Here is a 44,378-nt window from a genome sequence, read left to right as displayed (position 1 = left end):
AAATGTCGTTATTGAAGGAATGATACGGAGACAAACGAGATCTAGACTCTGTCGCTAGACGACGCTCTTCCGATATCAACTCGTCGGAAAGGGAGGTGCTGAAGTTTAAAGAATCGCTGTTCTCTGTGAAGATGTTGATAACGTCCCATATGTTGCCGTTGTTCTCGACGTAGACCTCGTAGGCGCTGGCATCTGTTTGGCTGGTGGGAACCAGACACTCGGTATCCTTAAACTGATTCGGGTAGGCGGCAACGTCAGGGTGAATCGCAAACCACAACGGCAGGAAGTCGGCACCTGCCCTATCACCAGCGCTCTCTATAACGGCTACACCACGTGTAGCCTCAACTTTGTAGGTGGCCCAATCCGTCATTAAACGTTGATGCCCACCTTTATCAAGGGTTCCGCTCCAGACAGGATCTCTCTCGTCCGGCATCTCGAAGATCTTAACCTCGGTATCATCGTAAAAGGCAAAGAGGTCGATCTTACCGTCCACGGTAGAATCGGGACTCCAAGCACCGAGAGTGGAAATATAGAACTCGGTTCCCATCCCTAAGCCGTTGCGATCAATCGAGCGAACGAGATAATAATACCCTGAGGGTCGTCCCGGAACAAGGGCACAGGATATATCCCTGTCCGCATGAACCTTCAGGAAACGGCCGACGTAGTTCCTCGATTGGATATCCCCCTTTTTGGCAACGAAGAATTTCCACAAAGTGTCTGCGGGATTATCAAGATCAGTCACAACTACGTTGGTATTATCCTCCCACGGGATCACCTTAAGGGCTTGCGGCCAGGGCTGCATATCGGTACCACCCAGGTCGCCGCAGAAGGTAATAAAGTCACGACCGGTGAATGTTCCGTTGAACGCTGGGGCGTAGTAACCGCAATCGCCGTAGGAAAGTACCGATACCTCCTTGGTAGCCTCCACCGAAACGGGAAGACCTGCTTGCACAGACCTCCTCTTCTCCCAACGTTGCAGGCTATCCAGGGTTCCAGTCCAGATGACCGTTCCGTCAACCAGATTCTTAACGGTCACATCGGTATTGTCATGGTAGGCGAACACACAAAACCGCTCACGGCCGGCATGAGCGGCAGAAACCCACGAGCCTTGCATCACCGTGAGAAACTTGTTCGAAAGCGGCCTCGAGTGCTGATCCACCGCGTACCAACCTTGAACAATCTGACTTAAAGGATCACCAATGAGAACCGAGAACTCCTTGTTGCAACGAACCTGATATATACCTTCCCCGGTTCGTCTAAACGCATACTCATCGGCATTCAAATTCCCTGACCAGATGACATTACCTGATTGGTCAGCAATCTCTGCCCGCGCTGAATCCTCATAGGAGAAGATAACAATATCCCCGAAGGTGTAGATGTAGGTTGCAAAGGTGTCCTCCTCTGCGGGAAGAACATGGAGATAGGTCTGTGTAGGAGAAGGTTCCGCTTGCTCCCTAGCAATTGATCCCGGGGCTATCCCGTACTGTGCTTGAGCGCTTAAGGCCATTCCCAGCACCCCTGCAATTATGGCAAAGTTCTTCATCGTTCCTCCAAGGCTTGATGTCAGCTTATTCTGATAAGAATACAAGCGTAGAAGGAATTGTCAAGCCCCCATGGTCTGTGCGCCAAGAGATCGTTACCAGGGGAAGAGAGTGAGGGAGGTATTTGAAAAGGAGGGGATCTCCTTTAGACTTACAAAAAAAGCAAACCTGATACCCGAAAGGGGCACGCTGAGGTTCGCACTACATGCTATTATTCAGACGCCTCGTGCACACAAAGCGTTGCCCAAGGCAGGCTGTTGATGGAGTTAAAGAGGGAAGACTGGCTAGGGTTGGGAGAAAGAATGTAGCGCAGACATTCTTGTCTGCGCCGTTATCTTTTAGAACAGACAGAAGTACCCGACGGGGACACACATGTCTGTTCCACATACCATTATCCCACCCGAGGTGGAGGTCGAGAGGAAATGAAGGGGCGGTCTTGCGTCAATCAACTTTTAGTTTACCACAGGTAGCTTACCCCTACCCGGCCAAGCAACTCGGTGTAGTCCTCAGGGTTAGTCTCACCATGATAAGTAATAAACTGACCGGTGAGATCAATATTGAAGTTCTTGAACACCTCTACCCCGCTCTGCAGACGCAGGGTAAACTTGTTCTCAGGCGAGCCGGCGGTGATGTTGGAGAATCCGTCAAGGGAAGTACGCCAACGGTTCTGCCACAAGGAGAGGGTTGAGCCTAAACCGGCGTTGTAGATGGTAACGGTATCTGCGCCCTGGTTGCTGCTTGCCCCCCCACTCCAGTGGGCGGAAAGAATCTCGATGATCTGGTGACGGCCACTGAAGGTGGTACTCCAGTTGAGGAATTCACGATCGGGATTGATCTGGTCGTCAAGGAGAGAGAGGGAGAATGCAAGGTTCAGGCTCTGGGAGCGCTCGCCGATACTGAAGCTGAAGCTAGAGGAAGCCCAGGCCGAGTGGGTGATATCATCCACCTCCTCAACCAGCGTTGCCGTATCCTCTGGAGCCTTGCGGAGAAAAGGAGAATAACCAACAGTCAAGTTGGGAGACTTTTGTGGATAGAGACCGAAGTTTACCGTCCCACCCTGGGTGCGGGTAATAACGGACTTCATGCCGTCAAGGTTGTCGCGCTCAAGCTCACTGGAAAGATCAAAGCTGATCGGGAAGGGCTTGGCAAACATATGCGAGAAGGAAGCGCTCCAGGTGCGGGTATCCTGGTTTACAAAGGAGATTCCTACAGACTCAAAGCCCCAGCCTATCTGCTCGAAGTTAAAACCGACCTGGGTATTGCCAAGTGAAAGCTCGGTTCCCGTCTTAGCCGCCCAATCTGCCTGACTGGTCAGGCGCGGCTGGAAGATTACCGATGGCAGCCAACTGAGTAGATCCGTTTCGACTTCGGCAGTCCGCATGTCGCGGTTATAGGCCGATCCGGCCAGTTCGCCGTCGAAGGAGAGTTTGCCGTCAATCAGGGAAAGCTCACCCTCCAGCGAAGCAACCGAGTTCTCAATAGGGTATTCGAGTTCGACCGTATCGGTCTGACCGCCGTCGGTCACGATGCCGAGATAGGGAGGAATGGAAGCGGAATCATCCCAGGCTCTTAGGAAGTGCAGATGCAGATGGCTCTTCTCCTCCTTGCCGACGCCTAACCTGCCCGCGGCCAGCCAGCGGCGGTAGGCTACGTCTGTGGAATCAGAGCCTGTCACCCCGCGCTGGACTTGTCCTGCTGCAGCCGAGAGCCGGAACCAGCCCGGTTTTAGATCAATCGCTGCACCGCGAACATTGATGCCGGAAAGGGTTAATGAGCTGTATGACGGCCGCGCGTCAAGGATCTCAATCCCCAGCCAGGGAGCGCTGAACTTAAGTCCCTGGAATCCAAAAGAGGCCGCGGAAAGCCCGAACCGGTTGAACGGCTGGCGGTAATCCACCACGTCGTAGGAAGAAAGCATAAATCCGAAGCTCAGCGGCACTTTCCAGAGAGTTAGTGTGGGACTAAGTCTAAGCGTCCACGCAAAAGGCTCACGGTCAAGCTCTGCACCCTGGCGGATGGTGTATTCGGTCTGGGCCGATGCTGATCCCGAGAAGGATAGCCGAGCGGCAAAACCGACTGTTAAAACTCCTCCTAAGAGGAGAACTAACCTTTTCATAAAACCTCCTGTGGAGATCTTTGGGCGGCGCTTGAAAGCGCCGCCCCAGCGCAAGTTCTGCAATCTCAATTACTTATTCTATTCTTTTCCATCTGCGGCCGTCGTAGTGGTAGACACCGTTTACGGCCTCGATCGTCGTGCCTCTGATCCGTGGCACCTCTTTCCATTCTTTACCATCATAGTGGTAGACGATGGGTTGCTTCCCCTTACGGGTAGAACCAACCGTGTAAACGTGGGTGCAGGTCGAGTCTTTAACCTTATCCCAGATCTCTCCGTTGTAGTGGAACATCCCGTTCTCGGCTAATACGTAGTTGCATTTCTTGAACTTTATCTGGTTCCATCCTCTGCCGGTAAAGTGGAACATCCCGTTTACTGCCCGGAAAAGCTGGCACCTCTCGGCTCTTATCCTTCTCCATCTGCGGCCGTCGTAGTGGTACATGATGGGGGTCTCTCCCATGTCGGTGGAGGCAACGGTGTAGACGTAGGTACAGGTGGAGTCTTTGACCTGCACCCAGGTTGTTCCGTTGAAGTGGAACATACCGTTCTCAGCTAACACCGCGTTGCATTTCTTAGGCTTTATCTGGCTCCATCCTCTGCCGGTGAAGTGAAACATCCCATTCACAGCCGCGTAGATCTGGCACTCCTCAACTGCTACCTGCTCCCATTTTTCGCCGTTGTAGTGGTACATGATTGGTTTCGTTCCATGACCGGTGGAGGCAACGGTGTGAACATAGGTACAGGTGGAGTCTTTGACCTGCACCCAGGTTGTCCCGTTGAAGTGGAACATGCCGTTCTCAGCCAAAACCGCGTTGCATCTCCTGAACCTCTGAGCTACCCATCTGGTGCCATCGAAGTGGTAAAGGCCGTTTATAGCCACGAAGAGCTGGCACTTCCTGCCTGCCACCTGTTCCCACTTTTGGCCGTTGAAATGGTACATGATTCGGGTCCTTCCCTGGCCGGTGGAGGCGACGGTGTGGACGTAGGTGCAAGTTGAGTCTTTAACCTGTACCCAACTCGTCCCGTTGAAGTGGAACATACCGTTCTCGGCCAACACATAGTTGCACTTGTAATAGTTTTGCTGAGCTTCCCACTTCTGGCCGTTGAAGTGGAACAGGCCGTTTTTAGCCACGAACAGCTTACACTTGTCCTCTTTTTTCATCTCTACTGTCGTCCAGGTTTTACCGTCGGTATGATACATAACTCCATCTACGGTAACGACATAGGTGCAGGAGTCTTTGCGGACCCCCATCCTCCCTCCATGACCTATGCCGTGCCACATAACATCCGTCTCCTTATCGTAGTAACACTGGCAGGAGTCAAGTCTTGGGATTTCGACCTTTAAGCCAAAGAGCCAGGTCTGGCTTGCACCAACCAGGAACTCGCCAACCCAGGCGGTAACCTGCCATGCGTATTCGCTGTCTTCTTCCAAGGGACGTGCATCCATCGGGTATTGCAAGGATGTGTTCGTGATACCCTTCTCTTCGAACCAGGGCTCAGCGGCACTGATGGCCTCATCCGGTGTCATCTCCTCGGGGATCTCAACGATCCGCAACCGGTAGGTCACGCCCTCAGTCGGTGGCACAGGTGGTGTCCAGACGAAGGTGGGCTGGGGCTCGGTTATATTTGAACCGTTCGGCGGAGCAAGGAGCTTGGGTGGTGATGGGGTGATGCCTCGATGCTCACGGCAGTCCTCTGCCAGGACCGCCCCGCTTTCGTCCTCCACCCGTATGCAGTATGTATAGACACCTGCGGGTAAGGCACCACGCCGAGCCACCACTTCCTCATAGGCAGGGTCGTACCATTCGTCTTGGATGCTTCTGATGTCTGCCGAGGCGATCCGTTTGCCGCCTGGCGGGATAGTGATCACGTTGCTTCGCGCGTGCGCGATCTCGGTTCCCTCGTGCGTGATCCATCCGTAGAGCCTGACGTCAACAGGTTCCTCTTCGGTGTTGGTGATGGCACAGCTCCATAGTTGTTCGATGAAGAACTGGGTAGACGGCGCAGGGATAAGCCTGACGCTCCAGTTTTGGGCTGCAAGTGCTCCCACGAGCGCAAGCAGCAGCACGATGCGGTTTTTCATCGCTCCTCCTCTCTTTATGCCGCTGCGCGGCATTAAGGTTAATCTGATTAGTCCACCAGAATTACTAACCTTTTTGCTTCCGGCAGACACCACTCAAATATACGAAGATTTAAGACGTTGTCAAACCCTCGTAGAGTAATTGATTTTTTCCGTTTGTTAAACTTTAACCAAATAAGAATATCCATGCTTAACTGTGTAGAATCCAGTGGTCGCTTGGGTAAAGGCGTGGCGTTTATTGAGCTGGTCAGGGCAGTTTGCTGTCCATATAAGAGTCAAGGAGAAGCTGGGCGGCGCGATGCTGGGGGTTCAGCTCAAGCGCGCGACGCAGTTTGACCACCGCCTTTGTAACATCGTGCAGGTGGAAGTAGGCGTAACCCATGTGATACATGAGCGCTGCGTCCTTCGGGTTGCGCTTCTCGATCACCTCGAAGTTTTTGAGGGCACACTCATACTCACCCAACGCGTTGCAAACGATCCCCAGATGGTAGTGAGCTATCTTCGACTCCGGATGTATGGCAAGAAGCTTTTCGTAGCACTCCTTAGCCCGAGGTATACTCCCCCGATGATAGAAGGCTATACCTAACCGGTAATAGGCCATAGCGAAGTCAGGATCGATCTCAAGGCAGCGTTCCAGTGCCTCAATCGCCTGCTTTACGTATCCGCTGCGGTAGTAGGCAACACCGAGGTGATACCATGTGTCGCTTGAGGTTTCTTCCAAAGAGAGGGAATGACCGTAGGATTGGATAGCCTCTTCCGGTTCGCCGGTGAGGTAATAGAGATCACCAAGACACCTGAAGAGATAGGCATCGTCAGGCAACAGCTCCGCCGCCTTCTTGTAGGCTTCGAGTGCTTTCTTTACCTTGCCCTGCACGCGCAGTCGGTGCCCCTGTCTGCGAAAGTGTTCTCCGTCCGCCTCTCCCAGGATGCTGCCGCAGTACGGGCAGTAGCGGAAATCCTCCGCTAACTCCTTGCCGCAGTCTGAACATCTCATAATACGCCTCACGGAAGGTTGGCCACGATGGCCTTTGCAAACTCGCTGGTCTTGACAGGCTGCACACCCTCGAGCTGACGGGCGAGATCGTAGGTAACGGTGCGTTCGAGGATGGTTCGTTCCAACGCTGCGCGGATCGCCTGCGCCGCCTCCTTCCAGCCGAGGTACTCAAGCATCATCACACCGGACAGCAAAAGCGAGCCTGGATTGACCTTGTCCATGCCGCGGTACTTGGGTGCGGTGCCGTGTGTTGCCTCGAAGAGCGCTGTGTAGTCACCGATATTCGCGCCCGGCGCCAGCCCCAGTCCGCCCACCTGTGCCGCGCACGCATCCGAAAGGTAGTCCCCGTTCAGGTTAGGCATGGCCATAACGTCGTACTCGTCGGGCCGCAGGAGCACCTGCTGGAAGGTCTGGTCCGCGATGCGGTCCTTGATCACGATACGTCCGTTCGGGTCCCCTGCCGGCTTTCCACCTCGCAGAGAGGCATACGCCCCCTCCTTGGTGACGGGCGTTACACCGTCATCGGCCATCACCTGATCCCAGAGCTCGACCTCGGTGATAACCTGATCCCGGAACTCCTCAAGCGCCAGCTCATAGCCCCATATCTTGAACGCACCCTCGGTGTACTTCATGATGTTGCCTTTATGCACGATGGTGACGCTGCTGCGGTTGTTATCAATCGCATGCCGGATCGCCTTGCGCACCAGCCGCTTGGTGCCGGTCACCGAGATCGGCTTTATGCCTATGCCTGAGTCGGGCCTGATCTCTTTGCCCATCTCATCCTTGATGAAGTTGATGATCTTTGCCGCCTCTTCCGAACCCTGCACCCATTCGATGCCGGCATAGACATCCTCGGTGTTCTCGCGGAAGATAACTACGTCAAGCTTCTCAGGATGACGTACGGGCGAGGGCACCCCCTTGATCCAGGAGACCGGCCGCACACACGCGTAGAGATCGAGTATCTGGCGCAGACTAACGTTAAGGCTACGGAACCCACCGCCCACCGGGGTGGTAAGCGGACCCTTGATGGCCACGATGTGCTCGCGTATCGCGTCCACTGTCTTGTCCGGAAGATACGAACCGATCTTCTCAAACGCCTTCTCACCTGCGTAAATTTCTTTCCACTCGATGCGGCACTTGCCGCCGTAGACCCGCTCGACCGCCGCGTTCCACACATGCATCGAGGCAGAGGTGATGTCAGGGCCAATGCCATCGCCCTCGATAAATGGGATTATTGGGTTATCCGGAATCTGGAGCTCGCCGTCCTTGACGGTAATCTTTTCTGGATTCATTGCATCCTCACAGTTTGAAACCGCCGTGTTTTTTGATGTGCGCGGCCAGACCGCCGTCAGCCAGAAGACCGCGCATGAACTCAGGGATGGGTGTAAAGTTGATCTCTTCTCCCTTGGTTAGATTGCGAATCACACCCTGGGCCAGGTTGCCCTCGAGCTCGTCGCCTGCATCGATCCCGTCGGTATCACATTCAAGCACAGGCAGCCCCACGTTGATTGAGTTGCGGTAGAAGATGCGTGCGAATGAGCGGGCAAGAACAGCCGAGACCTTGCACTCCTTTATCACCCGCGGGGCATGCTCACGCGAGGACCCAAGTCCAAAGTTGCGACCTCCTACCACGAAGTCGCCGGGCTGCACCTTCTTGGCAAAACTGGGATCGGCATCCTCAAGGGTGTGCTCTGCCAGCTTGGCCATGTCGCCGCGCAGGTGAAAGTAACGACCAGGCGTGATGTGGTCGGTGGAGATGTCGTCACCGAACTTGAATACCTTTCCCTTCAATAGTGTCACATAACCTCCTTTCAGTCACTCACAATAACTACTAAGGTAGACAAGGAATTTAAGCACCTTGTCTAATCTCCCTCACCTCTAATTCCTCTCCCGAAGAGAGAGGAAAACCACATCTTCCTTCTCCCTCTGGGAGAGGTGACGGGGGTGAGGGTAACTGCGATCTTTTGTCTGAAAGACAAAAGGAGCATCACAAAAACTCTCGCGGATCGGTAATCTTGCCGGTGAGCGCAGAAGCGGCAACAGTGGCAGGAGAGGCGAGGTAGATGGAGCCTTCCGGGTTGCCCATCCTTCCCTTGAAGTTGCGGTTCTGGGCCGAGATACAGACCTCGCCGTCGCCGAGAACTCCCTGGTGGATACCCACGCACGGCCCGCAGCCCGGCGGCTGAATGACTCCACCGGCCTCAATGAACGTCTCCATGAGACCTTCGCGCATCGCCTCCAAGTAGACCTTGCGTGATGCAGGTACTATAAGGAAGCGCACCCCGGATGCAACCTTCTTGCCTTTGACTATTTCTGCCGCGATCCTGAGGTCCTCCAGCCGGCCATTGCTGCAGGTTCCGATGAACGCCTGGTCTATCTTGATTCCCCTGGCCTCGCCTACCTTGCGGGTGTTGTCCACCGTATGGGGAAAGCTCACGGTAGGTTCGATTTCTCCCAGGTCGAAGCTGAAGGTCTTCTCATAGACCGCGTCATCATCAGGGGCAAGGGCCGTGAAATCCTCGCCGCGTCCTGCATCCTCAAGATAAGCCTTGGTAACGTTATCGGCGGCAAAGAGTCCTGCCTTGGCTCCGGCCTCAACCGCCATGTTGGATAGAACGAACCGCTCGTGCATGGGAAGCGTATGTGCCACAGGGCCAAGAAACTCCATCGCCTTGTAGGTCGCGCCGTCCGCACCGATGTGTCCAATCACCGAAAGCATCAGATCCTTGGCAAAGACTCCGGGCTTGAAGAAACCGGTGAGTTCTATCTTGAAGGTCTCTGGAACGCGAAGCCACACCTTGCCCAGGGCGATGGCAAAGCCCACGTCTGAGGAGCCCATGCCTGTGGCAAAGGCACCAAGGGCACCTGAGGTCACGGTGTGGGAGTCGGCACCCACCAGGAGATCGCCCGGACGCGCGAACTCCTCCACCATCCGCTGGTGACAAACCCCTTCGCCGATCTCGGAGACTATAACACCTGTCCTGGCCGCGAAGGAGCGCAGGATGTTGTGGGCGTTGGAAAGCTCGGAGCGCGGGCTTGGTGAGGCGTGATCGAGGAAAAGAACCGTGCGCTCAGGATGCACGGCCTGCACCAGGCCTGCCTTCTCAAGCTCCTTGACCGACAAAGGCCCGGTGCCGTCCTGAACCATAGCGGCGTCCACGTCGGCAATCACCAGATCGCCCGGCTTGACTTGTCTGCCGCAGTGCTCAGAGATTATCTTTTCGCTCAGGGTCTGGCCCATAGGCTAGGGCTCTGGCACAAAGAAGCGGGTACGGCGTAGACGATCGACCTCGGCCTTCATCTTGGGGAACTCCTTGGCCACTATCTCCATCATCTCTTCCTGGGATATCGCGGTGGTGCGACCTTCATCATACTGTTCCTGTACCCAGGCTGCCACGCGCTGGACCCGCTCATCCTTCTTGTCTACCTCGCCGATCTTCTCACCGAGGAACGAGCTGATCCAGTAAGTTATTCCGGCAAGACCGGACTTGTCGGTTATTGCGATACCGGGCGGACGGTCGAGCAGCTTGGTCGTGTCGAAGATATTGTATATCTCCTCGTTCTTGATCAGGCCGTCGGCGTGGATACCGGCCCGGGTGGTGTTGAAGCTGCCACCTACAAAGGGCATGTTGGAGGGGATGATCTCGTTTAGCTGCAGGAGGTAGTAGTCGGTGATCTCGTGGACCACGGTGGTGTCCATCCCGTCAAGGGTGCCGCGCAGACCCGCGTACTCAAAGACCAGCCCTTCGATAGGGGTGTTGCCGGTGCGCTCACCGTAGCCTAGAAGTGTGCCGTTTGCATACATACAGCCGTAGAGCCAGGCGGTGGATGCGTTGATGAGCACCTTGTAGAAGTCGTTGTGGCCGTGCCATTCGATTTGTTCCTTGGGCACGCCTGCCTCGTGGTGCAGACCGTAGACCAGCTTGGGCACGCTGCGCGGTAAAGCTGCCCCAGGATAGGGCACGCCGTAGCCCATCGTATCGCAGATACGAACGGTGATGGGTATCTTTGCATCTCTCGAGCGCTCCATGAGCATCTGGGCGAAGGGCACAACGCAGCCGTAGAAGTCAGCACGGGTGATGTCCTCAAAGTGGCAGCGCACCGCGATGCCTTCCTCAAGCGCTGAGTCCACTACCCGCAGGAACCCCTCGACCGCCTGCTTGCGCGTCTTCTTGAACTTACGGTAGATGTGGTAGTCGGAGATCGAGGTAAGCATCCCGGTCTCCTTAAGCCCCATCTGTTTTACGAGCTTGAAGTCCTCGGGACGGGCGCGAATCCACCCTGTGACCTTGGGATAGGAGAATCCCCTCTCAAGGCACTTGGTTACCGCTTCACGGTCCTTCTTGCTGTAGAGGAAGAACTCACACTTACGGATGATCCCTTTTGGCCCACCCAGCTTATGCATCAATTTGTAGAGATCAACCGTCTGCTTGACCGTGTATGGTGGTCTGGCCTGCTGACCGTCGCGGAACGTGGTGCAGGTGATGTAGATCTCATCCGGTGGATCCTGTGGAACGATCTTGCCATCGAAGCGAACCTTGGGCGGTTCCACGTAGGGAAACGCATCCCGGAAAAGCTCAGGCTCTTCGGAATCGACAAGCGGTATCGGTTTGCCCTTCGGCTCGCGCCAAACGCTCTTCTTCTCTTCAGTAATCCAACTCATAGAAACCTCCTTGAGGTAAGTCTCCTTCCATTATTGCTCTGGGTTTGCACGGACGATGATCGCTTTGGGAAAAACGTTCAACTGAGGTATCGCCATAGTAACCACTGTGATGGGGTTCAGTCAAACGCATGGGGTGAGAATACAGCGAACGCGGCTTTTGTCAAGGGGAGAAGGGTATATGGGATAATGCAGACTCTCCAGTCCGCGCGATTATCTTTTTGGACAGGAGTGTCTGTTCCACACACCCTCTCCCTTTTGACTGAGCATTGTGCCTTTTCAAATCGGAGCGTCGTAGGGGCCGGTTTCATCGTGCCCTAGTCGGGTATTAAACCGGCCCGAAAATGAAGCGGGCCGACCTGAAGGTCGGCCCCTACGGGCTTTAGCAACATTGACGAACCTATTCCATCCAGGACGTTCGGACAAAAGTTTCCTCTCAGGCATACACCCCATGCTATTCAAACCAACATCTTTGTCAAGTGGATTCTTAAGGTATGTTACGGGTGTTACGGGTCGGGCAGATAAGACTGCGGCGGTTTGGTGGCGCGGCGAACGAACGAGGGGTCCTTTCGCCAGTTCTTCGCAACCTTCACCCGAAGCTCAAGGAAGACCAGCCTTGAGGAAAGCGTCTCTTTCCATGTTGGCATTTACGTCTTGCCCAGGGACTCTTGAAGTTTCTTGAGGAGTTTTTGATCGTTATCTGTCGCTAAATCCATATCCACAAGTTTCTGGAAGTAATGAATTGCCTGATCTATTTCACCATTCTTTTTGTGTTGCTTAGCCTGTGCACGATACGACTTAGCAACTATACCCAATGGGGCCGGGGGCGCTTTATCCCTCCATTCTTTTTCTGCGCGCTTATGTAGTTCTAAAGCAACTTCAGCCGCTTTCAAATAATCTCCCAACTTATAATATGCCTCTGCATAGGAGCATAAGAGCGGATGATAGTATGAACTACTTTTAAAAACGGGCCTAAGGTAGGAAATTCCCTTCTCAATATCTCTTATTATCGCTTCATCAATCAATAATTGTCCAACTTCACAAGCAATGTCGTTACGGAATAGTGAACCGAACTCTTTCACCTCGTGCGGTGGGTATTCCTTAGGAATTTTCCCTTCGGATAAAGCAAATGCTCGCTCAAGATGATAAACAGCTTCTTCTAAATACGGTTTGCGCTCATCTCCACGAACAAACCAAGTATTATAATAAACCAGAGCTGTTCCCAGCCAGTATTCTAATTCATAAGAATCGCTATCAAGGCAATCTTTTCTTGCCTTTGAGATCACTTTTAACATTTCGTCAGGAGTAGGGTACCCCTCTCCTGTAAAAAAACAGAATCTCTGCAAAGATTCAATTAACTTCTGTGGGTTTTTCTTGAAAACCATAACAGATTCTCCTTACCCATATTTTAATAAAGAATGGTCCATTTGTCAAGTGAAAGATAAAAGTATCTTACGTACCCGGCAGGTACTTCTGAGGCGGTTTGGTGGCCCGGCGAACGAACGAGGGGTCCTTTCGCCAGTTCTTCGCAACCTTCACGTGCAGCTCAAGATAGACCGCTCTACCGGAAAGCGCCTCAATCTTCTTGCGCGCGCGTGTGCCTAGTCTTTTGATCGCCTCTCCCCCACGCCCAAGGATGATGGGGCGCTGCGAGTCACGCTCAACATATAGGGTCGCCCGAATCAAATCCTTACGGCCATCATGTTCCTTGTATTCCTCTATCTCCACAAACACCGAGTACGGAATCTCCTCGCCGTAAAGCTCAAAAAGCGATTCACGTATCGCCTCTGCGGCAAAGAACCGCATCGGATAGGTGGTGATTCCCTCTTCAGGATAGTACAGCTCACCCTGGGGTGCTGCCTTAAAAAGTCCTGCAAGAAGTTCCCCCAAACCATCACCCTTGAGCGCTGAGATCGGGTAGACCTCATCTAAGCCCAGATTCCGGTAGCGGTCAATGAGCGGCAGAAGGTTTAGTTTGTCTTTGACAAGGTCCACCTTGTTGACGGTCAGCACCACCGGTTTATCTATCGATCTTATGAAAGATGCAAGCGCATCATCCGACTCATAGCGCGGCTCAACCATCAAAAGCACCAGATCGGCATCGCTGAGAGCTGAGGAGATCTCCCTCTGCATGAACTCGTAGACCGCTCCCTTGCGCTTGATAAGACCAGGGGTGTCGAGAAAGACCAGCTGACCCTCGGGTGCGGTAAGGATGCCCAGAACGTTCCGGGAGGTGGTCTGCGGTTTGCGTGATACCGCTGAAAGATGCATCCCCAGGTAGGCGTTGAGCAGGGTTGACTTTCCGACGTTGGGCGGCCCGACGATGGCTACAAACGCTGATTTAGAACCCGCGGAGCCAGCTTCGCTGTCTGCAGCAGGGACCCTGGATTTATTCATTCAAGCTTACCTCTTTAAGTTTTGCATCAGCCGTAAACAGTAAGGAACAGCGACAAACCTTTTTCGTAAAAATCTCCTCTGCCGCCCTGGCGTAAAGCCTGAGCTGCTCATCGAATCTGTCAGCGTTCTCCAGATCGGAGGGGAACGACTTGTAGTCTATGATATGAAGACCTTCAGGCCTTACGAGCACACGGTCTATGCGGCCGGTGACGGTCTCCTCATCCTCTCGAATCACAAATGGAACTTCACTTGCGCTGTTCGCCTGAGGAAGAACTATCTGCTCCAAGAGACCAGATTCACGAAGCGCGGCGATGTGCTCTGCTACCCTGGTTTGATACTCTTCAACCCTGGATGGCGCAAGATCAAAGGAGAGCACCAGTGAACGCACCGCCTGGTTGATGGATTGGGGATTCGGAGTAGCGATTCCGCTGGAGATACGTTCAAGCACCGAGTGGATGATCTCGCCGAAGTGCCACAATCCCTTGCCCTGGTAATAGCGCATCTCCAGATCATCGCTCACCCTGCGCAGTCTGCGCTTGCGCTGCGGCCAGTTTCGCTCAAGGATTACCGCAGGAAGTTCAGTCTTTGGTTCCTTTGAAGCGGCGAGTTCTTCCGGGACCTGCTCGCGTATCTGAAGCGATACCGCGTGGGGAGCGTCGGGGATCTCAAGGCTGCCCATAACCTCCCTCAGCCCTAAACCCTCCACAAGATAGCTAAGCCAACCCGATACCTTGCCGTTCCAGACCCCGGAGCAAAACAGTGCGTCGCGGGCGCGGGTGCAGGCCACGTAGAAGAGCCGCTTCTGTTCGGATTCCTGTTTTGCCTCCCACAACAAACGCTCCGGATGCTCCTTGTAAGCCGAGTCAGTAAATGTCAAGATCACCCTCTCGGCCTCTTCCCGAACCGCCAGTGCCCCTGGCTTTCGGGTGCGTTCGTCCATACCGACAAGGAACACCACGCGCGAGTCAAGCCCCTTGGCCGCGTGGATGGTCATGATTCGAACAGCATCCATCCCCTCGGTGTTAACGTTGGCCTTAGGCTCCTCGGCGCGGGTGCTCATGCGCTCAAGCCGCTCGGCGATCTTAAACATGCACAGACCTTCGGAGTCGAACTCCTCCAGAAGCCTTAAGAACTTGCGGATGTTTTCTGCCTCCTGCCGGTCGGCAAAGTAAGACCACAGGCCTCGCCCGCGAAGGATTTGTTCGAATAGAACCGCGGAGCCCAGCACATCCACCTTCTCTCTCGCGCTTTTCAACCACTCAACCGTATTCTTGGTTGCCGGGATTGAGGATAAAGTAAGCTTCTCCCAGAGGCTCCCGCCTTCATCTGAGAAGGATATCTCAAGTATCTGGGACTCTGAAAGCCCGCAGAGCGGGGAACGAAGGATGCCATAAAGAGCGGTATCTTCTGCCGGATTGGCAAGGAACCGCACCAGCTGCCGCAAGAGCACCACCTCCGGGGAGGCGTGAAAGCCTGTGCCCTGGACCACCACAAATGGAACGCGGCGACGGCGCAGCGCCTCCTCATACCTGGCAAGATGGGTGCGTCGCCGCAAGAGGATAGTTACGTCTTCGTATCTGCAAGGTCTCTCAACCTCTTCTGCGTTTTCGTCCTTCTCGAATACCGGCAGGGTGCCCACGATCTCCTTGATGCGCGCTGCAACGGTCTCGGCCTCCGCCTGCTTCTGTTCGGCCATACGAAGCTTTTCGCCGACCCTGGTCAAGAGGATCTCCACGTGCCCCTGCTTGCCTGGATTACGCATGGGACGGAACTCCTCGTAGGCGGTCTGCCAGTCTTGATCCCCGCCTTGCATCAACCTTGAGAAGAGAAGGTTGACGAAATCAATTATCAAAGGAAGGCTGCGGTAGTTCTCGCGAATCACCACCTCGTCAAACCCTGCCTGCATCCATGTCTGTAGCTCTCTTGCCGCCCGCTTGAAAACCTCAACGTTCGCGCCTCGGAAGAGGTAGATGGACTGCCGAACATCCCCTACAAGAAAGAGTGTCGGGATCTTGCCAAGCTCACGCTTCGCACCCATCCCGGAGCGCCACTCCTCGATAAGCTTTGAAACTATCGCCCACTGAAGACCGTTGGTATCCTGGAACTCATCTAAAAGGATGTGGTCGGTCTGCTCGTCAAAGCTTTGAAGGACGTTCGACCAGTTTGGGGAATGATAGAGGACATGATAGAGCTTGTATTCCAGATCGCCGAAGTCCAGCACCCGCTCGGCTCGCTTGCGGCGCTCGTAGCGCTCGGCCAGGTGGCGAAAAACGTAAAGCAATCCCCTGGTTTGAACAGAAGCATGCCAGCGCCAGAAGACCTCGTGATAACGAAGAAACGCCTCTCCCCTCCTTGTAAACTCCTCACGCTCCGGCTCGCCCCTGGGTAGCCTCTTTCTTAAAGCGCCTTTCTGTGTAAGGAACCGGGGAGCGAGTCTGGAAAAGAGGGAAAGTATCGCTCGCAGGTGCTCGCGTTCATTCGATGGAGCACAAATCTCTGCAAAACCCGATGCCTGCCAGAACTCCTCGCCCCAAACCCTCCTCAGGCTCCCCCAGGCGTCATAATACTGATCCGAAAGATCACACGCACCTCCATCCAGCGCCAGATAACTCTGTGGTATATGTTGGAACAGGGAACGGACGTTCCGCTGCAGCTTACTCCAGCCCAGGGTAAGTGTAAGGTGACGCACCCACAAAGATGCTTCGTTATCCAGCGAACCCAACTGAATCAGCCCCTCGCGTATAACCTCCTCGCGCATAAGCTCGGCCTCGATAGCGTCAAGCACCTCAAGGTTGGGCGCCAGATCAAGCTGGAACGCGAACCGCTCCAATACAGAGCGGGCAAAGGCGTGGACGGTTGAGATGCGGAACCTGGAGAGCTTGGGCTGAATCTTTCTATGAAGAGCAGGCAGACGCTCGCGCAGGATTTCAAGAACCCTTTCCTTCATCTCTGCGGCCGCCTTCTCGGTAAATGTTATGGCAAGGATACGCTCGGGTGAAACCCCGGACTTAAGAAGCGCTACGTAGCGTTCAGCGAGCTTCTGGGTCTTGCCCGAACCGGCAGGCGAAGACACAACAAGGCTGCGCTTAACGTTGAGGTGAGTAGGTCTAGGACGGCGTTTACGAGGATTCATCGCGCCCCGCAAAATTCGTTGTATTCACAATATCTGCACACCTGATCTCCTTCAGCCTGGAAATGACCGTAACGTATCCCTTCGATAGCTTCCTTTGCAAACCCCACAGCAGCAAGGATTGACTCGTCCGGCGGCGATATCTCCTCTATCTTGGAGTCATAAAAACTGTAGATGCCGAATGAATCAATCCGAGCCCCCTGCAGCCGGCGAATCATCTCGCAGTACAGGGGAAGCTGAATGGATTCTCCCTTTCTGATCTTGCGCCTGAAGTAGCGCCCCTGGCCTGTTTTATAATCGAGCACCCGTGCGCGTCTTTCTTGCCAGTCCACCCTGTCCACCCGACCCCTCAAGGTAAAACCCTCCTGCTCAAAGAAGAGTTCGAGGTTGCGCTCAAGCCAGTCCGGATCAGTCTGCCAGCCAGCATCGGCGCGTGCCGTTTCCTCGTCGCGGAACCAATCCTTGCGTGCACCTGCCCAGTCCTCTATCCACAGTCGAACAAAAGGGTTGAGCCTGCGCCTGTCAAGCTCCTGGATCAGAAGATCCCAGAGCCGGTCATCTATACGCTGCGGATCAGGGTTGCCCTTGAACAAACGCTCAAGCACGGAGTGAAGGATAGTGCCCAGCAGCCTTGCTTCAGGCTCGGCCGTGGGCTCTTCATAAGGCCCCAGGCCAAGAACCGCACGAAGATAGTAGCGGTAGGGACAGTTGCGATAGACCTCAAGCAGCGTGACCCTGAAGGGATGCTTGGGACCGAAGCGGGTATTTATGAGTTCAAGGGAGCCTGAATCGGTGAGCATAACGCCTTCCTGCGGCTCACCACGATCTGCCGGTTCAAGGATCTGCTGCTCCTCTTCACAGTAGATGGTGAGATCTTCCGGCTGTGTATCCTCCTTACGCTCGGCAAGGAAGACACTTGGGATCATGGGCCGATCAGCTTCCATGGATGGGGCGGACAAAAACACCTTCTTGCGGGCCATGGCCATGAGCCTGCGATACTCGAACTCCGCGTTGGCAAACTCATCCTCCACAGTTGGCAGACCTAAAGCCTGGCGCAGACGTTCAGGAAGCAAAAGGTCGCGGTAAGGACGATGCGGAAACTCACCGTCCACCAGACCGCCGACAAAGAGGTATGAAACATCCAGCCACCGGGTCTCCACCAGCGGCATGACACGAACAGCGCTGGATTCTTCCTCTTCTTCGGGCTTCGGTATCTCCTTTCTTAAAAGGATCTCCAGGGTCTCGCGGGCAAAGTGCGGACTGACCTTTGCCTCACCAGCCAGCTCGGTCATTCGAACAAGCTTCTCCAAAATCTCTTCAAACCCCTGGCGCAGCTCCTCGTCCACCTCCCAGCCGAGCCAGGAAAGAACCCTGCGCAGTCTCTTTACAAGCCCCTCAACGGATACAGAACTGATGAGCCGTTTGAGCTCTTTGATAAACCGACCCATGAAGCCTCGTATCTCGGCAACGATCTTTGCTGCCTGGTGATGATCCACGAGCCTCGAGCAAACATCGGAGAGGAACCAGTCGGTCCAGGACTTCTCGCCTGAGATTATACCCTCCTCGCGCGAAAGCACGTCCACCCAACGGCGCACGGATTCAGGAACCTTTTTAAAGTTAGGTGAGAGGCAAATCCCAACCACGTCGCGGCGGCGGAACCCCTGCTCTGCGGCGCGTAGAAGATCAAGAACTCCTCTGATAGCGGGAAAACTCTCTAACCGAGGTCGAAGTGAAATCCGAGGATTGAGTCCATATCTCGCAAAAACCCGTTCAACGATTGGTCGGTAGATCTCAAGTGCAGGAAAGAGAACGACGATCTCGTCTGGATAGACCCCCTTTTCGGCCAGGGCACATATGCGTCGGGCAATTGCGGCTACCTCGTCCTCGCGCGATGGGAAACGATGCCAGGTGGATTGGGGCGCAGGGGACGGTTCTGGAGTGGGACGCTGGGGAAGCTTATATGAAAGGAAAAACCTCTCGCCTTTGGCGGCGAGCGGGTCGTCCGGAATGATGACCACAACCTCAGGGACGTGATCCAGGATAGCATCAAAGAGGTTTTGCTCAACCCTCCACGGCTCAAAGTAACCCTCGAGGATCAGGAGTTTCTGAGACAGCGAGAAAATCTCTGCCACAGCCTCTTCAAGAAGTGCCTCATGATCTATCAACCCCTGCTCTTCCAGATACTTATCGTAACGCGCAAGGAGTTCGACAGCCTGCTTGAGGCGGAGTTCGGTGTCCGTATCGAAGATCACCTCGCGAGCGAGTGGGGGAATCTTTGCCCACCCCTCGGGATGGTGCCGCCTGAGTTCGGCGTAGAGGGTTGAAAGAAGCCCCAAGTGCTCCTCGCGAAACATGAGGTCTCGAGATTCATGAATCAGCTTGAGCAGGATGAACCGTCGGTCGCGCTCGTCCACGATGCCCTTTTGGGAGTTGGCCCTCACCAGATTCTCAGCCAGTGTTTGAATCGTAAGACAGGTTGGTGTTTGCATGACGTTGCCTCGATACAAGGAGAGTATCTCAAATAGAGCCGAGCGTGCCCGGCGCTTGTTCGGGGTAAGGTAAAGGATCTCTTCAGGGGCAAACCGTTCGGCTATCTTAAGCTCTGAAAGCAACTTACGTGTGAACCCAGGCGAACAAAGCGGACGCCGCGCAAGCAGTCTGAGAGGTGTGTTACGGGTGTTACTGGTGTTACGGGTCATCGGCTCAGTTTAATCGAGAGAAGAAATAAGTCAATCTTTGGAAGGAAGGCCCCTTTGTTTCTCAGGTCTTTCTCAGTGGAGGATTACCACCTTGGCTCTGGCGCTGGCTGAGTTGTTCTTGACCCGTGCGAAGTAGACACCGGAGGGGAGGTGGGAGGAGGGTTGGGAGGAGGGCGGGGAGGGCGTCCAGGTGCCCTTGCCCTGGATGGTCTCGGTAAGCACTCTGCGCCCGTCGGCGGAGTAGAGGGTAAGGGAAGCCTGGCCGGGGAGATTGTAGCTCAACTGGTTGAGGGAGGCTGAAAGCTGGATAGGGGATACGATTTTGGGAGAGGATTCCGCTACCCCAACCCCCATGTCCCAGTCGGTGATCATTGCAAAGGCCTCGAAGATGGTGTCGGTGTTGAAGCGGGAGTATACCCAAACGATGCGGTCATCGCACACCCCAACCGCAGGGAATTGAACGTGAGGCCAGTTGTTGATAATGCTATTGATGGTATCTGCTCCCCAGGGCGGGGTGTACTCAAACAGGTTGGTCCGGCGTATCGGTTCGTTGTCTTGTATATATCCCAGTATCCCTACCCCATGATCCCACCAACGTAGCTTGGACGGATCAGATGTATCAGGACGGTCAGTGTAACTTCTGGTGTGCGTCTCCGCAAAGCGCTCGTCAGATGATACGGCAACCGCAAACCGCCCTACAGGGTCAGGCCAGGTGAGTGCCAGTGAATCGTGCACCAGCCTGCGTATGGGGTAGCGCGTCAGACCCCTATCCGCAAACACACGTCCAGCTATATGCCAGGGCCAGACATAATCAATCCAGAAGAACACAAAGCGGTCGTTATCCAGCCAGTAAGCCTCAACGCGGCTGCCACCAGATTTATCCTCATTCACCAGATGCCCCATCGGCTCCCAGGGCAGGATGGACTCATCCGCGGCATCAAACACCTGAAACCTGGGATAAGTTGAGTCAAACTCATACCAGGTTACCGCCAGGTCGCCGGCATCGTTCTTCAGTGCCACCTGGGGGTGCTTGAAGTAGACAGAAGTGCCAAAATCATCGTGGGCCAGAAAGGCCTTGTCCTTGGGATAGCCCTCCCTGTTGAAGCGCTGAACCCATGCGCCATATCCCAACGTGCTTGGCGCACACCAGGCTATCGCAAACTCGTCGCTGTTTGCAAGGCTCAAACCAATCGGCCTAGAGCCATGTATCTCCCTCTGCGGCACCAGGGTCTGGGCAGAGCCAACAGGGCTGCCGTCAGGTGCAAAACGCTGAAAACGAATGTAATGGTTGTCCAGGTCGTCAAACCTGGCCCTATCTTCTTCCTCACACACAAGTACCACGTTGCCTGCGGTGTCCATCTCAAGGCAGGGCCAGTATATCCGGTTGGTATCCGCCATCTTGGTTATCTTGTAGGCATCGGTTAAAGGGTTGCCGTCCCGGTCAAAGAAACGTATATACAGGTCAAGCTCGAGCGAGGCCCCATGAGGCTGCAGGCTGTCTACCCATGCTACGGCAAAATGCCCGTCAGGAGCCATTGCCGCGCGTACGCACCCCTGATGGTGGCCAGGCTCGGCCTCGGCAATGCGAAAGGGTTGCACCAGAACATCGCCCCACAGGGTTAAAGCCAAAAGACTTATATTAAGCATTACTGCCTCCTTTTGTCTCAGTATAAGCGGTTCTCCGGCAATGTCAAGACCAAAAAGAGGAGGGGGCAAGCCCCCTCCTCCAAGGGTTTGGATTCCTTACGGCATGTAGACTATCCGCTCGCCTTCACTGCCGCCGTCTCCTCCTGTAAAGCCTGGAGGATCACTACTGCCAAAATACCAGTGTGCGCTATAGGTGGGCGTGTGAGGGACATAGTTGAAGTAGTCGTTATAGAACTCTGTATCCCAGGTGCCTTCGAGGGTGAACTCAACAGTCTGTGGGAGGTATGGGGGGTTGGGTATAAAGAGAACCGCTTTACCTGACCAGGTGGCGCCTTCATGGACTTCCTTATGGCCGCTTTGACCTGTAGGTTTCGAGCCGCTGGCATCCGGCCAAAGCATGATGTAGTAGCCCTCGTATTCGCCACTCTCGCAGGTGAAGGTAGAAGGAGTTACAAAGTTGACGAAAAACGAATCGACGGAACCATAGGTGCGGTCCTGAAGCACGCCTTCACCATTCGTATAGTAAAAGGGGGAGTTAAAGTATTCGAGTTCTCCTGAGTTAAACCACCCGTCCCAGGTTTCGTAGTAACCGTAGGCGCTGGTAGCGCCAACGAGCATCACCGCCACCGCAGCGATGAGCAGGAGTTTTTTGGTACGCATCTCGTACCTCCTTTAGGTTTGCGCGTTTTTCTCTCTCCCCGAACCATCTCTCGCCCTCATTTAGCTGTCCGCCTGATTGTACTCATTACCCCCCCACCCCAGTGTCAAGTGTTTTTAGACATAATCAAACTAAATAGTATCGATAAGTATTCTGAAACCGGCGGCGGTATCGTTACAACGCTCAGCGCATAACTTGACTCAGGCGTTAGGGTGAGTATTATTCACCCGTGAGAACGAGCATCCGCTTCAAGATCTCCGGGCTTCTGGTCGTCCTCGTGTTCCTCCTGATGGGTGGCACCGGTTTTGCAATCATCCGGCTGGTGCGCAACTCGTTCCTCGAGGAGATCAAGCTTCGCGGCATCATCCTTGCACGCAACGTGGCTTATTCCGCCGAAGATCCCCTTTTGGACCGCGACCACCTTGAGCTCGCCACCCTCACCCACAACGCATTAAAGCACACAGGCAGCGCCTATGCCTATATACTTGACGAGGAGGGCATTAGCGCTGTCTCACCCACCATTCTGCTTAAGATCAACCCACAAGAAGACTCCATTGCGATGGTAAAGTCCCTCTGGCAAAAGAAGATCTCCAGCACCATCTCTATCCCGCCCGGTAAAGAGTATGAAGCTCAACTGGTAACCCTCCCCGACTGGATCAGAGAGATATATCGTGAGGCATCCACCAGCCTGGCTCTGACACAAACCGAACCGCCGTGGACCAAGATCTACGAGGTCGCCGCTCCTGTGATGGTCGGCGGAGAGAAAAAGATCGGCGAGTTCCACGTAGGAATTGATCTTACAAGGCTTCAGGAGACCTCACGCAGGATTCAGATGGTGGTTGGCGGCATAACGGTTATAGGTGTCCTCGTAGGTATCCTGAGTGCGTTCGGATTGGGCACCTTACTCATCCGCCCTCTTAGGGCATTGGTCAAAGGTGTCGCAGAGATAGCCAGAGGGAACTTCGACTACCGTATCCGTAAATCCACCAATGATGAGATAGGCGATCTTACCTCTGCCTTCAACGTTATGGCCAAAGACCTGAAGGATAAGGTACTGATCGAGGATGCGTTCAAACGCTACGTCTCCCACCAGGTGGCTGAGGAGATCCTTAAGGACCCTGATGTATTCGCCAAGTCCTTGAAGGGAACGAAAAAGCGGATAACAGCCTTCTTTGGTGACATAAGAGGATTTACGCCCATCTCCGAACAGCTGCCGCCTGAAGAGGTGGTTGCGTTCCTTAACTTCTATTTGACCGAGATGACAACCATCATCTTTGCCAACGAGGGCACCATAGACAAGTTCATGGGCGACTGCATCATGGCCGTGTTCGGCGCTCCGGTCGAGCACGACGACGACGTATACAAGGCGGTTAAATCAGGAGTGGAGATACAACGAAGGATCGAGGAGATGAACGCCGAAAGGATCGCTGAAGGGCAACAGGACATTCACGTAGGTATAGGAATAAACTACGGCGAGGCGGTTGTGGGCAATATCGGCTCCACCCAGCGGCTGGAGTATACGGTGATAGGAGACAGCGTTAACACCGCAGCCCGTCTGCAGACCGTGGCCAAAGGCGGCGAGATTGTGGTATCCGATAGTGTATACCGGGAAGTCAAGGATCACTTCGACTTCATCCCAATGGAGCCGGTAAAGGTCAAGGGTAAGACCAGGAGCTTGAAGGTGTGGAAGATAGCTCTGCCCATATGCACCGCTGAATCTCTCTCCTCTTCCGAACGAAGCCCGCAAAACTTGGATCCGGAGGTTTTTAAAATCCCACCTTTTCAACCATCTTAGAGAAAAGGAGATAAATGCTACATCTTGGAGTAATCGGCGCCGGATACTGGGGGCCGAACCTTATACGTAACTTCGCCTCGATTGATGCCGTGAGCCTTGAGGGGATCGCGGATATCAATAAAGCGGCACTTGAAAAGATAAAAAATAACTACCCCGGGATAAAAACCACCATTGATCCGCATGAGTTGTTGGCATCTGACGTTGACGCAGTCTGTATCGCTACAAGCGCACCCACTCACTATGAACTTACCCGCGAAGCCCTGCTTTGTGGCAAGCACGTACTCTGCGAGAAGCCTTTGACCTTGAGATCAGAAGAGGCTCAAGAGCTCGTGCAACTCGCGGATGAACGTAACTTGACGCTGATGGTAGGACACCTGATGCTTTATCATCCCGCCATCAGAAAGATCAAGGAGCTCATAGATTCAGGTAAGCTGGGAGACCTACTCTACGTTAATTCGATAAGGGTCAATCTTGGGATCGCCCGATCGAACGAGAACGTCCTGTGGAGCCTGACCCCGCACGATTTATCCATGATACTCTACCTGTTTGACAACGAGATGCCCCTCGGCCTGTCGGCTGCGGGTCAGGACTTCCTCACCCCAGGTATAGAGGACATTGTCTTCGTTTCCCTGTTTTTTGCCGCCAACCGCTTGGGCCATGTGCGGGCCTCCTGGATTGACCCTACCAAGATCCGCCGGCTCAAGGTGGTCGGTTCCAAGGGAATGGTCGTCTTTGACGACGTGGGCGCAGATTCCACCCTGAAGTTCTACGACGAGTGGATCGAACCCAAGGGCGACGGAGGCTTTGAGCATCACCGCAACTTCACACCCCATGTATACGAGATTGAAAAGGCAGAACCCCTGAGGCTTGAGTGCGAGCACTTTGTCCAATGTGTTCTTGAGGGCAAAAAGCCCCTGACAGACGGTCGGAACGGGCTCGCAGTGGTGAAGATACTTGAGCGTGCACAGGCATCGCTTAAAGAAAAAGGAGCATACAAGTCGCTGTGAAATACGAGATTGGAAGATTACTCCCTGCGTTCGTCCTCCGGTGCTCCGTGTCCGTCGCCCTTCGGTCTAAGATTGGGCGGAGTACATACGCTCCAGCCCAATCTCCCCCTTGACCGGGGAGAATAAAAGAGGGGGTGGAATAACGGCTATCCGCTGTAGGCTGTGAGCCGATTAGCTTGACATCTGCGCCGGTTTTTGTTATAGTCCGCCGCAGAGTAGAAGGATCGAATCCGCAATCTTTTAATCTTGCAATCTTTCAATCTGCGGTCTTTTAATCTTAAAATCCCGACCCTGGAGAACGAAATGAAACGAGTCTTTGTTTTCGCAGTATTAGCTCTGGCCAGCGTGGCCTTTGCGTCAGGGACCGTTGAAGAATCAGCTACCATTAGCGAGCTCATCGCCAAGGCTCCGGATGCGCAGGCGCTTGAAGCGTTTGTTGACAGCTCAGGATTGGAGATCGGGCCGCTGATCACCTATCCCAACCCGTCTGAAGAGGTGCTGGAGCTGTTCGGATGCTACTACATCGTAACTATACCGGACGAGCTGCAAGAGGTTCAGAATAGCCTGGTTGACATAATGGAAGAGCTAGACGGTATAGAATATGTTGAATCTAATCTGAGGATACAGCTTGAACCAGAGGTTGAAGAAGATTCCGAGAGCTACTTCTTCATGCCCGATTCCTTTCCCGATCCGTACACCCCGAACGATCCTTTGTATCCCCAGCAGTGGTCTAAGATACATACTGAAACGGATTGGGCCTGGAACGTTTCTACTGGAGAGGGGGCATCGATAGCAATACTTGACACCGGGGTTGATACCGATCACGAAGATCTCATAGACAATCTGGACATGGAACACGCTTATAATTTTTGCCATAACAACACGAATGTTGAGGACGTTATTGGTCATGGAACAGGTGTTGCAGGATGTGCAGCGGCAACGATTGATAACGGGAAAGGGATAGCCGGAATAGCCGGGAATGCCGCGATTATGCCGTTAAGATTATCTGACGATCAAGGCAACATATATACATCAGCAACTGTTAATGCAATTCTTTACGCGGCAGACAATGGAGCAACCGCGATCAACATGAGCTTCGGACAAAACACCAGCAATCCCACTGAGCTTTCGGCGGTTAATTATGCCTGGGGTAAAGGTTGTTTCTTGTGTTCCACTGCTGGGAATGATGACAAGAATAAACCACGTTATCCTGGAGCTTACGAAAACGTTATGTGTGTTGGGGCTTCTGATCCCTCGGATTCAAGATGCTGGTTCTCAAACTACGGCCCAACCGTAAACGTCTACGCCCCCGGGGTAAATGTTTGGCGGCCAACCAAAGAAGGTGGATATAAACCAGTTTCCGGTACCTCCATTGCTTGCCCCCAGATTGCAGGCCTAGCCGCGTTAATTTGGGCCGCGCACCCGGATTGGACTAACCAACAGGTGTGGGATAAGATAATTGAAAGCGCGGATACCATAACCATAGACAAAGGCAAGGTCCTGCGCATGAACGCCCGCAAAGCGCTGGACGTGGAGAAGATCGAAGAAATCGCAGAGCAGCCTGTCACCTTACCCTTCATCTCCGCAATCCAGATTCAGCATGGGTCAGTAAACTTCGCCTACTCCACTCCTGATGCAACCGACTATACCCTGAGCATCTACGATGTGTCGGGTCGTGAGGTCTACGCCAGAGATGGCCAGCTTGCAGGCTCCGGTGAGATTACGTATAATCCGGTGAGCTTATCGGAAGGGGTGTACTTCTGGCGGATTTCGACCGAGCAGGGCGAGGTGTCTGGAAAATTTGTGTACGTGAAGTAACCCCTCCCCCTACCCCCTTCACCAAGGAGGGGGATATGTAAGTTTTAAGTTTCCCCTCCCCTGGTGGGAGGGGTCGGCGACTCGAAGAGTCGGCGGGGGAAGGGGAAAAAATTGAAATCAAGAAACTTGGAGACTTAAGATGAACGAAAAACCTTACTTCGTCCACCCCACCGCAGTGGTGGATGAACCCGTAGAGATCGGTGAAGGAACCAAGGTCTGGCACTTCTCCCATATAATGAGCGGCGCCAAGATCGGGGCAAAATGCAGCCTGGGACAGAACGTCTATGTAGGATCGCGCGTTAAGATCGGGAATAACTGCAAGATTCAGAACAACGTGAGCATCTACGATCTGGTAACCCTTGATGACAACGTGTTCTGCGGCCCAAGCTGCGTATTTACGAATGATATGAATCCACGCGCCGCATATCCAAAGGGTGGGGTCTGGATTCCCACCCTGGTGAAGGAAGGTGCCTCAATCGGTGCCAACGCAACCATCCTGTGCGGCATAACCCTTGGAAAGCACTGTTTCATCGGTGCCGGGGCGGTTATTCATAAGGACGTGCCGGATTACGCGTTGATGGTCGGTGTTCCAGGCCGTCAGATAGGCTGGATGTGCGAGTGCGGCGAGCGGTTAAGGTTCGACGATAAAGATACTGCAACATGCAACGCACGCTGTAAGGGGACTTACAAGCTTGAGGACGGTAAGGTCAGGAGGATTTCATGAAGGTTCCGCAGATTGACCTGTGGGCTCACCACGAGCCGCTTTTAGAGGAGTTCAAGGAGGCATTGGAACGGGTGATAAAATCAAGCCAGTTCATCCTGGGCCAGGAAGAGAAGGAGTTTGAGGTCGAGGCTGCCAGGTATCTTGACGTAAGGCACGCAGTTGGTGTAGGTAACGGCACCGATGCCCTGGCTATATGCCTGAGAGCCATGGATGTAGGCCATGGTGATGAGGTTATAACCACGCCCTTCACCTTCATCGCTACGGCAGAGGTTATCGTGGCGTTGGGTGCTGTGCCGGTGTTTGTGGATATCAAACCGGACACCTACAACATCGCTCCGGCAAAGATCGAGGCGGCGATCACCGAAAAAACCAAGGTTATCTTGCCTGTCCATCTCTATGGCCAGGCGGCCCAGATGGATGCCATCCTCGATATCGCCAAAAAGCACAATATCAAAGTATTGGAGGATGCAGCACAGGCCTTTGGCTCGACCTACAAGGACAAGAAAGTGGGCGGGCTTGGGGATTTGACCATCTTTTCCTTCTTCCCCACCAAGAATCTGGGGGCGTTAGGAGATGGTGGTTTGATAACCACTAATGACGACGAGCTTTACGAGAAATGCCGGTTGATAAGGGTGCACGGCGCGTCAAAAAAGTACTACCACACACTGATCGGCCAGAACTCAAGGCTGGATACCCTGCAGGCGGCCCTCCTCAGGATTAAGCTCAAGCACCTCGATTCCTACAACGAGCTAAGGGCAAAAAATGCTGCGGCTTACAACGAAGAGTTAAAGGATGTTGTCAAGATCCCGGCGTCCCATCCTGACTCGAATCACATCTATCACCAGTACACCATCCGCACCCCGAAGCGGGACGAATTGAAGGCGTTCCTGAATGAAAACGATATCGGCATCGGCATCCACTACCCCTATCCCCTACACCGCCAGCCGGTGCTTGAGTATTTAGGGCTGCCCGAAGGCTCGTTCCCTGAGGCTGAAGCCGCGGCCCGCGAGGTTATGTCCCTGCCTTGCTACCCCGAGTTAACCGAAGAGCAGCGCTCCTGGGTGATCGCCAGGATCAGGGAGTTCTTCTCTTAACCAAACATCACAGCAATAAGGCACATAACTTACGCTTTTTCAATCTATTGTTCAAGAAAGTTAAAGTGGATTCTAACCTAAAAATCCGCAGTCATCGTGGCGGCCAATCTTGTACGGGAAATTTGCTGCCTTTTAGTTTAACCACAGATTGAAACTCGTTTCACTCATTTCCCTTCGGTAGAACTCCTTGCAGTCGTTCTCCTTCGGAACGCAGATTGACGCAGATTTTCTTTTCAGGTATTTCCTTCATTAATTTTAATCTGTGAAATCGGTGTAATCTGTGGTTCATCTACTCCCTTTCTATCACCACAATCGCGGTGGCTATATCCTCAAGGTGGGAGATGGAGAGGTGAACCTTCCGATTTCCCAGGAGGGCGGCTGGTTTGCCTGAGACTTTGATTGTGGGTCGTGAGCGCTCGTTGTCTATGATCTCCACGTCCCTCCAGCGGACACCGCGCGAGTGACCGGTGCCGAGCGCTTTAAGAAACGCCTCTTTGGCCGCCCAGCGGGCCGCAAGCCCCTCGGCAAAGTTGGCTCGTCCCAGACAGAAGCTCTGCTCGCGCTCGGTGTAGATGCCATCAAGGAACCGCTTGCCCAACTTTTTATAGGCCTTTCGGATTCGCTGTACCTCGATGATGTCTATTCCTATTCCAAAAATCACCCGCAACAATACGGGATTAGGACGGAAAGTCAAGCCTCAATATAACCTGAGAACCAAACGGTAAGGAAAAACTAAGGTGTTTCAGCTTGCCATCGTTTAAACTGGTTTCTAAGATCCTTCACCAGATTCCGCAACGAGCTATCCGCCTTCTTCTCTAAAATCCATCCCAAGTTCATAGCATCTACTATCGCTCTAGCATGCTCCATTCCCCCCAATATAGGTAAGTTCCCAGTTGCTCGAATTGCTTGCAAGAGAAGTTGTTTGTATCGATCCTTGTTACATTTCTGATCAGGTGCCTTACATCCCTCTCCTAAAACCTTTTTAAATGCCGCTGAATCAATAAGTAGCCAACGCTCAATGTGTGGATCAGGTAAGGCGCAAATGACAAGCTCTTTGATATCCTGAGTGACCTCCTCGATCTCTTTTCTACACTCCACTAGTTTGCGGCAGTTGGTGTCTATAGCAACTACAAGTAGGTCCGGGAGATTTTCCTTGTCTCGTTGAAGGTCTCTAACAAATTGTTTCAATTCTGTAATTACCTTTCCATGTCCCCCTCTAGCACTAAAGATTCTTATACGAACATTTACTTGATGCTCTTGAGCTAAGCGTTTTATCAATGCTTCGAGGAAAGTCTCATGCCCATAATCCTCTCCAAAAAGGTAGACGTTATGAGTCAAAGTCCCCTCGTAATATACGTTCGGATTTGGAAAGTACCTCCTCACCATCTAAGGCTTTCTCAACGTCTCGCTTACGCCCTAAAGGCCCCCAAGTAGTAAAGGATTCGATTACGGTATACCCATCCCTTTTGGCACATACATATATTTGTTCATCCGGAATAGATTCGAGAAGGGTAGGAGAATGCGACGTGACTATCAGCTGAGTATTACCAGACTCTACAAATGTTTTTAGGAATTCCGAAATCAACCTAATCCTACGCGGATGGACACCATTCTCAGGCTCCTCAAACCCAACCAAAGCCGGCGCCTCTCCAGCTCCACCCAAAGCAAGCAAACCTAAAATACGCAACGTCCCTTCTGATACTAGACGGGCAGAGATAGGTGTAGTCCCCTCTATTAGCCTTAGTTCTACTTCTCCCAATTCATTAACGTCAACCTCAATGTCCGTAATAGAAGGAATAATCATACGAATGGCCTTCTTAATAGCATCAAATTGCTTACCGTCAACTGCTTGAAGAGTATTTAGAAAAGCAGCTAACTCTTCACCCATTAATCCGATATGCCGGACTTCTTTTACAGGATTCGGAGCCCTCATGCGTTCACGTGGCTCGAAATAGAAAAAGTACCAACTTGCCAACTCCTGACGCATCGCATTCATATGTGGATGATATGGAAGATAAAGAGCAGTCGAAAGAACTGTGCGATCAAGCCCTACCTCAAAATAAGTAGGATGGGCTTGCTTCTCCATCCGCAAGCTTAATCGATTCTTTTCCGTCTTCGACAAAAAAGGTTTTCTACTGGCCTTGGGTTCACCATTCGTCTTAAGGGCTTCCAAGTGTTCATCAATTACACGAAGCAATCCACCAGCCTGTGGCCGGATTTCTATTTCTATGCTGTATCTCAAAAATCTCTCTCTCACCAATGATAACTGCTTAACATCTGGAAGTTCTCCTGTTGGCCTCGTTCTCATTTCAACTATTTGTTTGTTGAGAGAATTAATAAGCAAATCAGAAAGTTCTACATCTACTTCTAAGCTAAACGACGCACTATCTTGAGCTAATAAGCCTTTGATGCCCTCAGGCCCGAAGGTAAAAGATTCTAAAGGCTTACCTCGATAGGGCGGTTCAAAAGCATCTTTGAGGGTAGGGCTGGTAGCAATTCTTGACAAAAGCTGAAGGGCATCCAAGAAGTTGCTTTTACCCGCTGCATTTGGTCCCATAAGAACAGCTAAAGGGGTAAGCGTAACTTCCGTATCTCCGAAAGATTTATACCCCTTAATCCTGATCCGTTTAAGCATCGCCTGCCTCCAAGTCTAAATAAATATTTCTACTCCAAGTATCATGGAAATTCCCCTCTTGTCAAGTTTTTAATTCATCAACCAGCCCGCAACCTATACCCTATCCTCTACGTCTTGACATAGGCCGATGATGGGCTAGAATTAGGTATTGCTGATCACCAAGGAGGTTCGATTGCGTCGAGGAATACTTGCAGCACTCGTGGGGGTGGGGTTTTTAGTTGCCGCCTCGCCTCGCAAAACATTTAACGCGGTAATCAACCGCTACGCCGGCATAAGCTCGCTTAAGGCCTCGTTTGAGGAACGAATCTGCTCGAAGAAAGACGGCACCTGCCAGATACTCAAAGGCACGTTCACCTACGCTTCGCCCAATAAGTTCCGGGTGGACGTCACCGTGCCCATGCAGCAGCTTGTTTTATCCGACGGTGTGGTCACCTGGATATACCTGCCGACCGCGAACCAGGCCATCAAGACCAAACCAGGACCTGAGCAGGAGATGTTTTTGTTCGTGGAACGTCTGCAGAACTACAGCGAGCAATACACGGTGCAGCTCAAATCGGGCAAGGAACACCTCGAGGCGCACTTTACCGTCAAGCCGGGCAAGAAGGTGTTCGTCAAAAGTTTTGTGATGCTGATAGACGCGTCCAAGAACGAACTCGCAGGGATTAAGGTCGAGCAAGGCGATAACGAGGTAATCTTCCTCCTGGAAGACTTCCAGTATAATGCCGAGGTTGCGGAGAGCCAGTTTACCTTCAGCCCACCTGAGGGCACCACGGTGATCGAGGACACGGGCACCGGCTACCAGTGAGACTGGAACGCGACAACTTCTGCTTTGCGTGTGGGAAGAAGAATCCCAGGGGGTTAAAGTTAGATATAGAAGTAGACACTGAGGGTGCGCGCTTTGAGTATGTGGTGCCTGCCGATCTTCAAGGATGGCAAGGCTTTACTCACGGCGGGATCATCTCAACCATGCTGGACGAGGTGATGGTCTGGGCCGCGGCAGGACGCGATATAGTTACGGTGACCGCGGAGATTAACGTGCGCTTCAAGAACCCTTTGCCCACCAACCACACCGTCAAGGTCGAGGGAAAGGTCACCGAGGAGCGCAAGCGCGTCGTGCTGGCAGAAGCCAGGGCGTTCGACTCCAACAAGGTCTACGCCGAGGCTCGAGGCAAGCTCTTCCGTGTCCCGTAACACCCGTACCCCTACGGGGCATTTTCACTATTACTCGGAGCTTGCGCTCCGGTCGCAAGGACATAACACACCTTTAGGTATGACAAATCTACCGCGAGTTTCTGTTATCAATCTGGGCTGCCCCAAGAACCGGGTGGACGCAGAGATCATCTTAGCCGAGCTGGCTCAGGCCGGATTCCCGATTACGGGCGATGCAACCGATGCCCAGGCGGTAATAGTCAACACCTGCGCTTTCTTAGAAGAAGCGATAGAGGAGTCGGCCCAGGTGATAGAGACGCAGCAGGAGCGGCGCAGGCGAGGCGAGATCGAGACGCTTCTTGTGACCGGCTGCCTGCCCCAGCGACAACCAAGGGAGCTTGTGGGCCGCTTTCCCTGGGTGGACGCGTTTTTAGGTCTGGATCAGATACCGGAGATACCCGGATTGCTAAGGGAGAATCCTCATCCGGGCCAGGTGCTGGTCTCGGCTACGCCGTGCTGGAATCCGGGCAGGGAATACCCCAGACTCTTATCCACACCCTCCCACTACGCTTATCTTCGACTTACCGAGGGCTGCTCGAACTGCTGCTCATACTGCACCATCCCGATGATCAGGGGCCCTTTGAGGCTAAGGAGGACGGAGGACATCCTTAAGGAGGCAGGCGATCTCGTGACATTGGGAATAAAAGAACTTATCCTGATCGCCCAGGACACTGCCGCGCACCCGGAGCTTTCAACGATTCTGAAAGGCTTGGAAAGGACCGACGGTTTACGCTGGATTCGCCTGCTCTACGCACATCCCGCACATCTGGAGGAGAAGATCCTTGAACAGATGGCGGCAAGCGATAAGGTTTTGAATTACATAGATATGCCCATCCAGCACCTTGCAGATAGCGTTCTTGAAAGGATGAACCGCAATGTAGGGGCGGATAGGACTGAAAGGCTGGTCAAAAAGGCACGCAGTCTCGATCCGGATTTTGCCTTAAGGACAACGGTGATTGTGGGTTTTCCAGCTGAGACCGAGGAGGAGTTTGAGGTGTTACTTGAAGGATTGAAGCGTTTGCGCTTTACACATCTGGGAATATTCGTATACTCGCAGGAGGAAGGCACGGATGCAGCAGAGATGGGGAATCAGGTGCCGTGGGAGGTAAAAAAGGAGCGCGCCGAAAGGCTGGTCGATCTCGCTGCAAAGCTGCAAGCCGAAGAGACTGAGCGACTTAAAGGAACACACCAAGAAGCGGTAGTAGATTTCGCTAAGGAAGCCTCTGAGGATTGTGTTACATGCGTTGGCCGTCTTTGGAACGACGCTCCTGAGATTGACAGGGTAGTCGAGATCGAAGGACCAGGTGTTAATCAAGGATGTTTCGGAAAAGTGGAAATAACCGGAGGAAGAAATGATCGCATCTTTGCTCGTTGGATTGAGTCTATTTAACGCATCCATAACTGAGATCGTAAGCTTTCCTATCAAGCCCACGGGTGAGGTCTACGTGGGCAAGTACTTCCGTGACACCACCTACGGCCGCTACAACATAGACGTGGGTATAGAGGTATCGACCGATCTCATTGATGTGGCAGGCCAGCGCTTCTTTATCTCCTACCGCGACGAACTGGAAGCTGGCAAACAGCTGGGAAATGTCGCGTTTGATCCGTTCATGGCCCACTACTATCTAACGGGCGGTTTCCGTTTCAACCTATTCGACAAGGCTACAGTGAGCACCTATCTGGTTCACGACTGCATCCATAATATCGATCGCTCCTATGACTCCCTCAAGGTGGTGTTCAACCGCGTGACCTTCGCAGCAGGCACACCCGGTGCATTCAACAACCGGAACTTGAAGCACATCAAGGAAGGCGCGTGGTATGAGCGGTTCAACGCAAGGCTTACCTATGCCTGGTATCCGCATGATACGGTGATTGACGCCCTGAACTCCACCGATCTTTTCCACGATTTGCAACTTGATGTTATCTTCGATCAGCCGATCTACAAGAATATCTACGCCTCTGCGCGAATCTACGGCTACCTTGCCCGTTTCAGACCGGGATGGGACTCCGACACCCTTGATCTCAACCCCTTCTGGGAGCACAAGTTTGCCCCACAGGCAGGCATAGGCTTCCTTCGAGAAAAGGCCGCCTTCGAGATCTACCTTCGCTACTGGGTCTCGGCCGACTTCCGGCTGCACGCCCCTGGCCCCTGGCCCTATCTGGGTCTGCACCTGCGCTTTCAATGAACGCCCTCCTTAGTCCTTCCCTCTCTACACTCCTCAGGCTTGCAAGAATCAAGATCCTGATTGCAGGGTTATTGATCATGACAGGATGCCACCTTTTCGTCAGGCCAACCCCTGAACTAGCGTTTATCGAACAAGCCCAGGGTTCCTACCAATACACCGACTCCACAGACACATACAAAGGCCGCTTTTTGCTGTTTGCTCATGAAGATCGCCTAGCTGTGGATCTCTTTGCGGCTTACTTCCATGTTGCCTCGATCCGTCACAACCCCGACTCAACACTCGTGTATTTGCCCATGAGCAACGAGGTGCTGATCCTGGGACCGGCGGACGACCTGCCCTTAGAAGGCTGGGAGATACCTGTCGCTCCGCTGGCCGCGGCCTACAAAGGGATGCTGCCGGATGAGCCTGACAGCATCACGGGATTTGCCGATACTCTGTTCGCGTGGAGAGGAGGTGTTGCCTGCCTGCAACCCCATGATAGTTCGAAGCTTATAGGATTAAGGGGCAAGGATTGGGAGCTTTGGCGTGAAGGAGCGTTGGAAACAATGCCGGATCGTGCCCAGAGGATTGTCTTTAAACGGGATGATGCCGCGCTCGTGTTGGAGTTCACGGATTTCAAGCTCATCGAACAGGAATCACCCAAAGCCTTCGTACTCAACCTGCCTGCGGGGGTTGAACGGATCGATTACCGGTAGAGATGTCCGATCTATTTATTAAGCTTATAAAACACACTGCTGAGAAAGAAGACTTCTTCACAGAATGCCTTGCAGCAACACTGCGAGAAGACCCCCAAGTTGCCAAAGGCTTTGTCATCTACCTTTGCGGGGAAGAGCTTGATGAAGTTACAATCTCCGCCACCGCTGTTACCATAGAGACACAAGTATCCTTCATAGGTTCATGTCTTGACATGGTTATTACCTTGAATGGCAGGAAGACCATTGCAACGGAACACAAGCTTTGGTCGCCTCAAGCCAAGGGCCAGCTATCACGGTACTTAAAACTTGGATTTGATCGACTCGCCTTCATCACCGGATACCACAGCGAGGTTAGCAAGAAGGTTTTTGATCATCCTTGTTACATGAAACCCCTCAATGGCCGTAAACACTTCATGTGGTCCGACTTCTACGAACTCCTGGAAAAAAGCTTGCAAACGCCTTCTGCAACTATACTGAACCGAGCCTTACTCACTCTGTTTCGCGATTATGGCTTTGAGCCTCCCAAGCCTGAGATAGGCGATCTGCTCGACCCTGATCCAGCAGTATCAAGACGCAATCGTAAAAATTTCGCTAAATTCTGGGAGCTTACCCGCAGACTTCTTCGGAAAAAAGGATGGAAGGAGTTTGGGATCGGAAGTATCGCTGAACTTTACGTTTCAGAAGGTCCAGCCAGGCGCCTGGCTTGGGCATGGCTTGATCCAATCTGGCAGCGTGGCTCCTTGAGAATCCGTCTGACCCTCGACAAAAGTAGTTACTTGGAAGCAGTTGAAAAGAATCTGCTATCCCCTGAATTCCCCTTTCATAACGACATAAATATCGTAGAGACAAGAGCTCCACGCAAAGAAGGACGGGAAGAGGTGCTTGATATTCTGATTCCAATGAAGAAGCTGCTGGCCGATGCCAACGATGCAGAGTCAATCTCAAAGAAACTGGCAGGTTACGTCCTTGCTGTTTTTGATACCGTCGGATAAGAAGTGAGCGGATGAGAAATGGGGAGCTTCACGGGTTGACATACGTCATAAGATGACTATAATTAGAGTGTTGGTAGCCAAAGATGGCTGCCAGACAAGGAGAAAAATACATGCGTTTATTCATCGGAAACCTTCCCCATTCTTACAACGAGGAGAAGGTACGTGAGATCTTCGCCGAGCATGGTGAAGTCTCGAAGGTAGCGGTCCCAACCGATCGTTACACCAATGCGCCTCGCGGTTTTGCCTTTGTGGAGATGCCGAATGACGAGGAAGCAAAAAAGGCCATTAGTGCCGTTAATGGAACAGAGCACGAAGGCCGTGAACTTAGAGTAGAAGAAGCCCGTCCCCCGCGCGAGCGCGGCGATCGCGGCGGCTTCGATCGAGGCGGTGGAACCCGCAACCGCTGGTAAACCAACAAAATACCTTTCTCGCCATTCTTGACAGTTAGTTGATCGAGATCGAGAGAAAGTTCGTAAGCGCCGGCATAAGCCGGCGTTTCCTTTGTTAAAACATGGTTCCGTGAACGCCAACGGATATGAAAACTCAGGACCGCATCCAGTGGTCTGATGCAACCACCTCTTCGGGTTTTTACTTCGTGCGTCTGGAACGCGCCACAGAAACCATCTCCCGCAAGGTCGTGCTGATGCGGTAGTGGAAAGATAAGGAAGACATTGAAAGGCGACCCCATGCCCGAAGTGAGGCGAGGGACCGCCTTCTTCTTCCACTCCCACCCTATTGACATATTCAAATTCCTTTCTATAATAATTTTGGGTATAGAATCCTTAAAGGACTGTACCCAGGCAGATTAACCTTATGCTGTACACGTGAGAGGTTAAAGTCATAATCCTCTTACGAGGGGAAGATGCTAAACTCCAAGCTAGGAGGTAGCTGTGAGACGTTATGGTCTGATCGTAGTGGGGATGCTTTTTGCCCTGAACAAAATTCCCGCAAGTAAGATAGTAACCCAGAACGACTGGCACGGAGGTCCTGGAATCACAGAGCCGGCAGATAACTGGGGTATAGGCTTCTACGAATCGGCTAACATCAATTACCTTTATCAATGGGGCAGGCTCTCCCTGTCAATAGTCATCAACTCAAGCTTGTCACCTGAACAACATCATATCGGGGATATGCGTTCCGGCTTGGACAAAAAATTGGGAGTCGGTAATATGGACGAAGGCCCTGGTAGTATCGTGGATCTTGATGTGATCGTAGCCGGCAGTAACGGAATCCGGTGGTATGAAAATGACGGAACCGGTAACTTTTCCACCTACCATTACATCCCTTACTCCTACGGCAATTACCTCGGCTATGATATAGCAGACTTTAACTTTGATGGAGCTGACGATATAGTTATTGGAAATTATCTAACAGGCAAGGTATGGCTCTATTTGAATGACGGCGGTGGCAATTTCCCCCACTATACCTCTGTAGGTAACCATCCGGAGGTTCATCAGGTCGCGGCAAAGGATTTCGACAACGACGGGGATATAGACGTCGTCTCCACCAGGCATCATAAATCCTTTGGGGGTAGCTACTGGTTTAAAAACGACGGCACAAACCAGAACTTTACTCGCTACACTATTGAATCTATAGGACCGGGAGCTGCGCGAAGAATAAACGCCGGCGATCTGGACGCAGACGGCGATATCGATTTCGTGGTAGGCTCTTTTTCGACCTACTGGTACGAAAACCGCATCGAGGAAGACGACGATCCCGAGCATGGTTTCGTAAGACATTCGCTTGATTACCACAAAAACCTCTATGATTGGATAGGGGATGTAGATAAAGACGGCTACCTGGACATAATTACCGCAAACATCGCTGAGGACGAGTCTCGTGTCTCTCCTACCTGGTGGGAGAATGATGGTACTGGTAAGTTTTATGAACACCCCCTATCCCCCGCGTCATACAATGCTGAAGCTGTGGTTTCCATAGATATCGATTACGACGGCGATATAGACATCATTCAATCTTTCTGGAACGGAGGAATCGGAGAGCTTGGCTGGTACGAAAACGACGGCAACCAGAACTTTACTTATTATAAATACGTAGATCGTTATCACTATTCCTGCGATCTACAAATCGGCGATATAAGTGGGAACGGGCTCTTGGACCTGATTACCTCCACTCACAGTCCAGGGACAAGCATCGACTGGTGGGAGCTGTTCGACAGCTTCGCAGAGCAAGGCGAACTTACCTCCTGTATCTTCGATGCAGGGGCTGCGGTCAAGTGGGAAGCCATCGAGTGGGATGAAGAAACCCCTGAAGGCACCAACATAGCCTTCAAGGTACGCACGAGCAACTCGATTGACGAGTGGCCGGATTGGAGCACGTGTCAGCTCCTGGACGATACCACAATCTTCTCTCTGGACTCTGTGGTAGATCAAGATACCCGCTACCTGCAGTACAAAACCATCCTTTCTACGAGCGACCCTGACTACTCCTCCTTCCTTTATGAAGTGCGTGTAACCTACGATGATGCCCCGGCAGTGGCAGAGCTCCCTGAGAGCTCCTGCGAGCTTCGAGTAGAGGGCAATACGGTGTACTATACCGTAGCTCTGGGTGAAACCGGGCGCCTTTCAGTATTCGACGTAGTCGGCAGGCGCATTGTGACAGAAGAAGTTTCAAAGGCAGGATGCCTGGAGCTTAAGGAACTCCCGGCGGGTCTTTACTTCGTGCGTCTCGAATACTCAACCGGAACCGTCTCCCGCAAGGTCGTGCTGATCCGGTAAGTTGTGAGAGATTCAAGGATTATGAGTCGCCCTTCGGGGCGCTTCTTATTTTATCTGCCGGTATAGATACCAATCCCTTCTACCTGCCCCCCGGTCAAGGTATATCTCGAACCGCTCACCTGAGCTGGTCTGGACTACGTAAACGTTGCGGTGACGACGCAGGAGCCATGAGCGTTTGGCAGGTGCCGCAGGCGAGAACCCGTGATCGTGCCAGCTTCGAATTATCTCAGCGATCTGATACTTCTTGCCTCGCCAGATAAAACTGAGGGGAGCAGGTTCTTCTTCCGAAGTAACGACCTCGATCCTCTCCCCTATGAAACGCCCCCCTCCCGTAACACCCGTAACTCCCTTATCTCCCTTCCCACCGCGACTGACCCTACCTTTTCCTGACATTAGCTAATCTTCCTAAAGGCGGTGTGTTACGGTGTTACGGGTCAGTCGTAATCGCCCCACAACATACGCCAGTTCCTGGGATTCTTGTGATCCGGGATGCGCAACAACACCGCAGCAGGGATATGACCGTCGTCGATCCGCACAAACACAAGCTCGCCGCCCAGGAAGTAGACGTCGTCAACCGAATTCACCTGCCACTTGCCGCCCACCTCTTTACCAAGGGTTACCACTTCATCGGCAATCTCCGGATCAAGAAGTGCCGTAAGGATCGCCTCGTGCTCAGGGGAAAGTTTGCTCGTCTGCTCTATCGTTCCCTTAAGTGAATCAAGCTGCGCCTGAAAGCTTTCGATCTCTTGGGTCTTGGCTTCGATCTGCTCGGCAAGATTCGCCCTCGGGGTAAGGGCGATAAGATAGAATCCAGCTGCACCGGCGATAACGCCTATCAAAAGCGCCAATACGCCGATAAGAGCCTTTGTGCCCCCGCCGGTTTTGCGCCCTTTATCGGTTACGGGTTCTGACATCTTTCCTCCATCTGTAGAGGATATTGAAAATTCCGCGTTTTGCAAGTCTTTAGGAGTTGGCACGGGTGAAATCGGATAAGTCAAGCTTAAGCATTACTTGACAACCCAGCCTGCGTTGGTATGCTTGGGGGAATAAGGAGAAATTGAGTGGCTAAGAAAACCCTTTATGGCTTACTAAAATTTCCGGTTGTCTTCTCGCCTGAGTTATTGCCAAAAGATACAGCATTCAAGGGAGAATTCGTTTTCAACGAAAATCTCAAAATCATCCAAACACCTCAATTAATTCGAGATTCCGCTATACCCCACCTTTTCTTACCTCTAAGTTATTGGGAGAAAGATACGTTTAAACGTTCTAGCCAATGTATAGCATATACTTATGACTGGGAATCACTCGAATCCGATTCCAAAGAAGACCCACTTAAAAAAATGTTTATGTTACGAGCAGAATCACACGAATTTCCAATGTCACTCCCTATTCTTGGAATAATCAAGCATCGCATCAACCTTTTCCCTTCGCACATAATCGTTACTGAAGAACCAGAAATGACACCATGGGTAGTAAAAAAAATTGACATCCCTTTATACGAAGATTACGGCCTGGAACCTGATGAGTTTATGAAACTCATCCCAAGCATAAATGAAGTAGAGAACATATCAATACTTCTACCAGAATTTGAAAAAACAGTTCAATCATCAAAAAGGTTTTCTACAGCCATCAGACTTTTCGAACGTGCTTTATTTGAGGATTTAAGTGAAATAGCATTGTTGCTTCTCTTTTCTGTGCTGGAAAGCCTTTTTAATATCAGCAATGAAGAAGTGAGCCATAAACTCAGAGTAAGAGTTTCCAGTTTCTTGGAAAAGGATTTTGAGGAGAAGAATACCATCTATAAGAATATTGGTGACTGTTATAGAGCCAGATCAGCGCTCGTTCATGGTAGCGATGTAAGCTACGAAAAAATCCAAACCCTACATTCAAATTGACACGCACGTATGTTTTCCGCGTTCTTCAACAATTCATAGAAAGCGAAGTTACTCGAAATGCCCTAGCTCTAAAACCTGTTGCATATCGTAACGAATTCCTTAGAAAGCTGGATTTGGGAGAGTATAACCCGTAAGGTAGCGCGAACCTTTAGGTTCGCTAGCGAGTCTAATACCCAATGAGCGCCTAAAGCGCTCAAGGGGCACACTGAACCTCGCACTACATGTTTTATTCAACGTCTCCCCCATCGTCATTGCGAGCCTCGAAGAGGCGAAGCAATCTCATAGCTCTTTTCTATGAATACTAGGTTAGTGCAATGAGATTGCTCCGTTACCGTCGCCCTTCGGAGCTTCGTCACGCGTCTCCTTCGGAGCCGAACGTTCCTCGCAATGACGGGTAATGAAAACTGGCCGACCTGAAGGTCGGCCCCTACGTTGATTCCCCCTTTGTCGTTGCGAGGAACGAAGCAACGAAGCTCCGAAGGGTGAGCGTAGCGAATAATCCCATTCCAGGATGCAAAAAGGCTTGGGGGTTATCTAAATGTTTAGAGATTGCTTCGCAAGCCGTGGGCTTGCTCGCAATGACGGAGAAAAGAAACACCGCCCTTGCGACGAAAAAAGGTAAAAGCCGCCTTGCGGCGGCTTCAATTTCTTTCGGGAGTTACTTACTTGATTACAATGTACTCTGCAACTGCGTGGGGTTCGGGAACCGGCAGATTATCCTCTTGAAGCCCCTGGATGTGAAGCTCTATTGCCTCATACATGTTATGCTCAAGCTCCTCACGAGTCTGGCCGGTTGCCACACAACCTGGCAAGTCAGGCGAATACGCCGAGTAGTTACCCTCAGCCTTTTCGATAACAATAAGGAAACGGTGCATGCCTACCTCCTTTCCTTTTTCTTTAACTGTGCCTGCTTGAGGACACTATCTAGAGTACCTGCGGCTAGATCATGATTGGGATGACCCGCAATGGTCACCCGTCCACGCTTGGTAGGATGTTTATACTGTCGATGGCTGCCTTTCGTTGCAACCAGATACCAGCCGTCGGCCTCTATCATCTTTATAACCTCATGAACCTTCAATAGAGAACTATACATGGGGGATAACGCATGTCAAGGGTTTCCGCGCTGACGGAATGTAGAATAGACTGTTCTGTAAAATAATCGCGCAGACTGGAGAGTCAGCGCCACATTAACGGCCCTACGAGGTCTCTCCTTTCGTCATTGCGAGCCTCAAAGAGGCGAAGCAATCTCATAGCTCTTTTCTATGAATACTAGGTTAGTGCAACGAGATTGCTTCGTCACGCGTCTCCTTCGGAGCCGAACGTTCCTCGCAATGACAACAATGAAACGGGCCGACCTAAAGGTCGGCCCCTACGCCTGCAAGAAGAATTAAAGGTGAGGGTTGTTGCTGCAATGACACGGTCATTGCACTCCACAAGCGAAGAATAAAAGCACTTGACAAAGCAAGCGGTGTTGGTATGCTTGAGGAAAAGAGGAGTTTGAGATGGCAACATTCAATCTGAGGTGTCCGAAAAACTACCCTCGTCGTTGTAATCTACTTGAAACTGAGAAAGAGCAACTTGAAAGAGCAGAGAAATACACGGCCTTTCTGATGTACCAATTTTCTGAGCAAGATGATTACCTTGTAGATACAATAAAAAGATTCTTCCAATCACCAACCTACCACGTATTTGACGCTCGCGAAGAAGTTGGATTAGGAATCAAAATCTGTAAAATATGTCGTCTTGCACAAGCTTCGGATTTCGGATTAGTGATATTAACTCCAGAAAACCTAAATGTATATCTCGAAGCTGGAATGATGATGGGTATGGGAAAACGGAATCTATACATGGCCAGTAGGAATATTCTCAAGGCACAGAAGAAGACCTTAAAAGACATAGCATTTGATCTTTCCGATCAGCTCGTTATCGAACATGGAAATAGGAGTGAACTCATGAAGAAACTGGAAAAGGAAGTGCCTCCTTTCATTGAGAATGTCATAGTTGATACAGCCTCTGAAAGAGAACAAAGGAAATACTGGCGCTCCATTTATGAAAGACTAAGCCCCAATCAAAAAACGCTTTTAAGATTTCTACTATTAGCGAAAAAGTGGAAACACACAGGCAAATTGTGGTCGTGGTTCTATAGCTATAGAACAAACTTAGCTCAACCGATAGATTTTACTCAGGTCGACTTTTATAATATTTATAGGGAAGTTCTAGAAGATGAACGAATAATTGTGCGGGTAGCTACGGAAATAGGGCCAGGGCAATCTGACAAGATTTATTGGGGCATAGATCCACTCGCGCAACCTTACCTTGAAGAGCTTGTATTTGAAGAAGAGTAGCGCGAGGCTTCAGCCTCGCTTGCGAACCTGAAGGTTCGCACTACATGCCGTCCCCTATCGTCATTGCGAGGAGTCGTAGGGGCCGACCTTTAGGTCGGCCCGCACGGTGAATTATTCGGGCCGGTTTAATGCCCGGCCCCTACGTCTGCGAGAAGAATTAAAGGTGAGGGTTGTTGCTGCAATGACACGGTCATTGCACTCCATACTGTTGGAACCATCCCGCGGACTACAGAATCCGCGCTACACTCTATTGGTGATTATCCGGCCTTGTCATTGCGAGGAGCGAAGCGACGAAGCAATCTCATACCTCTTCCCTATATTCGATAAGATATTTTTGGGATTGCTTCGCCTCTTTGAGGCTCGCAATGACATATAATGAAACCGGGCCTACCTGAAGCGTAGCTTGCAGCCTTGGCTGCATACGTCGGTCCCTGCGCCTCCTGTCTGTTCATCGGTATCCAGCCAAGAGCGGCCGGATAGATTCGTCACCTATTAACCCAACTCTTCACCCCAGACATTCGCTCAGCTCTCTGCTGCAAGTCTGAGCTAACTCTTTTACATTTTGCATTTTAAAATTTGCATTTTGCAATTTGATATTGCGACTCAGTCGCGTTCCTGTCCAACTTTTTCACCCCAGACGTCTGCTTCGCATCCGTCCGGGGACCCCGAATTTTGTCCAATTTTTGGCCAACTTTAGTCTATCTTTTGACCAGCTTTTTTCCAAGATAATCTTCAAGAGCGTGTCCAGCTTTTGTCCATCTTTTGGGGAGCTTTTGTCCAACTTTTGACCAGCTTTTTCAGCCCACGAAATTGCCTCAGCAGACAGGGTTCAAGCGCTCTTTTAAGGGGTGATTGTATTATGCAACCGGGGCTTTTACCTTTGCCAGCTGTGTGCAAGCACCGGTAGGACAGGCCTTTACGCACTCGCCGCAGCCCACGCACTTCTCTTCAATAATCGTGTGAATCTCGCCTTCCTCGCCCTCGATCGCCTTGAACTTGCAGGCTTCAAAGCACTTGTGATTACCCTCGCATCTCGAAATCTCTATCTCTGCCTTGGGACGCGGGGCGGCAAAGTCCACGAAGCAGCTCTTTACCGGGCACTTGGCATAACAGATGCCGCAGTCGGTGCACTTATCAAGATCCATCTTCGGCAGGTTATCAACCATCTGGAGCGCGTCATAGGGGCACATCTTCACGCAGATCGAGCAGGCGTGGCAGCCTTTTTTACACACGTCGCGCACCGCCTTGCCCCGCTCAAACGAGTTACAAGCAAGGTAGACCTCTTTTGAGATCGGTATGAGCCTCAGCACGTCCTTCGGACAAACCTGC

Annotated in this window: 37 protein-coding genes (1 of these 37 only partly in view); 15 read left to right on the top strand and 22 right to left on the bottom strand. The window is 52.2% G+C overall.

Annotated elements, in window-relative coordinates:
* From CEE36_06440 to CEE36_06375, 14 genes are all read right to left on the bottom strand, one after another.
* Positions 1–1,543, bottom strand: a 1,543-nt coding sequence (locus tag CEE36_06440; GenBank protein ID TKJ42900.1) for a hypothetical protein, incomplete at its 3' end; no start/stop codon positions are given.
* A 455-nt stretch (positions 1,544–1,998) separates the two neighbouring features.
* A complete protein-coding gene (locus tag CEE36_06435) occupies positions 1,999–3,657 on the bottom strand; it encodes a hypothetical protein (GenBank protein TKJ42899.1) in 1,659 nt (552 codons plus the stop codon).
* Positions 3,658–3,730: 73 nt separating this feature from the next.
* The gene (locus CEE36_06430) at positions 3,731–5,737 is read right to left on the bottom strand and encodes a hypothetical protein (GenBank protein TKJ42898.1); all 2,007 of its coding nucleotides are present in this window, start codon (positions 5,735–5,737) and stop codon (positions 3,731–3,733) included.
* A 244-nt stretch (positions 5,738–5,981) separates the two neighbouring features.
* Positions 5,982–6,728, bottom strand: a complete 747-nt coding sequence (locus tag CEE36_06425) for a hypothetical protein (protein ID TKJ42897.1) — start codon at positions 6,726–6,728, stop codon at positions 5,982–5,984.
* An 8-nt stretch (positions 6,729–6,736) separates the two neighbouring features.
* Positions 6,737–8,020 carry an isocitrate dehydrogenase (NADP(+)) gene (locus CEE36_06420; GenBank protein ID TKJ42896.1) on the bottom strand — a complete coding sequence of 428 codons (1,284 nt, stop codon included), beginning with the start codon at positions 8,018–8,020 and terminating at the stop codon, positions 6,737–6,739.
* Between the two features lie 7 nt (positions 8,021–8,027).
* Positions 8,028–8,519, bottom strand: coding sequence for a 3-isopropylmalate dehydratase (locus tag CEE36_06415; protein ID TKJ42905.1), 492 nt, complete (start codon positions 8,517–8,519; stop codon positions 8,028–8,030).
* A gap of 196 nt (positions 8,520–8,715) precedes the next feature.
* A complete protein-coding gene (locus CEE36_06410; protein TKJ42895.1) occupies positions 8,716–9,969 on the bottom strand; it encodes a 3-isopropylmalate dehydratase large subunit in 1,254 nt (417 codons plus the stop codon).
* 3 nt (positions 9,970–9,972) lie between these two features.
* Entirely contained in the window at positions 9,973–11,391 is a 1,419-nt protein-coding gene (locus tag CEE36_06405) for a 2-isopropylmalate synthase (GenBank protein TKJ42894.1), read from the bottom strand.
* A gap of 644 nt (positions 11,392–12,035) precedes the next feature.
* Positions 12,036–12,773: a hypothetical protein gene (locus CEE36_06400; protein TKJ42893.1), complete on the bottom strand. Its 738-nt coding sequence runs from the start codon at positions 12,771–12,773 to the stop codon at positions 12,036–12,038.
* Between the two features lie 67 nt (positions 12,774–12,840).
* Positions 12,841–13,785 (bottom strand): GTPase Era, encoded by a 945-nt coding sequence (locus tag CEE36_06395; protein TKJ42892.1) that lies wholly within the window; start codon positions 13,783–13,785, stop codon positions 12,841–12,843.
* A complete protein-coding gene (locus CEE36_06390; GenBank protein TKJ42891.1) occupies positions 13,778–16,918 on the bottom strand; it encodes a hypothetical protein in 3,141 nt (1,046 codons plus the stop codon). Before CEE36_06390 ends, CEE36_06395 begins: the two co-directional genes overlap by 8 nt.
* A complete protein-coding gene (locus CEE36_06385) occupies positions 16,915–19,614 on the bottom strand; it encodes a hypothetical protein (protein TKJ42890.1) in 2,700 nt (899 codons plus the stop codon). Before CEE36_06385 ends, CEE36_06390 begins: the two co-directional genes overlap by 4 nt.
* 72 nt (positions 19,615–19,686) lie before the next feature.
* Positions 19,687–21,330 carry a hypothetical protein gene (locus tag CEE36_06380; protein TKJ42889.1) on the bottom strand — a complete coding sequence of 548 codons (1,644 nt, stop codon included), beginning with the start codon at positions 21,328–21,330 and terminating at the stop codon, positions 19,687–19,689.
* 27 nt (positions 21,331–21,357) lie between these two features.
* Positions 21,358–21,921 carry a hypothetical protein gene (locus CEE36_06375; protein TKJ42888.1) on the bottom strand — a complete coding sequence of 188 codons (564 nt, stop codon included), beginning with the start codon at positions 21,919–21,921 and terminating at the stop codon, positions 21,358–21,360.
* A 227-nt stretch (positions 21,922–22,148) separates the two neighbouring features.
* On the opposite strand from CEE36_06375, the gene CEE36_06370 reads away from it, so the two are divergent.
* The 5 genes from CEE36_06370 (at position 22,149) to CEE36_06350 (ending at position 28,357) form a co-directional block, all read left to right on the top strand.
* Positions 22,149–23,714: a hypothetical protein gene (locus CEE36_06370; protein ID TKJ42887.1), complete on the top strand. Its 1,566-nt coding sequence runs from the start codon at positions 22,149–22,151 to the stop codon at positions 23,712–23,714.
* 14 nt (positions 23,715–23,728) lie between these two features.
* The gene (locus tag CEE36_06365; GenBank protein ID TKJ42886.1) at positions 23,729–24,721 is read left to right on the top strand and encodes an oxidoreductase; all 993 of its coding nucleotides are present in this window, start codon (positions 23,729–23,731) and stop codon (positions 24,719–24,721) included.
* 303 nt (positions 24,722–25,024) lie between these two features.
* The gene (locus CEE36_06360; protein ID TKJ42885.1) at positions 25,025–26,539 is read left to right on the top strand and encodes a hypothetical protein; all 1,515 of its coding nucleotides are present in this window, start codon (positions 25,025–25,027) and stop codon (positions 26,537–26,539) included.
* A gap of 139 nt (positions 26,540–26,678) precedes the next feature.
* Positions 26,679–27,263, top strand: coding sequence for an N-acetyltransferase (locus tag CEE36_06355; protein TKJ42884.1), 585 nt, complete (start codon positions 26,679–26,681; stop codon positions 27,261–27,263).
* Positions 27,260–28,357: a transcriptional regulator gene (locus tag CEE36_06350; GenBank protein ID TKJ42883.1), complete on the top strand. Its 1,098-nt coding sequence runs from the start codon at positions 27,260–27,262 to the stop codon at positions 28,355–28,357. Before CEE36_06355 ends, CEE36_06350 begins: the two co-directional genes overlap by 4 nt.
* A gap of 289 nt (positions 28,358–28,646) precedes the next feature.
* Here the strand turns inward: CEE36_06350 and acpS are convergent, their stop codons facing one another.
* From acpS to CEE36_06335, 3 genes are read right to left on the bottom strand one after another with little or no spacing between them, the layout of a single operon-like run.
* Positions 28,647–29,051, bottom strand: a complete 405-nt coding sequence (acpS, locus tag CEE36_06345; protein TKJ42882.1) for a holo-[acyl-carrier-protein] synthase — start codon at positions 29,049–29,051, stop codon at positions 28,647–28,649.
* 38 nt (positions 29,052–29,089) lie between these two features.
* The gene (locus tag CEE36_06340; protein ID TKJ42881.1) at positions 29,090–29,743 is read right to left on the bottom strand and encodes a hypothetical protein; all 654 of its coding nucleotides are present in this window, start codon (positions 29,741–29,743) and stop codon (positions 29,090–29,092) included.
* Positions 29,685–30,992, bottom strand: coding sequence for a recombinase RecF (locus tag CEE36_06335; protein TKJ42880.1), 1,308 nt, complete (start codon positions 30,990–30,992; stop codon positions 29,685–29,687). The genes CEE36_06340 and CEE36_06335 overlap by 59 nt, the downstream gene beginning before the upstream one ends.
* Before the next feature lie 148 nt (positions 30,993–31,140).
* Between CEE36_06335 and lolA the strand changes: the two genes are divergently transcribed.
* The 8 genes from lolA (at position 31,141) to CEE36_06295 (ending at position 38,809) form a co-directional block, all read left to right on the top strand.
* On the top strand, positions 31,141–31,797 hold the full coding sequence (gene lolA / locus CEE36_06330; protein TKJ42879.1) for an outer membrane lipoprotein carrier protein LolA: 657 nt from the start codon (positions 31,141–31,143) through the stop codon (positions 31,795–31,797).
* Complete coding sequence (locus tag CEE36_06325; protein TKJ42878.1) at positions 31,794–32,183, top strand: acyl-CoA thioesterase; 390 nt, start codon at positions 31,794–31,796, stop codon at positions 32,181–32,183. The genes lolA and CEE36_06325 overlap by 4 nt, the downstream gene beginning before the upstream one ends.
* Before the next feature lie 79 nt (positions 32,184–32,262).
* The gene (gene rimO / locus CEE36_06320; protein TKJ42877.1) at positions 32,263–33,591 is read left to right on the top strand and encodes a 30S ribosomal protein S12 methylthiotransferase RimO; all 1,329 of its coding nucleotides are present in this window, start codon (positions 32,263–32,265) and stop codon (positions 33,589–33,591) included.
* Positions 33,554–34,387: a hypothetical protein gene (locus CEE36_06315; protein TKJ42876.1), complete on the top strand. Its 834-nt coding sequence runs from the start codon at positions 33,554–33,556 to the stop codon at positions 34,385–34,387. Before rimO ends, CEE36_06315 begins: the two co-directional genes overlap by 38 nt.
* Entirely contained in the window at positions 34,384–35,082 is a 699-nt protein-coding gene (locus CEE36_06310) for a hypothetical protein (GenBank protein ID TKJ42875.1), read from the top strand. Before CEE36_06315 ends, CEE36_06310 begins: the two co-directional genes overlap by 4 nt.
* Before the next feature lie 2 nt (positions 35,083–35,084).
* Positions 35,085–36,074, top strand: coding sequence for a hypothetical protein (locus CEE36_06305; GenBank protein ID TKJ42874.1), 990 nt, complete (start codon positions 35,085–35,087; stop codon positions 36,072–36,074).
* Positions 36,075–36,184: 110 nt separating this feature from the next.
* Positions 36,185–36,484 carry an RNA-binding protein gene (locus tag CEE36_06300; protein ID TKJ42873.1) on the top strand — a complete coding sequence of 100 codons (300 nt, stop codon included), beginning with the start codon at positions 36,185–36,187 and terminating at the stop codon, positions 36,482–36,484.
* 480 nt (positions 36,485–36,964) lie between these two features.
* Positions 36,965–38,809 carry a hypothetical protein gene (locus CEE36_06295; protein TKJ42872.1) on the top strand — a complete coding sequence of 615 codons (1,845 nt, stop codon included), beginning with the start codon at positions 36,965–36,967 and terminating at the stop codon, positions 38,807–38,809.
* Between the two features lie 45 nt (positions 38,810–38,854).
* Here the strand turns inward: CEE36_06295 and CEE36_06290 are convergent, their stop codons facing one another.
* Entirely contained in the window at positions 38,855–39,202 is a 348-nt protein-coding gene (locus CEE36_06290; GenBank protein TKJ42871.1) for a hypothetical protein, read from the bottom strand.
* Between the two features lie 41 nt (positions 39,203–39,243).
* Positions 39,244–39,723, bottom strand: coding sequence for a hypothetical protein (locus CEE36_06285; GenBank protein ID TKJ42870.1), 480 nt, complete (start codon positions 39,721–39,723; stop codon positions 39,244–39,246).
* Positions 39,724–39,870: 147 nt separating this feature from the next.
* Between CEE36_06285 and CEE36_06280 the strand changes: the two genes are divergently transcribed.
* Entirely contained in the window at positions 39,871–40,704 is an 834-nt protein-coding gene (locus CEE36_06280; GenBank protein ID TKJ42869.1) for a hypothetical protein, read from the top strand.
* Between the two features lie 662 nt (positions 40,705–41,366).
* On the opposite strand, the gene CEE36_06275 is transcribed toward CEE36_06280, so the two are convergent.
* Positions 41,367–41,579 carry a hypothetical protein gene (locus CEE36_06275; GenBank protein TKJ42868.1) on the bottom strand — a complete coding sequence of 71 codons (213 nt, stop codon included), beginning with the start codon at positions 41,577–41,579 and terminating at the stop codon, positions 41,367–41,369.
* A gap of 2 nt (positions 41,580–41,581) precedes the next feature.
* On the bottom strand, positions 41,582–41,782 hold the full coding sequence (locus CEE36_06270; GenBank protein TKJ42867.1) for an addiction module toxin, HicA family: 201 nt from the start codon (positions 41,780–41,782) through the stop codon (positions 41,582–41,584).
* A gap of 424 nt (positions 41,783–42,206) precedes the next feature.
* On the opposite strand from CEE36_06270, the gene CEE36_06265 reads away from it, so the two are divergent.
* Positions 42,207–43,049, top strand: coding sequence for a hypothetical protein (locus tag CEE36_06265; protein ID TKJ42866.1), 843 nt, complete (start codon positions 42,207–42,209; stop codon positions 43,047–43,049).
* Positions 43,050–43,906: 857 nt separating this feature from the next.
* On the opposite strand, the gene CEE36_06260 is transcribed toward CEE36_06265, so the two are convergent.
* Positions 43,907–44,378 carry the end of a hypothetical protein gene (locus CEE36_06260; GenBank protein TKJ42865.1) on the bottom strand. Its footprint extends 536 nt past the window's final position, so the window shows 472 of its 1,008 coding nt (coding positions 537–1,008); the start codon falls outside the window, past its right edge; its stop codon occupies positions 43,907–43,909.

The organism is candidate division TA06 bacterium B3_TA06 (genome assembly GCA_005223075.1).
Classification (GTDB): domain Bacteria; phylum Hydrothermota; class Tepidihabitantia; order B3-TA06; family B3-TA06; genus B3-TA06.
Note: the sequence above shows the minus strand (reverse complement) of the source record. Positions and strands in the feature narration are given on the sequence as shown.

Coding starts and splice junctions, on each gene's coding strand:
- CEE36_06435 (TKJ42899.1), bottom strand. CDS start 3,657: ATGAAAAGGTTAGTTCTCCTCTTAGGAGGAGTTTTAACAGTCGGTTTT.
- CEE36_06430 (TKJ42898.1), bottom strand. CDS start 5,737: ATGAAAAACCGCATCGTGCTGCTGCTTGCGCTCGTGGGAGCACTTGCA.
- CEE36_06425 (TKJ42897.1), bottom strand. CDS start 6,728: ATGAGATGTTCAGACTGCGGCAAGGAGTTAGCGGAGGATTTCCGCTAC.
- CEE36_06420 (TKJ42896.1), bottom strand. CDS start 8,020: ATGAATCCAGAAAAGATTACCGTCAAGGACGGCGAGCTCCAGATTCCG.
- CEE36_06410 (TKJ42895.1), bottom strand. CDS start 9,969: ATGGGCCAGACCCTGAGCGAAAAGATAATCTCTGAGCACTGCGGCAGA.
- CEE36_06405 (TKJ42894.1), bottom strand. CDS start 11,391: ATGAGTTGGATTACTGAAGAGAAGAAGAGCGTTTGGCGCGAGCCGAAG.
- CEE36_06400 (TKJ42893.1), bottom strand. CDS start 12,773: ATGGTTTTCAAGAAAAACCCACAGAAGTTAATTGAATCTTTGCAGAGA.
- CEE36_06395 (TKJ42892.1), bottom strand. CDS start 13,785: ATGAATAAATCCAGGGTCCCTGCTGCAGACAGCGAAGCTGGCTCCGCG.
- CEE36_06390 (TKJ42891.1), bottom strand. CDS start 16,918: ATGAATCCTCGTAAACGCCGTCCTAGACCTACTCACCTCAACGTTAAG.
- CEE36_06385 (TKJ42890.1), bottom strand. CDS start 19,614: ATGACCCGTAACACCAGTAACACCCGTAACACACCTCTCAGACTGCTT.
- CEE36_06375 (TKJ42888.1), bottom strand. CDS start 21,921: ATGCGTACCAAAAAACTCCTGCTCATCGCTGCGGTGGCGGTGATGCTC.
- CEE36_06365 (TKJ42886.1), top strand. CDS start 23,729: ATGCTACATCTTGGAGTAATCGGCGCCGGATACTGGGGGCCGAACCTT.
- CEE36_06360 (TKJ42885.1), top strand. CDS start 25,025: ATGAAACGAGTCTTTGTTTTCGCAGTATTAGCTCTGGCCAGCGTGGCC.
- CEE36_06355 (TKJ42884.1), top strand. CDS start 26,679: ATGAACGAAAAACCTTACTTCGTCCACCCCACCGCAGTGGTGGATGAA.
- CEE36_06350 (TKJ42883.1), top strand. CDS start 27,260: ATGAAGGTTCCGCAGATTGACCTGTGGGCTCACCACGAGCCGCTTTTA.
- CEE36_06340 (TKJ42881.1), bottom strand. CDS start 29,743: ATGGTGAGGAGGTACTTTCCAAATCCGAACGTATATTACGAGGGGACT.
- CEE36_06335 (TKJ42880.1), bottom strand. CDS start 30,992: ATGCTTAAACGGATCAGGATTAAGGGGTATAAATCTTTCGGAGATACG.
- rimO (TKJ42877.1), top strand. CDS start 32,263: ATGACAAATCTACCGCGAGTTTCTGTTATCAATCTGGGCTGCCCCAAG.
- CEE36_06315 (TKJ42876.1), top strand. CDS start 33,554: ATGATCGCATCTTTGCTCGTTGGATTGAGTCTATTTAACGCATCCATA.
- CEE36_06310 (TKJ42875.1), top strand. CDS start 34,384: ATGAACGCCCTCCTTAGTCCTTCCCTCTCTACACTCCTCAGGCTTGCA.
- CEE36_06305 (TKJ42874.1), top strand. CDS start 35,085: ATGTCCGATCTATTTATTAAGCTTATAAAACACACTGCTGAGAAAGAA.
- CEE36_06300 (TKJ42873.1), top strand. CDS start 36,185: ATGCGTTTATTCATCGGAAACCTTCCCCATTCTTACAACGAGGAGAAG.
- CEE36_06290 (TKJ42871.1), bottom strand. CDS start 39,202: ATGTCAGGAAAAGGTAGGGTCAGTCGCGGTGGGAAGGGAGATAAGGGA.
- CEE36_06285 (TKJ42870.1), bottom strand. CDS start 39,723: ATGTCAGAACCCGTAACCGATAAAGGGCGCAAAACCGGCGGGGGCACA.
- CEE36_06275 (TKJ42868.1), bottom strand. CDS start 41,579: ATGCACCGTTTCCTTATTGTTATCGAAAAGGCTGAGGGTAACTACTCG.
- CEE36_06265 (TKJ42866.1), top strand. CDS start 42,207: ATGGCAACATTCAATCTGAGGTGTCCGAAAAACTACCCTCGTCGTTGT.